This is a genomic window from Paenibacillus sp. FSL H7-0716 (assembly GCF_038002705.1).
Taxonomy (GTDB): domain Bacteria; phylum Bacillota; class Bacilli; order Paenibacillales; family Paenibacillaceae; genus Paenibacillus_AQ; species Paenibacillus_AQ odorifer.
The window spans coordinates 1-57671 of the sequence record NZ_JBBODA010000033.1 but is presented as its reverse complement, the minus strand read 5'-3'; the positions used below and the strand labels follow the sequence as shown (position 1 = coordinate 57671).

Sequence of the window (57671 nt, the reverse complement as noted above, 5' to 3'; positions counted from 1 at the left end):
GTTGCCATGCCCACATCAAAGGTTACTTTAAGCGAACGGTATACATAGGTATCAAGGATATCCGTCGTATTGTAGAGCAGCCCGTTATTGCCTATTAATTGATAAAAGAGATCGAACTGGCCCTTCATAATACTGCCGAGCGCAAAGAGCAGCAGCACCACAAAGGTTGATTTCAGCATCGGCACCGTTATATACCAAATCCGCTGGAAAATATTAGCGCCATCAATTTTGGCCGCTTCATAATATTCGTCACTAATCCCCGTAATCGCCGCCAGATAAATCACCATGCTGTAGCCAAGATTTTTCCATAGATAAAAGATAATGATCAGAAAGATCCATGCCCAAGGTTTACTGTAAACGTCGACCGGATCAAGGCCAAATTGGGTAAGCATTGTATTCAAGAAACCGCTGTCATAATTAAACAAGTTATAGACAATTACGCTGAGAATTACAAAGGATACAAAGTAAGGCAGAAACATTACCGATTGGCTAATCTTTTTAAACCATTTGCCATTGAGCTCACTCAGCAGGATCGCACAGACAATTGCCAGCACATTTCCCAGTACAATAAAAGCAATATTGTATCCTATCGTGTTCATCGTGAGCTTTACCAGCGTACCGGATCTCCAGAGGAACTCGAAATTCTGTAATCCCACAAACTTGGAGTTGAACATGCTGCTGTTGAAGTCGAATTGAGTGAACGCATAATAGATGCCTACCATTGGAAAATAGGAATTCACTAGAAAAAAGATCAAGGTCGGCAGCAGCATCAGAAACATTACCCGATTATGCACCAGCTCATACAACAATCCTTTCTTCTTTCTTGTCGTTCGTAAGCGTGCTCTACCATCAGCCTGGATGCCAAGTTCGACGTTTGAAATTCCTTTGGATGAGGTTTGGCTCAAGATCTTTCACTCCCCTTAATATAGAAACTGCATAATTCCACTATAGGGGGATTCCTCTGAACACAGAAGTGAAGCTTACAAGCCTTACTGCACAAACTGGCGAAACAGGAACTGAACAATCAGGATGTTTATGTAAAAGTCTCCGGAGACCCACAGAGCTTCTCAAGCTTCGCTAACTCCTTATAATCCTTGTAGAAAAGACTGTTTTGTACACGAATATTTAATTTGTTCACTCCCTTCAGATTGGAAAAATGCAGGATTCTAAGGTTGCTCCACTGTTCTGTTCACTCTTGGGGACTTATAATAAAGGAACTTCATAATATGAATTCATCCAGAGTCTTGTCCGAGTAAGTCATATGATGATCAGGGGGGACGGTATGAAGAATAATGATCTACGGAGAAAAAGACTACTGTATGGCAAGCTGCTCACCACCATAACCCTGTGCATATCGTTAACCCTTCTTATCTCTACGTTTGTTTACTATACGTACTACATCGGCGTCGAGAAGACGCAAACCTTCCGCTCCGATCTAAGGGACCTGACCCAGACTGGCAAAAAAGTGGTCAACATGGCTGAAGTCGCGCAAACGCTTTCATTTCAACTGTATCGAACCAGCACGATTTCTCATCTGTTGTTCTACAACAAGCCTTCTATTTATGAGGTAACCGCGGCGATGTCCGATCTCGGAAACTACTTAAATTCCATGCCTTATATTGAATCCATCTATGTATATAATCCGAATAATGACACGGTTTATATTTCGGCAGCACAGGGCCAGAATGGCGTATTCACCACCCGCGAACTGGTGGACACTGAAATTATTCAGATGCTGAATCATTATCAGGATTACAAAGCATTTACGCCGATTCCGCGAACCTATTCCATAGATGAACCTGAGAAGAAAACCATCTCAGTCTATACTTACCTCTGCTATGATGCGATCAATTGGGACCGCTCTATTAACTCTGCAGTTATTGTTAACATATCCGCGGCTTGGATCAATAAAGAACTGGCTAACGGCAATACACCCGGTAGTGGCAGTACCTACATTTTGGATGACCAAGGCCGTTTTCTGTCGGGGAATAAGCTGACACTGGAGAAGCTCTCCGGGGATGAAAACAGTTGGCTCGAGCATCAAGTAAAAGCACGTTCTGCCGGCTATTTTACTGCCCCTTTTAGAGGGAATAAATCACTGGTGTCCTATACTTCGCCCGATTCGCTTGGCTGGCAATATGTGCGCATTACTCCTTATGAGGTGATTACCGAACAGACCAATCATATCCGCAATACTACACTTCTGATTTCTCTAATTATCCTATTGTTCGGTCTTGTTATTTCCAGGGTACTGTCCAAACGGCTTTATCTGCCGATTGATTCGATCGTAAGCCGAATGAACACCCTTGAGGCAGATAAACGCAACAGCATGTTCACGATCAGGCAGAATTCATTACGCAATCTGGTGCTTGGCATTAAATCTCCTCATAACAGCCGGCAAAATGATGTTCAACAGCTGGGTATTTCTTTTAATTTAAACGAGGGCTACCGGCTAGTATTACTACGCATTGATGAGTACGAAGCTCTGCGAAAGGAACGAGGTTCTTATCTCCTTCCATACAAGTTTGCCATCATGAATATTGCCTCAGAGATCTGTGGACAGACTTATCAGGTGGAAACTGTAGATATGAATGACGATAGCGTGGTCATGTTGCTTAGCAGCATGACCTCCACTGAGCATCTGGATACCGAGCTGATTGAAGTGCTGCTGAGGCAGATCCGCGTGGCCTGCTGTGATTATCTAAAAATCGGACTGTCGTTAGTATACAGCCCTATCAGTGATAATCCAGATGTACTAAACCGGCTGTACAGTCAGGCCAGAGAAGCTTCCAAACATAGACTGTTTTATGGTCATGGCAGCTTGATCAATGCTGAGCGCATTAGCGAGCTTCATAACAATCTTTACTCCTACCCGGCTGACAGCGAGAAAAAGCTGGTCGATGCGCTCACAAGTGGCAGAACAGACGAAGCCCGCAGTCACTTCTCCGAAATGGTACGTGAAATGGAGCAATATCCCTATCATGTGCTGGAACTTACTGTTTCAAGGGTGACGCTAACGATTAAGAGAATTGTCGATAACATCAAGAAGCTTAGTCCTGCCTCCACCGAAGGGATAATGGTGATGCCTTCGCTTGAACATTATGAAACGATAGAAGAATTTGAGGCAGCTTTTTACCAGCTTTTCGATCATATTCAGGAATTCCAAGCGGATAAGCGCAGCTCCAAGCAAAGCGATCTAATCCGGCAAATCAACCAAACCATTCAGCAATCTTACATGGATCCTTGCTTGAGTCTGAACCAAATTGCCGATGAACTTAATATGTCTCCGATTTATGTCAGCAGACTTTATAAGCAGCAGACCCTAACCACTATTGTGGATGTCATCATGGAGGTACGGATGAAAGAAGTATGCCGCCTGCTTGTAGAGAGTGATTTGTCGGTATCGGATATTGCTGAAGTAACTGGCTTCACCAGCAGTTCTTATCTCCACCGGATGTTCAAACGCAACTTCAGCCTTACGCCAATAGAATTCAGACGGACCAAAAACAGTTCATAACATGAATCACCTATCCCCCAAAAAGAAGGGTGTTCCAGCAGCCATTACATTGGCTTTTGGAACACCCTTCGATACCCTATGAAATATTAAAATACCTTCGTAATATTTGCTTCATTCTCACCTGCAAGAATGGTGTATTCTTTGGTCAACAGATTAGCTTCAAGCTTCGCCACAGTGTTCTCATTTTTCCAAGTGATGTTCAGCTCATTCTCATTACCTTGTTCAATCTTGATCTCACCATTAAAAGCTGGACAGCTATTTCTGAATTTCAACAATGCGAACAGCTTTTGAACAACAGGACGTTGTACCTCAGCAGCAATTTCATCTTTAGAATAATAATGGCGGTTAATATTGCGTCCTTCTTTTGTGCTTTCGAGCAGCTCAATATCATTCTCGCCAGCGAATAGACCTACATAATAAATCTGTGGAATACCAGGGGCGAAGCACTGAATAGCTCTGGCCAAAAGATACGCCTGATCATCATTGCCAAGTGCAGAATAATAAGTGCAGTTAATTTGATAAATATCCAGATTATTATAAGCGGCGGAGCTGTATTTTTTCTTAACATTTGCTCCTTGGCTGTATAGGCTTTCTCTGGTCATTTCAGCCTCTTCGTCGGTCATCAGATCCTTAACATCCACCACGCCAATGCCGTCATGCGTATCCAGGGTAGTGAATTGTTTTCTCGGACAGATTTCCAGCCAATGCGCAAGCCGATTTACTTTTCCACTATATAGAGCATGTAATACCAACATTGGCAGGGCGAAATCATAGACATAATAATCCTTGTCTGCAATCTTCAATTGAATGCTGTAATGCTCATGGATTTCCGGAAGAACAGTTACGCCATAAGGCTCCACTACTTCTTTAGACAAATTCAACATTTCCCAAATATCCGGTTCTACGAAAAAGCAGTTGGTACCCATCCTTTTGTTGGCATAGGCAAAAGCGTCCAGCCGGATAATCGATGCTCCTTTATCAGCAAGAAAGGTCAGATTGTCTTTTACGAATTTCTTCGTAGTTTCCGTAGTCACGTCCAGATCGATCTGCTGCTCATCAAACGTACACCAAACCTTTTCCTTCGTCCCATCTTTAAAAGTAACCTCTACGTATGGCGCCCGCGGTTTACGTTTATAAATTAAATCTACATCAACCTCCGTTGGTTCACCGTTAGGCCAGAAATCCTTGTAACGAATAAATAAATCCTTGTATTGTGATGCATCCTTCTTCTCAAGGAAATCTTGAAAGTATGGAGACTGCTGTGAAACGTGATTGATCATGAAATCATACATCATGTAGAATTTCTCGCTCATCTGTTCGATTTCCGCCCAGTCGCCAAAAGCTGAGTCAACCTTGGTGTAATCCATCGGGGCAAATCCCCGGTCGCCCGAAGAGGGGTAAAACGGCAATAAATGAACCCCACCCACGACTCCTTGCAAGTGTGTATCCAGTACTTCGTTTAGTTCTTTTAAATTGTTTCCCATGCTATCTGCGTAAGTGATAAGCATAGCTTCATTTTTAATCTGCATATTGGCGTTCTCCTAACAAAATTGTTCTTCTCTAGAACATTTATTTAAAACCAATTTTATAGATGCGCAAATAATATGTCAAACGTTTTCATATAATTATATTCATATAATATAGACAAAATTATTGATATTTAATATTATACCTAAATATTTTGTGGTAACGTATAACATACCTATTATAACTATCAAAAACAATCTATGCTTTTACAATTGTTAGTCCCGATTAGTGTCAACAATCCAAGAAAGTTGTAGAATATAGATTAGAGCATTTTATGAAACGGGGATGAAGGGTATGGCAAGTATAAAAGATGTTGCCAAGGAAGCGGGCGTTGCTGTAGCTACCGTGTCCAGAGTAATGAACAACCGGGGATATATCAGCAAAGAGACGCGTAAAAAAGTTGAACAAGCGATGGACGCCTTAGATTATCATCCTAATCAAATCGCCAGAGCCTTACAGAAGAATCAATCCTTTTTTATTGGGATTATTGTTCCAGATTCAAATCACCCTTTCTTTTCCGATCTCATCAAGTATGTTGAAATGAGTGCTAATGAAAAAAACTATAAATTGCTAATATGCAATTCTCTTGACGATCCTGAGAAAGAAGCCAACTATATTAGCATGCTCCGCCAGAATCAAGTAGATGGCATTATCATGTGCAGCCATACCATGAATATTGAAAGCTATAAAAAGGTCCCTTTCCCTATTGTCTCTTTTGACCGTTTTATTTCCTCCAATATCCCTTGTGTGGGATCGGATAATTACCGCGGTGGTGAGCTAGCTACCGAACATTTGATACAGCTGGGCTGTAAACGGTTGCTACATATCTCCGGCCCGCTAGATCTGGATATTCTAGCGAATCGTCGTCGGGATGCTTTTGTCATCACAAGTATGAAACATGGTGTAACTTACGATATTATCGAAGGCGCGCACAACAAGCTTACCTTTGATTATTTTTGGTCCTTTGTCACCGAAAATATCTCTCCGGCCCAACTTCGAGAATATGATGGAGTATTTTGCAGTAATGATATTGTGGCTTATGCTTTATACATTTATGCTGAACAGCAAGGCATTCGAGTGCCTGAGCAACTGAAAATCATCGGTTATGATTACCACAGCTTTACCCGCATGCTTCAGAGCCCTAAATTGACTACCATTATGCAACCTAGTGATCGGATCGGGGTCATGCTGACCAATACTCTCCTGCAAATGATCGAAAGTGCTGACGGAGAGCTAATCAACAACACTACTGTAGACGTAACTCTCATTAAAGGAGAGACTACTTAACGTATCTATTAAAAAGGTAGACTACCGTAATCAGCGGTGGCCTGCCTTTTTTGTATTGCTTCATTAATAAAGACTTTCAGGAATAACGGCTTTTTGGGCAATTATTGTAACAACTTCCACTTCTCAGAATATGCTAATTGGGCAGGTTCCCATTTTTTAAAGGAATGAACAGGAGAAGTTCAAGGAGGAGATATAGAAATATGCCTGATTACAGACCATTTAAAGGCGATGCTATCCTAAACAAGCATGGAAGGATTAGCAGTCCTATTAGAAAGAGGGAGTGTAACGCACTATTAAAAATAGTCACTGATCTCTCTGCAGTGGTACCCCCCGTACTTACGACTCCCACAACACTTCATATTGCCAATCTCCAAAGAGTATTAAGAGAACTATTGGAATTCTTGCATACCTCTAAATTATGCAGCCCTTTTAGAACTGAGCTACTTTCTGTAGTAGAGATAACCATTGTATCGACCGAAGTTAATCCCTTTTCAGTCGTTAGCGTCGGCACCAATCTTCAACTGCTGTTAGCTGAGTTATTATCTTTTATTCTCGCCACGAAGATTGACTCTAACTGTAAAGATCAGTTGATTATTCAGATCAGACATATTCAAGCTTCTATTACACAAGCCATTGGATTGCCTATTAAAGGTGTGACTGGACCTCAAGGGCCACAGGGACCACAGGGACCTCAGGGACCTCAGGGGCCGCAAGGATCTCAGGGGGTTCCGGGAGCAACGGGAACTACAGGGGCAGGGCTGCAAGGAATTGTTGCTTTTAATCCTGCATTAAGCCCTACTTATCCTGCCGGTCAAGTAGTAACCTTCAATGGCAGTACCTATATAGCTACTGTTGCGGGACCAACGGGAACACCTGGAAGTTCACCAGATTATTTATTAATTGCTGGGGGCTCCACAGGCCCCCAAGGACCTCAAGGACCTCAAGGAACACCGGGACTTCAAGGACCTCAGGGGCCGCAAGGGGTAGGGCTGCAGGGGATTGTAATCTTTAATCCTGCACAAAGTCCTACTTATCCAGCAGGTCAAGTAGTAACCTTTAATGGCAGCACCTATATAGCTACCGTTTCTGGACCTACTGGAATACCTGGAAGTTCACCAGATTACTTGTTAATCGCTGGTGGTGCGATGGGACCTCAAGGACCACAGGGTCCGCAAGGGATTCAAGGGCCAACAGGTGCGCAAGGACCAGCGGGTCCAGGTGTAGGAGCAACTGGAGCGACTGGCTCGACGGGGGCTGCCGGCTTGGCGGGCCCTGCTGGTGCAACGGGCGCGACTGGGGACCCGGGCGCGGTCGGCGTTGCCGGAGCTACGGGTGCCACGGGTGATCCAGGCGCGGTCGGCGTTGCCGGAGCTACGGGTACTACGGGGGCGACTGGAGCGACCGGTGATCCGGGCGCGGTCGGCGTTGCCGGAGCTACCGGTGTAACGGGTGCCACGGGTGATCCGGGCGCGATCGGAGCTACTGGCATTACCGGAGTCACTGGTGCAACCGGTAACGGTGCAATTATTCCACTGGCATCCGGAGGACCTATTATTATGACCACGGTTTTAGGTGGTTTGGTTGGAACAACAAGCCTTGTAGGCTTCGGAAGTTCAGCTACAGGCATTTCGCTTGTTGGCGGTAATATTGATTTGACAGGTACTCTCCTTGGACCACTTATCAATTTTGCATTCTCAACTCCTCGAGCAGGAGTAATAACTTCCATTGCCGCTTACTTCAGTAATACCATAGCTTTATCGCTGCTTGGTACTACGATAAATGTAACAGCGCAATTGTACCAATCTGCCACACCAAATAACACATTTACTCCTATTCCAGGCGCAACCGTCCCACTTCCGCCTATCACCGGTACTATCAATTTAGGAACTTTTGTCAGCGGAATTACGAATGGTATCAATTTTGCTGTAACGCCACAGACACGTTTGCTTATGGTATTTTCAGCCACTGCTACAGGCCTCACCCTTGTAAATACAGTCACTGGTTATGCAAGTGCTGGCTTTACGATTGTATAATCACTAAACCAAATATTAAAAAAGCATCTGCGATTCCTTTTGAAGGAGTGACAGATGCTTTTTTAGTAATATGCGGGTTCAACTTCTTGATCCTTCGGACTCAAATGCCGCTATTCGTTAATTTATCACTGTTTAGAGAGAATATCGGACCTGAGAGGCGCTATTGGGCAAGAATGGTGCTCATTTCCGTCTATTTTATACCAATAACGCCTATGGGGTCCTATAGCAACTTAAAAAGAGGAAAATGCTGCAGATAAGAGCGCCTGTGTCCGATAGCTACTCCGTTCACTGGGATTCGCACTCCGTTTACTGAGATTCGTACTCCGTTTACTCAGATTCATATTCCGTTCACTGGGAACCATAGCTCGTTCACTGGGAGTCATAATCCGTTCACTAGGATTCACACTTTGTCACTGTTTGCAAAAACGAACCTCACAACAAATACACCTTCAACTTATCGATGACCTCATCGATTTCCGCTATAGTCGTATATCGTCCCACACTAAAACGAACCGCTCCCCGTCCAATATTCTCCGATACATGCATAGCCTTTAGAACAGGCGAAATCAACGTTTCACCGGAATGGCACGCCGAGCCAGTAGAAGCTGCTACATCTTCTAACGAAGCAATAATCTCATGACCCACTGCTCCAAGAAAACTAACGTTAAGGGTGTTAGGCAAGCGCTTGTGTTTATGACCATTCAAATGAATTTTTTCGCCAAAAGACTCCTGCAGTCTTCCATAAAAATAATCCGTAACTTGTTTAACTCTTTCTCTAGAATCAGATTCAGCAGCAAGCTCGCAGGCTTTTCCTAAGCCAATAATGTAGGGTGTATTTTCTGTCCCCGCTCTTCGCCCTTGTTCATGGCCCGCACCAAGTATCAAAGGCTCAATGTGAATGCCGTCCCGAATGTACAGTGCTCCAATACCTTTGGGCGCATATAATTTATGGCCTGCAAGCGTTAGAAAATCCACTCCTAAATCCGCTATATCGAGATCTACTTTTCCCGCAGATTGTGAAGCATCTGTATGCATAAGAATGCCCCGTTCGTGGCAGACCTCAGCTATTTCCTTGATCGGCTGGATCGTACCCGTTTCGTTATTAGAGTGCATGATGGAGACCAGAATGGTTTGGTCCGTGAGCTGCTTTTTCACATCGTCAACCTGCACCAATCCATACGAGTCAACAGGTACATAAGTCAGGTTGTAGCCCATCTGCTCCAGATACTGGCAGGGTTTAATTACCGCTGGATGCTCAATAGCAGACAGGATAATGTGATTACCTTTATGGCGATACGTTTGGGCTACTCCTTTAATGACAGTATTATTAGACTCACTGCCCCCACTGGTAAAAAACACCTCACCCGGCGCACAATTCAGGAAATCAGCCACCTGTATTCTTGCCTGCTCTATTCCGAGTTTAGCTTCACGCCCCAAAGAATGACTGCTTGAGGGATTCCCAAAATGACCGTAAAGATAAGGGATCATAACCTCTGCTACTTCCTTATCTACTGGTGTTGTAGCGTTGTAATCTAAATAGATCATATTAGTAAAGCCCCCCTTTAACCATAACGTGAAGCCTATACCTCATCCTGATGTTTTAAAAAAGAACGCACAGCTGTCTCAGCTTCATCCAGATTATTCACTTTAAAAGTAACTCTCTCAATGCCTTCATACTGAGTAGACGTATAATCGTATCTAGGATCGTAGTAATACTCTAACAGCAGCGCCACAGCTTCACCGAACAAATCCGCCTGCAAGCATCGTTCGATTTCTGCTGCAACAGGGATATGAATTCGGGATTTGATACTCCGAAATGCAGAAATACACTGCTCCTTGTACTCTTCTGGCCGGTAATCCTCAAGGATTTGCTGCACTCTGGCTTGCAAAGGCATCTCAATCCAGATCTGTGTTCCGATCTCTTTTTGCTCGGTCATAAACGGGGGCATCACTATCTTACCAATCTTTTTGCTCTCCGCTTCAAATAGTACATAAGGAGAATCCCCGATCTTAATTAACTCCTCCAAAAGAAGACTATCGAACGTTTTTTGATTGTTTGCACGAAGGCCGATCTCACCAAAAATAGAACCACGATGACCTGCCATCCCTTCCAAATCCAGTACGGGGTAGCCATGCACTTTCAGGCGGTGTAGCAGGTTGGTTTTGCCTGTACCCGTATTTCCGTGTATCACATAAGACTTCGCCTTGAATTCATAGGACTCCAATTCGTCGAGCACCCATTTACGATAAGCCTTATAGCCGCCTATCAGCCGGTAAGCATGAATATCCATTAAAGAGAGTACGGTCGCAGTTGTACGGCTGCGCATACCTCCCCTCCAGCAGAATACAGCTTTGTCTCCTTGAATCGCGGCAAATTCTTTTACAAAATAAGGAAGTTTTGCCGCAGCAATCTCCAAACCGCGTTCTTTCGCGGCCTGCACACTTGTCTGTTTATACAACGTCCCTACTTCAGCCCGTTCCTGATCATCAAAAAAGGGAATATTCAAACTATCCGGCAGCGTTGCATCTTTATATTCAGAAGGAGATCTAACATCAATAATGGTGATCTGCTTCTTGTTTTTTAACACTCTAAGTTCTTCCAGTGTAATGTCCTGAAACAATATGCTCTCTCCTCTGGTGGCTAACCTTCATAATTTGCTCTAAGCCGGTATACAATGATTATTTCGCAGCAGCTATAACCGTAATCTGACCCGGATGCTCTTCTGTTACCTCTCCGATCAATGCCGCTTCTACCCCTGCATCTACTAACGTTTTTAGCAAATCTTCGCTTTGTTCAGGGGTCACAGAGATCAGCAATCCGCCAGAAGTCACAGCGTCACATAGAATATAGCGGCTTAGTTGGTCCATCTCTTCCGGATAAAGAATACTGCCTTCCAAATGGGCAAAGTTATTCTTAGTGCCTCCTGGAACAAATCCCTGCTCCGCAAGCTCTCTTACTCTTGGCAGCATCGGTACATCGCCTTGACGAATAATCAGTCCGCGGTTACTTCCTTTTGCCATTTCCGAGGCATGTCCCAGTAGCCCAAATCCGGTAACATCTGTACAAGCATGTACATCATAAGGCTCCATGATTTCAGCCGCTTTTTTATTCAAAGTAGACATTACTGTCGTGAGGCGTGTGGTTTCTTCAGGAGATAGCTGATCCTTTTTAATGGAAGTTGTTAAGATCCCCACTCCGATAGGCTTCGTTAAAATCAGCTTGTCTCCCACCTTGGCGCCCGCATTCGTTCTTACTTTGTCAGGATGCACAAGGCCCGTAACGGCCAATCCGAATTTGGGCTCTTTATCGTCGATGGAATGTCCGCCCACAAGAGTAGCTCCTGCTTCCTGTACTTTATCCGCCGCGCCGCGCAAAATATCACCAAGAACGCTTTTATCTAAAACAGAAATAGGAAAAGCCACAATATTAAGCACCGTAAGCGGCTTTCCACCCATCGCATAAATATCACTTAATGCATTGGCTGCTGCAATTTGACCAAATGAATAGGGATCATCCACGATCGGCGTGAAAAAATCAACAGTTTGCACTAACGCTAATTCATCACTTAAACGATACACCCCTGCATCATCACTAGTATCAAGACCTACAAGTAGATCCGGGTTAGGAACAGTTGGTGGCAGACTACGAATAACCTGCATGAGATCGGCGGGACCGATTTTGCAGCCGCAGCCCCCTTTTGAAGATAATGAAGTCAGTTTTATGGTTTCAGCTTGAGACATCATGACTCAGCTCCTTTGGTATGAATTATCTTAATCTTACACGAGTAGATCGCATTGCACAAAATGCAAGAGTAGCAGATGCGTTGCTTATTACACCTCTCTCTATACACTTACCTTCACTACTTAGGGTCTACTGTTCTTCCCACGTCGGGTGAGCTATATTTGGTGCTGTGGTAGGGTAGGTACATTAAGTGGCGTTCTAGCTACAATATGCTTGTAAATGTTCAACATCCACCGGTTGGTAAAATACTAAAGGCTGGCTCATTCGTAGATTTCACTACTGATGAGCCAGCCTTTAGTTAGATATCCATTATATTAGGGAAATCCTCCCTAATATTCATCGATAATCGCTTTAAAATGAGGTTTTTAGGGAATTTCTCCCTAAAAATTCATGCAAATACCCATTTATGGCTAAAAGCATCCTATTATTAGGGAAGTTTTCCCTAATTCACGTTCTAGGAGCCATAATCTCCTTCATTTTAGGGAGGATTTCCCTAATCTACGTTCTAGGAGCCATGCTGTCGATCATTTTAGGGAGGATTTCCCTAAAGTTCTTCCCAGAAGGACGTCCCACAGCCAGCTCATCTCCTGGCTATGGGACGCCTATTTTCTCACTTAAACGCTTCGCTTGTAAAGGGATCAACTAATCTGCTGACTGCCCTGCTGCTTCTCCAAGAAACGCTGAAGAATCGCATTGAATTGCTCCGGCTGGCACAGATTACTTGGATCTAATGCGTTCGGAATAATCGCCAACTGCGCATGTGGCAGCTGAGACACCATTTCCTTCATACAATTCACTCCAAATTCATTAAAGTCCCCTACAATACATAAAGCGGGACGTTTAAAAGCCTTTAAACACCTGGTGTAATCAACATGGCTCGTGGCCAGCCTTTGCCGGTATAGCTCCCGGGGACGTTTGTCCAGCAGCCCTCTTCTAATCTCATTGTAGGCCAGACTCCAGCGCTCTCGGTACATCATCCGAATCGAAGGCAACACCAGCTCGCTTGGGAGATAATACATTAGTAAACTGCAATATGCTGCCATAGTTTGTATTTTCCCTACTATTGTTGATCCGTGAGTCCTACAAAAGCTATCCGCGACCACAATGGCTTTTACACGCTCAGGATATTGTTTGGCAATATGCTGAACGACTAAGCCACCATAAGCGATTCCTACAAAAACTGCTTCACGGATACCTAGGTCATTCAACAGCATAATCAGATCCAGACATTGCGTCTCAATAATCTCATGTGGGGCCTCCAGCAGTTTACCAGACTTGCCATTCCCCCGTAAATCGCACAAAATCACTTTATATTTATCGGAAAAATACTCCAGCTGTGGTTTGAACATACTGTGTGTTAATCCATGTCCATGGATAAACACAACCGGAGTGCCAGTTCCATTGATTTCATAATAGAGCGAAGTTCCGTTCAGTTTAGCGATAGGCAAAGGTAACACCTCTTTCATAATAAATTCTACGACTATATCTGCTTAAAAACGCAGCAAAAAACCACAGAGGGATTCTCTGTGGCTATTCATCACTAAACACGCCATTCATCCTCTCTCCATACGCTTACGAGGTTAGCTGTCGGATTCGGGCAGTGAGAGTTGCCCTACCTGTAGGGATGCATATTATGCACCCGGAACAGGATTCACCCCATAACCAGTGCCGACTCTCACATCGGCTGCCAGTTGTTGGTTCCCCCGCTTTCCAGAAACGGAAATTAAGCGGATTGCTTATGTAATTGTAAATTTAAGATAATTGTCAGTTCTGAGATGAATCATACTCTTGTAAGGTTTGCTTGTAAAGGAGGGCTCTGGTCAAAATAATGTTGAAAGCAATGCTTTTCATTTCATATTAAGCATACTCTTCATTTTCTCTTTCTTTTGCTCTTGTTTACTCGTTTTCTTTAGAAAAACAGCTCTGAAGCAAGCGAAAATAGGAGTAATTCACCAGTACTTTCCTATTTAATAAGAAACGACAATCTCCAATAAAAATGAATACTAAAATCGTCCTTTCAATGGAGGCATGAAAGGAGGGTCAAACGAATCATCACCAATATTGGGCCAGTTTCTAAACCTTGGGGTGTTCGTCGTTTCTATGTCCGCGATCCGTTTGGCAAGCTTGTTAATATTATTTCACATGAACAGCACGAATGATTTCATAAAAAAGAAAAAAGCTAAGCAGAATCAGAGATATTCCCTGTCCACTTAGCTCCCTTTTACAATACTATGGCTACAAAAGATCGGCGTTTTTCAATGCATGCTCCCAGCTTGGAAAAAAGAACAGCGCACTTCTCATAAGCTCTGGGTCGCTTTGCTTTACTTGTTTTTTACTGATCGAGCTTCCGTCGCTTTGCAGCTTTTTGATCCGACTTAATACTTCATCAGCCTCCAAAGGAATTTCCATTGAAACACTCCTTTCTCAGTGACCTGTTTCCCTTCATTTTCTCCATAATATGTTTATTTATTCCGTACTCTTAATTTCCCCAGATTAAACCATCTGATAGATGGGTTGTTCAGCAATGAACCGGGTAGGAAGCATGGGATATTTGTCTGCTAAGATTTCAGCTAAATATTTCATTCCCGGCGCTTCACTCTCCGCATGACCTAACATGATGAGTGCTTTAGATCTGCCTTGGTGCCCTGCATCCCGCACATATTCCGGAGTCTCCCACTCTGGTCCTTCTCCAGCGATAATTAAATCAAGATTGTGATCATTAAAAAGCGGAATAGCCATCGTCCCGCCTCCTCTGTAACCTACTAATATCCCTACGCGTTTGCAGGACAGAGACAGGTCACCAGCAGCGCGTACATAAGAGATGCCTAGCTTACTTTTAATATACTGAGCAGCTTCCATTACAGTCATAGCAGGAATAGTGAGAATCGTAGCAGCCGCTTGCTGCTCTTCCACATAGTCTGACCAATCCAGCTCTCGCAGCAAACCAATCATAATCCCATCCGGCTCTTGCCGATGCCAATAATCATGATAACGAAAAATAGCTATTGGGGAATGTCCGATCAGACTTTTTTTCGCATGATAAACCGGATCACCTTCCAACCACTCGCTCGCCGCATGATGGCTATAAAATACACCTTCATGCGTGATCAGCAAATTGGCTCCTAACGCTATTGCTTGCTCCACAATATTTTGCGTGGCAGAAAAGGCCGTAATAATCCCTGTGACTTCAGTTTCCGGTTCCCCTGGGTTCAGAATATCCACAGTGCCTTCTACCTGCTCCACAGTTCCCATTAAATCTTCCAAAATCGCTCTAATCGTGAGGTTCACTATCATCATCCCTCGAATCGAAATCTAATAAATCTTTCTGCCTTTAAAATCCTCAATTCCGCTCTTGCGGTAAAAATACGTATTGATCCGATCTCTCCATTCCTGCGCATGCTCTGCTTGCTCTTCAAGACGGTGCTTCACTTGTATATACAATCCACTATCCATGCTGCCTTCAAGTGATTCCCATGTCGCTAGAAGCTGTGCAGCCTGCTCAGCCCCCTCGAAATGAGTATCGTAGATATGCTGAATAATAGTTTGACCCGATTGCAGAACATGCGTGTATGGAACATGATGAAAGAACAGCAACAGCTCTTCTGGACAAGACGCTAGATTCTCATAATTTGATGCATTAAGACCCATATACTGTCCGCTATAACCCGTTCCCGATTTGACCGAACGATCTACACCAATGCCCTTATGATCCGCATAATGGTACGTTCCCCACTTGGCGTATTCATATCCATCCACATTTGGTCCATAATGATGATCCGGATTAACCATCCAGCCCACACCTAATGGAGCTGTGTAAGATTCGTAAATCCTCCATGAGTCCATTAACATCCCGCGAATAGCAGCCACCAGACCTTTATCAGTGCCAAAGGTAAGGCGAATCCATTCCTCAGCTATTTCTTTTGCCGTCAGCTCCGGATTCCAAATTAATCTCCCATATCCATACAGATTAGCTTGAGCTAACCCGTGCCCCGTCCAGTTCATGTCATCCCCGACATTAGTTACAGCAGCCACACCATTATACTTATTTCCCCACACCGATCCGTCCACAATATGTTTCACAAGCGTAGTTTGCCCTTTGGCATAAGTATTGAAATCAAGGACTTCTTTCCACTGTGGAACCAGATAACAGAGATGCCGCTGCTGCCCCGTATATTCTTGAGCAATCTGAAACTCCATCAGATGATTGGTATGTTCCAGTGCGCCAAACAGCGGAGATACCGGTTCTCTAACTTGAAAATCCATCGGTCCATTCTTGATTTGCAGCACTACATTATCATTAAACCGGCCATCCAATGGTTTGAAATGATCATACGCTGCTCTGGCCCGATCTGTCTTACGGTCACGCCAATCCTGCTTGCAGTTATATACGAAACAACGCCAAATCACGATTCCGCCAAACGGCTCCAGTGCTTCTCCCAGCATATTAGCGCCATCGGCATGGTCACGCCCGTAAGTGAATGGCCCTGGTCGATTTTCTGAATCCGCTTTGACTACAAACCCGCCAAAATCAGGTATCGCTCGATAAACCTCACCAGCCTTATCTTTCCACCATTGCCGCACCGCTGGGTCCAGTGGATCAGCTGTCTCCAATGCTCCGATCTGTATCGGGCTGGCGAAGTTAGCACTGAGGAATAGCTTAATTCCGTATACGCGGAATATACCTGCAATTAACGCGATATCAGGCAAATATTGCTCCGTTATAAATAGAGATTCAAGCTCATGAACATTCACATTGTTAATCGAAATCGCGTTGATTCCCACAGAGGACATCAATCTGGCATAATCACGCAGCCGCTTTGTATCGTTAAGAAATTGATTGGACTCGTAAAAAAAGGACCGTCCAGCATAGCCACGTTCAATACTGCCATCAAAATTATCCCAGTGATTAATCATTCGCAGGCCGTTCACAGGACTCATAGACAAATTCAGAGCGTCTATCTCGCTTTCTGTTCCTATCAGCCGTAACAGATGGAATACGCCATACAATATTCCAACAGGCGTTGAAGCACCGATAGCGACACATTGCTCAGTAGCGTTTGTACGTATAAGGAAACCTTCAGCACCCAGTGAATCGGTTCGCTCTCCTCCGAATACTCTACCAATTAACGGATTCCCCCCTTGGAAGGTTCCTATAACGATACACGGTCCTTCTGGTTGCGCTGTGAGCAGTGGTGCCTTGCCCAGCATAGAGGTCATCCCCTGTATGAATTCCGCGGCTGCGGCCTGAATCGTCTCATTGTCCTCCGTTACAACCAGCTCACCACACCAATTTATATATTGATTGTATAGAGATCCAGATTTCAGCTGGCCATAGTTGAGCCAAGCCTCATAAGCGGTATTGGTCATGTTTATTCCTCCCGTATAAATAACCCGCCCTGGATTGAAAAGGACGGGTTCATAATTCGCAAGCTTGAGCAGGTTACCCGCTCTATGATTTGGTGACAGCGTTAAGCAATTGGTGATAAGCTGGCTTAGGATTATGCTGCTCATCGAATAGAAACGGCCAATTTTTCCGGCCCCGAACAGGGAAGCCGTCCAGCCATGTATAGTCATCCGCTGCTCCCCAGAAAGTGACTGAGCTAATCACGTCGCGGTATTCTTTCAACAGAGCAAACATCGCTTCATACCGCTCTGCCTGCAGCTCGAGCAGTTCGGCAGGTGCAACCTTTAAATCGATTCGTTTGTCATCGAAACGGAACATGGACACATCCAGCTCTGTCAATTGGAGCTGAAGCCCTAAAGATGCATACTTATCAATAGCAGCACGTATATCGTCTAAGCTCGGATCGTATAGATTCCAGTGGGCTTGCAATCCGACGCCATGGATCGGCACTCCTTGTTCCAGCAGCGACTTCACCATTTTATAGATTTTGTCGCGCTTAAGCGGATTAGACTCGTTATAGTCGTTGTAGAATAATAAAGCCTTAGGATCGGCTTCATGAGCGAATTCAAAAGCTTTGCCGATAAACTCCGGTCCGACAATGTCTAGCCACTTTGACTGGCGAAGAAGTTCTTCTCCTTCATCTGCAATAACTTCATTTACGACATCCCAAGCATAGATATCTTCCTTGTAACGCCCAACCACGGTCTGAATATGTGATTTGAGCCGTGCAAGCAATGTCTCTTTGCTAACAGGCCCGCCCTTCTTATCCTCAAACAACCAGTCCGTAGTCTGGTTATGCCAGACTAAAGTATGCCCACGCATAGCCATATGATGTTTTCGGGCGAAGGCAACCAACTGATCTGCTAGTTTAAAGTTATAAATGTCTTCAAGCGGATGCAGACTTTCAAACTTCATCTCATTCTCAGCGGTAATGCTATTAAAATGATAGGCGAGCAAATGCTCCTGTGATTGTATCGTCAACGGGTTAACGGCTGCGCCAATTTTGAAATCCTCAGCAAATATTGTTTTTAGTGCAGGTTCTGTGTAATCACTAGCTTGTCTCAACAAGTTCCCTCCTGACAAACTCATTTATATCAGTATTCGAATAATTAGGACTGATAATCGAACCAATCGAAGTAGGCAGGCACCTCAGCCACCTTGCCATGACCTGTTGCATATAATCCGATAAGAACACCCGTAAATCCATTTCCTTTTACGGCTTGAGGGGATAATGGATACGCTGCTGCTGTTGATAGCATATTCCACTCCTGCCCATCCAAAGAGTAAAAGAGGCTGTATTCGGTAAGCTCTGCCTTAACTTTCAAATAAATTCGCTCGGCAGTAGTTGGAACCTCTGCCACTGTATGGGTTACTCCATCCATAGTCACATGAGCTGTAATCACTTTTTGCCCGTTTTTTTGAACAAGTCCAATTTCATAATGAGCGTTCTCATCTAATCTGGCGCAAAGTCCAGCTTCCACATCAGCAATAGATGAAGGCATTTCTAGCAGCGTGCTCCATTCTGCCGAAGTATGCTGCTGTCTTCTGCCTACAAAAGCCACTTGGCCTACTTCACTGAGACCTGAAGATTGTCCCCGAAGAGATAACCATCCCTGTCGTTCGTTTAAGGACCAGCTTCCCTCAGCCGGATTCCGCAGAAAGGCTAATCCCAGCGGCAATACTTGATCATCAAAATTATATCTTCCACTAGTCTCAGGTTTTGGCGATTGACCAGGTACACGTGAAACCTTCATTTCCAGTCCGACAGTGTCATCATTATTATCAATCATCGGCCATCCGTCTTCAGTCCAGCTTACGGGAGCAAGGAAAGTCTCTCTTCCAAGCACAGTGAATTTTGCATCTACTAGTCTGACCCCAAGGAATACGGCCCACCAATCCCCGTTACGATCCTCAATCAAATCGGCATGCCCTAAATACTGAATGGGATTGTCAGTACCGCTGTGCGTCAATATTGGATACGGCAATCGTTCAAAAGGTCCATACGGAGAGGAGCTGCGGCCAATGATCTCCCGATGCTCCTTTGCCGTTCCTCCTGAAGCCGTCATGATATAATACATTCCATTTATTTTGTACAAATGAGGGCCTTCCGTCCAAGGTCCGCCATCCCCAGTCCAGATGACCACTGGTTCTGTTAATGCTGCTCCCGTAGCGATATCTATCTCATATTGGATGGCATGGGAGTCATAATCTGCCCCCTGCTGGGTGGTTACATATACTTTTCCATCCTCATCAAACATCAGAGAAGGGTCAATTCCTCCATAAGGAATACTAATCGGATCTGACCACGGACCCGCAGGGTCCGTAGCCGTAACATAGAAATTCCCTTTCCCGTGTACTTCGGTCGTTATCATGTAAAACGTTCCTTCATGATAGCGGATCGTTGGCGCAAATATCCCTCCAGAGCTCTTGCTTTTACGAGTATCCAGCTGACTTACACGATTGAGTACATGACCTATTTGTGTCCAGTGAATCAAATCCTGACTATGAAAAATAGGTACGCCAGGGAAATACTCAAAGGAGCTGCAAACTAAATAGTAGTCATCCCCTGCCCGAGTGATACTTGGATCAGGATAGAAACCTGGAAGTATCGGATTCGTGTATGTGATTGAAGATGGGGTCATAATTTAACAGACAACCTTCCTATTACTTAATAGTGATTGCAAGCTCCTTATTCCTTCACGCTTCCTACGTTCATTCCAACTACAAAATATTTCTGCATGAATGGATAAACCAGCAAAATTGGAACCGAAGCAACAATAGTAACAGCTGCACGAATGGACTTTGGAGTAACCATTGACCCCGCTGACTCAGCAGTTACCCCTGCCCCGTTAGCTACACTTGCGTTACTATTCGCATTCATACTAGATGATATTAATTTCATTAATTCATACTGCAATGTACTCAAGTGTTGGCGGGAAGAAGTGTAGATAAAGGCATCAAACCATGAGTTCCATGCACCTACTGCGACAAAAAGGGCGATGGTAGCAAGAACAGGCTTACACAAAGGGAAAACTACTTTCATGAAAATCTTGAATTCCCCTGCACCGTCGATTCTCGCGGATTCCATAAGACTTTCATGCAAGCCGCCAATGTAAGTACGGATGACGATCATATTAAATGCACTTATCATAGTCGGTATTACATATACCCAAAACGTATTAATCAAATGAAGATCCTTAATTAGGAAATAGTTTGGAATCAGACCCGCATTAAAATACATGGTTAGGACGAAAATAAAGGTAATCTGTTTGCGGAAAACATATTCTTTCCGGCTTAAAGTATAAGCAAGCATTGTGGTCAAAAATAGATTCAGGATCGTAGATATCACTGTTCGTGCTACCGAAATCCAAAAAGCAGGAATAATTGTACCAGAGGCAAAAACTGCCTTGTAGTTTTGTATGGTCCACTCTCTAGGCCATAGATAAATGCCGCCACGGATGGTATCATTCCCCGCATTAAAGGAGACTGCTATAGTATTCAGGAATGGATACAAGGTAACAATAACTAGACAAACCATAAATATAGTATTGAAGGTGCCGAACACTACGGGTTCGAACCTCAAATTTCTCATCCGTTTTCCAGCATTGCTTTTTGGAGATTTTTGAGGAATCAATTGAGTTTTTTCCATGATTATAACAGCCTCTCTTCCCCTAGCCGCTTCGAAGTCCAGTTAGCTAATAGCAGCAACGTTACACTTACGACTGTTTTAAATATACCACCCGCAGTGGCTAAGGAATAATTCCCTTGCCCAATCCCGTATTTCAATACAAATATATCAATCGTATCCGACCAGTCTACAGTAAGCCCGTTCCCTAATAAGTACGGAACCTCAAATCCGACATCCAGTACATGTCCTATGGACATTATCATCAGGATTACAATGGTTGGTCTAATTCCCGGCAATGTTACATTGAACATTTTTTTGTACCGGTTAGCCCCATCAATCTCAGCAGCCTCATATAAAGCTGGATCTATAGAAGCAATAGCAGCCAAGTAGATGATAGTACTCCATCCAACCTCTTTCCAGACGGTTGAAGCGCCCACAATACCCCAGAAATACTTCCCTTCACTCAACCAAAGAATCGGTGAATCAATAAGATGTAATTTCATGAGTACGATGTTGATAATCCCGTCGTTAACCGAGAGGGAGACACCTACAATCCCTGTTACAATAATCCAAGAGAGGAAGTGAGGCAAGTAGGATATGGTCTGCACGGTTCTTTTCCAAAATACGTTTTTGATTTCATTAAGAAGTAAGGCCAATGTTATCGCGGTTATAAATCCTAGAAAGAAATTAATTAATCCCATAGCCAGTGTGTTTCGCAGTACCCTTAAAAAGGTATCGTCCGTAAATAGAAACTTGAAGTGTTTCAAGCCAACCCACGTTTGTTCGCCAAAAGCCTTAGCTGGTTTATAATCCTGAAAAGCCATGGTCCATCCCCAGACGGGAACATAAGCAAATAATATAATATAAAGCAGTAATGGAACCGACATCCAAATTAGCTGTTTCTGATTCTTAATCAAGGTCATAGTAATCGGTTGCTTCTTTTTTCTTTTAGGATGCCGGTTAACTTTTTTTCCCGTTAAAATCTCATCCATATATTTTCTCCCCACATCATCCATATATTTCAGAAAGTGGTTGGCTAATAAGCCACCACTTTCTGATTTTTAAGCAAGCTCTAACTATTTAACACTCCAAGTATCAAATCTCCATTTAAGCTGTTCATTGATTCTGTCTTCGTAGGCTTTGATATCCGCTTTATTAAGTTCTTTAACAAATTCAGCCCAAACTTTATCGAAATCGGAAGGACTAGCCAAGATTGCTTTTGGCAAGAACTTGGTTTTAACTTCTCCCATCTTCGTATCGGCAATTTTTGCTGGAGAATTTTCAACAAGATCTATGGACCAAGCAGGGTAAGCTACTGGGTTCGGTCCAGGCTTACTGAAGAAATCTACATAACTGTTGAATCCATATGCGTCGAGGACTTCCTTGTCAAACGCTTCCAATCCTGCCTTATATTCCTCTGGTTGGGCTGCCGCATCTGTTGAGTTACCGTCTGCAAAGTACCCTTGCATTTTCGGAGCGGTAGCATACCAAGCTTCTGCTTTGTTACTCAGCTTCCATGTAGCATCAACTGCGTTATCCCGTTGTTCTTGGGTTCTCATAAAGCGGCCGTTTTCCACAATATAATCTTCGCCTTCAATACCCCAAGTGAGAGTTCTTTGCCAATCTTCTTGAATCAATGTGTCCATCAGTTTAAGGATTCTCACTGGATCCTTAGCATTGACAGTGATCCCGAATCCATTATTCAAGTTAAGCGCAGGGCGATCCAGATAATAATCTTTGGTGTTGGTATCATACACAAGAGGCAGACCTACATAAGTTCTCATATCTTTCTCTTGTGTCTTGAGTGAATCTTCTGCTTTACCAAAGTTCCAGTGCTGATCAAACATTCCCAGAACGGCTCCGCTGGACAATTTCGCTAAATATTGGTCATAATCCATTGTAAATGCTTCTTTATCAATAATACCCAATGCATTCATATCATTAAGCTTCTTGTAGTACTGCTTAGCATAGTCTTTATCCGCAAAGACTTCTGCCACGTTATCATTAACCACTACTCCGCCATCATTAGGATGCCCGATCAGATGCTGAGGAGCGTTAAACAATCCCCAGTTTCTCCAGTCTTTGTTATGAATCTCAAACCCAACTGTTGGTTGTCCATCAATGGTTGGATTCTTCTCTTTATACTTAACGATAAGATCGAAATACTCATCCAAAGTTTTAACCACTGGATAGCCAGCATCTTTAAGTACAGCTTTCTGAATCCAGAAAGCTGGGCCAGAGTAATAGGTAGAATTCACATCACCGTTATACGCACCATAGTTTGGAAGTGTATAAATATGTCCATCATTTGGATCCTTCATCATGTTCCAGTAAGCTGCGTAATGCGCTTTCAAATTTGGAGCGTGTTCTTCAATCAAGTCCTCGAGAGGAATAAATGCACCTGCTGCCGTCAGTTGGGTATTAGAACTCATTAGATCTGGATAATCCGAACCGGCAATCATAACGCCAAGCTTCTGTTTAAGATCTCCTGCCAAGAATTCGAAATTGAATGAGGCGCCTGTTTTTTCTTTAATCATTTTATAAATTTTATTATCTGGTGTTGGTTGCTGGCCTGCTTCTCCAAGAAAGATACTAATTTCGAAAGGTTCAATCTTATCAGAATCTGTTCCTGCTGCAGTTGAAGTGGCTGTTTCTGCTGGTTTGTCTTCCCCCTTAGCCGTCGTATTGTTGCTGTTATTTCCTCCGCACCCTGCTAAGGTAAAGCTTAGGGATAACACAGCAATCAGACTAAGTTTCCATTTGGATATTAACTTGCCCCCCATAAAGCACCTCCATATATTTGTTGGTGTAACAATGTTGTAAGCCCTTACAAGTTAAATTATAGAGGTGATAATCTTCTGAAAATACGCCAGAATTAAAGATGTACCCCCAAAAAGTTTAGGTATTAGTGTTTTTAAATTCGTTAGGACTCATATGCAGCTTTTTTTCAAATTGCTTGAGGAACTGACTATAATTGCCATAGCCCACTTTCTCAGCGATTTCACTATTTTTCAACTTATTTTGTTGAAGTAAATGTACTGCCTCTTTTATTCGGAGGTTATGCAGCTGTTCATTGAAATTAATTCCGTTCTTCTTGATCAATAATTGGCCCAGATATACTGGGTGCAGGAAAAACACCTCTGATAGCCTCTTAATAGTAAGACATTCGCGAAAATGCTCTTCAATATAGTTGTTAATCTCCTGAACAATCCCCTGTGACCTTAGGTTTTGTTCCTTAAGAAGGATGTCAATACTAGCCTCGCCGCAGAATAGCAAATTACGCATTAAGTCCGTCAAGGTGATCATTGAGTCTAACATCGCGGGGATTCTAATTTGATTAGATAAGGAGGACTCATGGACTTCACTGGCTTCCGAGGTAAACTCAATAATCTTATACATCATATGAATAACAATTTTCTTCACAACCTCTGGAGCGATGCGCTGCTCACGGAAACTGCGGGCTGCCGAGTTCACAGCCTGGCTAAAATCTGCGGAGTCCAGTGTGTTAATAGGTCTTATCAAGTCATCCATCAGTTGAATTTGATCATAGTGATAACTGAAGGGACTATCCTTAATCTCTTGATAAGTCAGGACCGCTGCATTTTCAGGATAATAAAAATAATACATTAATGCTTCTTTCGCCGTTCGGTAACTGTCCCCGATCTGAAGCAAGGAGCTTACGCCAGCGCCAGCTGCAATACACAAAGCTTGTTTAGGGTGTTCATTCAGCAAGGAAGTTGCGATCTGATCGATCACAGCTCCCTCAGTGGACAATGAATTATATCCATATACGATTCCAAAACAATGACTCTCCAGATCCATCAGGAACATCGAATCTTTATCGGTTAGGAGGGCTGAGGCTTGCTCTCTGATCTCCGTATACAAAACCGGCTCTGTCTGTATCAAACAAATATTCCAATGGCTTTTCCCTTCCGATAGTCGGTTAAGGATCTCCTGATTCGACTGCTCAGCTTTCTCATGCAGCATTCCTTTCAGGAGAGAAACAGCCTCCTCTGCGGAGGCTATTTGATTTAAACTGCGCTTCTGAGCTTCCTGCTCCAGCTCCTGATATATCTCCAGCAATTCTTCTGCCGCCTCTTCCGGAAACACTGGCTTCATCAGATAATGATTAATTCCATAATGTATAGCCGTCTTGGCATATTCAAACTCACTATAACCACTTAGTATGGCAAATTTGATCTCCTTAATCTCAGCTTGTTGCCAAGCTGCGACCATCTCCAGCCCATTCATTAGCGGCATATTAACATCCGTAATTACAAGATCTGGCTCTAGCTGTTTCATTAACTCCAGTCCCTCTTTGCCATTGCTGGAGGTCCCACATACCTCAAAGCCAAGCTCCTGCCAATTAATCCACAGCTGCATCGCTTCAAGAGCGCTAGGCTCATCATCGATCAATAATACTTTGTATTTCATAGGAGGTCCCTCACTTTCTAGCTATTCTTCCGTTCCAGGAGTTTTAGTGGAATGTCAAAAGTGACAATGGTCCCTTCATCCGGAACGCTGCTGATATCAAAACGGACCTGATCTTCATAGTACAATTCTAATCGGCGGTACACATTGCGGATTCCGATGTTCGTTCCTGAAGACGCTTCATTTTGAACATTACCTAATAATTCTTGCAGCTTCTCTGGCTCTATCCCTTTACCGTTATCAGAGACGGTAACTTTTAATCGTCCCTCCTCCACTAACGTCTTCACTTTTATCACACCTAGTCCCTCTATGGCCTGTAGACCATGTTTGCAGGAATTCTCAACGAGCGGCTGCATGCTTAGCTTGGGAATCTTATATTGAAGCGACTGCTCATCGATCTCAAATTGATAGTCGAATTTATCCCTGAACCGGAATTTTTCAATTTTCAAATACATCTCAATGAAAGTCATTTCTTCTTCCAAGGTAACGAGATCCTCTTTCCAGCTCAGCAGCCGTCTAAGTAATTTCGATAAACTCTTAATGATATCCGTAACATCTGAGTAATTATTTTTAGTACAGACTACCAAAATGGCATTTAACGTATTAAACAGAAAATGCGGATTCATCTGGCTTTGCAGGAAATTCAGCTCAGCCCTTACTCTTTCCATCTCCAGATTATTTTTTTGAATCTCCAGTTTATATACATCATTGATCAAGGAATTAATTGTAGTGGTCATCCTGTTAAAATTACGGATCAGGCCCCCGATCTCATCCTGGCCTTCATCAATCCGAATCAGCTCAAATTTCTCATTGGATACTTTCTGCATATGTCTGGATAACCGTTTCACCCGATAATTATAGGATCTTAACATCACATATAAAAAAGCGGTTGTGATTAGCGTGACAATGGACGCCAGAATCCCTGCATAAATCCGAATCTCCATTATCGCCTGGGTAATACGCTCACCTTGTGTAATTCCTATTATCCGCCAGCCCTTTATATAACTAGCTCCGCCGACGGGTACAATATGAACGTCCTCCTTGCGCTCATCATCCTGCAGCTTGAACACGGGATAAGGTTCCGCGGTGCCTCTTTGATAGCCGCTTTGTGCAGACATAATAATCTCGTCCTGCTCGTTAACCAGATAAAGACTCAAGTAATCTTTTTCTCTGATAATCACGTCATATATTTTACTGAGATCCAAATCAATTCTAAGCAGCTTTTCAAATTTATTGTATGAGCTGTAAGCGTCCATTCGCTCAATAACACTCAAATAAGGCGCTGTAGAAATCACACTAGAGGTATCACTCATATGATAAGCGGCAAGAAACAGATGTTTATTCGCTGCCTTCGACTGCTTATACCATTCACTATTTATTACCTTTTCATTGATGACCTGATAGTTGCTGCCAGAAACAATGGAATCATTGTTTGTAAATACAGTAATCCGTTCAATCTGATTATTCACCGGCATATAGCTGTTCATGCGGTCTCTCAGCTGTTCATCAAAAGTGTCATAAAATTCAATAGAGTTCCCATATGTCCGCTCAAGCAATTCATAGAGGTTCTTATCGGCAGAAAGCGTATAGCTGACAGCTACCCCACCTTCAATGAAGTCATGAATATCCTTTCGGGCTCTTTCTAAGGATATCTCTAGATTCTGCTGCTCTCTCGATTTGATCAGATCGGAAATCCGATCCAAAAAAACAAGGTTAATAATAATGATAGGGAGAAGAACACCTATGATATAAATAAGGGAAAATTTATAATTCAAGGGAATATCATTCACTACTTTTCTAAATCTGAATTTTTTTCTCTCCATATGAAACACCTTGCTTCCCCTAGAGCTGTTGGTTCTTATTCTCATTTTTATAAACGGATGGTACTACCCCTACAAGCAGCTTAAATTTATCTATAAAATAATCAGTGTTAGAGAATCCCACCTGCACCGCTATATCCGATATCTTTAGCTGTGTTCGTTTCAGCAGACTTTTTGCCTCTTCAATCCGTTTGGCATTTAGGTATTCACTAAAACCCTGACCCGTTTGCTTTCTGAACAGTTGTCCCAAATAGGTAGAATTAATATGAAATTGTTGTGCCAAATCCTGAAGCTTTAATTTATTCCGAAATTCCCGATCCACATACTGAATAACCTTGTAGATCGTATTTTGTTCATTCTGCTGCTCTAGTTCAGACAGATAGACGGCAGCCCGTTCACACAGACTTTGTACATAACGGCTTAATATAAAATAATCACTAAGCTCACCTAGATTTCCGTATTCTTGCTGAAGCTTAATCATAATCGTATCCGGATCTCCATTCATTTGAGCTATAATTCTACAGATCGTAAGCTCTAAATGGGCCACTTTTGCTTTTACAACTTCAAGGGTCAACAGATTCTCGACGAAAGCAGTGAACGCTTCTTTTACACAGGGCTGGATCTGTTCCGTATCATTCGTTTGGACCTTATGCAGCAGCTGTCTGAAATGATCCTCATGAGGTTCTTCCTTTTTCAGGCTCCTAAGCTCACTATAATAAAAGACCCCTCTTTTCTGCTGATGCGTTTTTCGCTTCCATACCTCAAGTGCCTGCCTATAAATCTCTCGAATCGAGCTCACCCCGACCATTCTGCTGCTAAGTGCTAGAAAGACCAGCTCCTGTGATTGTTCAGTGAGATCTGAATGCATCTGGTTGACGATAGTCTCCAGGCTCTCATTGCCGATAGAAGCAGACTGAAGAATGATCCCCGCTCTTCCCGGTCCGTCTTGAAAGAAGCAGAAGTGTTCCTCGGAAAAATAATCACTTATCTGCGGTTGGAATGGATTCATAGAGGAGGCCGGTTCGATAAGAATACACATTAACTCTGCATCCACTTGAAGCTTCAAGGTGTTTCGGGTTAGAAGCTCTAAATTTTCGTTATACTCCCCTTGGATCAGGCGGTTGATGATATTATTTACGATAAAAAATTGTTTTTTATCAAAATCCTCATTGGAAGCGATTTCATTTTGGATTATTGGAGTGATCCTGCTTAATAAAGCCTCTATTTCTTCATCATCAATGGGTTTTAATAAATATTCATTTACCCGCTGGCGCAATGCCGTACGTGCATACTTGAAGTCATCATATCCAGACAAAATCACAAATTTAGGAGGTTTCTCCATGACCTCATTCAACTTTGTAATAAGCTCAAGTCCGTTAATTACAGGCATATTAATATCCGTAAGAACCAGTTCCGGTTTATTCTCCTGGATAAGCCTCATCGCATCCGTGCCGTTTTGAGCTTCACCACAAACTTCATAACCGAATTTTTCCCAGTCGATCATCGTCCTTAGCCCCTCAAGAACCCAGGGTTCATCGTCCACGATCAGAACCTTAAGCATGATGTTCGCTCCAATCTTATTAAGATAAGCCCGCGCTTTACACCAAAATATATAGATCATGCTATCATACTTGGATAATGATGTGAATTCATAAATTTTCCTTCTTTTGTTTAAAACAGTACTTTTTTTACTTGAAAAAACGTACAAAAAACGACGTATCCTAAATTTCAGATACACCTTTACAAGGGCCCATCATTCCATTATCATGGTTTACATCGAGTAAAAGATTACATAGTGTAAACCATATGGGAGGGCTAAGATATGAGCAGCTTATCTAAGTCTGCTAGATTTCCGCTTTTCATTCTGATGTTGAATCTATTTATCGCTTTATTAGGGCAAGGTATGGTCATTCCCATTCTACCTGAATATCTGAAACTGTTTAATGCGTCAGGGGCTGCTGCCGGATATCTTATTGCAGCTTTTGGAGCAGCACAGTTTATTTTTTCACCTATAGGGGGACAGCTTTCGGATAAATGGGGAAGAAAATCAATGATCATTTCCGGAATGTTTTTAACCGTCCTTTCAGATCTGATATTTGCTGTATCTACGACATTGCCCCTACTTTACATCGCTAGATTTATTGGGGGTATAGGTATCGGAATCATGGTCCCTTCCAATATGGCCTATGTCGCTGATATCACCACCCATGAAACCCGTGCAAAAGGTATGGGATACTTGGGGGCTTCCATGAATTTGGGTATGGTACTTGGTCCAGGGTTAGGCGGCATTATTGCTGGGTTTGGCATACGCATGCCTTACTTTTTTGCGGGTGGACTTGGGCTTATCGCTACGATACTTTGTTTTTATATGCCAGAGACACTACCAAAGGAAAAACGGAAATCCGTTAACAAACAGGCCCCTCGGGAATCCATTCGTAATCAAATCGTAAATTCATTCCGGACGTCCTATTTCCGCTATCTTCTGCTCATTCTGATCATGACATTTGGTCTGATGAATTATGAAACGGTGTACGCCCTTTTCGTGGAACAAAAATACGGTTTTGATGCAACGAAAATCTCAATCATTATTACGGTTGGTGCTATTATAGGCATTATTGTGCAGATCTGGCTGCTTGATCATCTGATTAAGAGACTTGGCGAGATAAAGCTTATACGTATATCATTGGTGATGACCGCTATAACCTTATTGTTGATGATATTCAAGATCAATTTAGGTTATTTATTAGTTGTATCCGGTTTATTTTTTGCTTTTAATGCTTTTTTGCGCCCCACAGTAAGTACATTGATTGCCAATTCAGCTGGCGATCGGCAAGGATATGCTGCCGGATTAAATACAACGTACACCAGTATAGGAAACATACTTGGACCCATTTTAGCGGGATTGATGTTTGACAAACATATTAATATTCCCTATATTTTTGGGGCAATTATCCTGGCATCTGCCTTTTTCATCACCTTACAAAAACCAAAAAAAGAGCAAGAAAGGAGTGTCGCCCATGACTGAGAACTGGCACCAGAATTTAAAAAACAAAAACCGGGAAGAATTAATTGCTGCGGCGAAGGATCTTTTTATGAAGCAAAGCTTTCTCAAAGTTAATATTAAGGATGTCTGCGACGTGGCTGGTGTAAGCCGGGTTACCTTTTATAAGCATTTCCAGTCCATGAACGAACTGATTTTTGAGGTCCAGATGGAAATTCTGGAGAGCATGACGCAATTTGTTAGAAGCGCACCTTCTTCAATTGAAATGAATGGTAAGCAAATGCTTGCTTCGATGCTTAATGCTTGGATTGATTATGCCCGGCAACACCCAGGTTACATCAAATTCATTCTTCTATTCGATTTGCATTTTGAAGCCTATGATTACAGTAAAGAACTCAAAGAAAAGTACAAAGATTTTGTGATGCGGGGAAAAGAACGACATTTCTTAATGGATGCTCTGGAGGCCGGAGTTAAAGATGGATCGTTAAAATTTGATACAGAACCCTTATCCACTGCTCATTTCATCTTCACGTCTATGATGGGTTTATTACAGAAAATGAGCCTGATTTCCAAAGACGATTTCAACAACGAACTTCAGGATATTCAAATTGCTAACCGATTTGTGGACATGTTAGTTCAGTATTTAAGTACAGAAAGTGATGAATCTCCTGCCTTGAAGTAAGGGGATCCATCACTTTCTACGTAATAGAGAGAAGTAGTTTAAATGAAATTATTCTTATTTAAGGAGCGGTTAGACTCATGTTTGATTAACCATTCTTTTCTGGCAAGCCCGCCTCCATAGCCACCCAATTCACCATTGCTGTTTATCACTCGATGACATGGAACCAAGATTGAGAGTTGATTGGTACCATTCGCCCTTGCTACAGCGCGGCAAGCAGAGGGATTGTTGATTTTCTCTGCAAGCTCCTTATAAGAAGCTGTCTGTCCCAGAGGTATTTTCCGGAGTTCATTCCACACCTTTTGCTGAAAGTCTGAGCCCAGATAACGAACCGGCGTTGTAAATTCCGTAAGTTCACCTGTGAAATACAGCTTCAATTCCTCCTCAATTTGGTGAAGGACGGCTACCTTTTCAGGTAATATAGTTGCATTTAAGCGAGTGCGTAATCTTTTGATTTCATTTTCAAAACCCTTGCGATCCACAAATTCCAGCAGTAAAAGACTCTCTTCATCGGAGATGGCCAGCATGGAACCCAATATCGTTTCTATCCACGTACAGTACAGCACTTTAATCTGCTTGGAATGATTCGGGACAGTCCCCATCGTTCGTGAAAAGGCATCCCTAAACCCATTGCTCGAATCGTACCCGCTTTCCAGTTGTGCGTTAATGATTGAATCCCCATTCCTAATATGTTTGAATGCCAGTCCTAAACGTCTAGAACGTGCATATTCGATAAAGGTCATCCCGAATTGTTTCTTAAATTGGCGGCGTGCCGTGTTTGCACTAATAGACAGCTCATCAAAATCTTTATCTGTCCATTTTCGTTCCGGATTGCTCTCAATAGCCTCTACTAGCAGCTTTACTTCAGGAGACATTTTTGTTGGATTGGATAGCGGCTGACACCTTTTACAAGGTCTATATGAAGCTAATAAGGCTTCCTTGGCTGTAGCAAAAAACTCACAATTTTCTTTTAATGGCTTTTTAGCGGGACAAGTTGGCCTACACATGATGCCCGTTGTTTTCACTCCTACAAAAAATACGCCCTCATAATTCGAGTTTTTCTCGACCAGCATCTTATAATATTTATCGATATCCTGCTCATTAGTTATCATAGTGTGGTTAGCTCATTTCTAAATAAAGTCCTGAGGCATCAAGCGTTTGCCGGGCATTTTCTTGGAGGCTATGTTGTGCCTGAAAGAAACTACGCGGTCCATAGCTAATCCGTTTCACGCCAATATTTTGCAATTCATGATTTAAAAGCATACCGTCCATAACCATGATATTCACAGGCAATGGCGATTTTTTAACAAATTGTTCAATCAAGCTTGGATCAGTGAGCCCCGGTATAAAAATCCCATCCGCTCCAGCATCTGCATAAGCATAGGTACGTTCTATAGCTTGATTCACTAGATCCATCGAATGTTCCTTGGCCTTGAAAAAGATATCCGTTCTAGCGTTAATAAACACGCGCTTTTGCAGTTTGGAGGCTACTTGTTGTATAGTTTTGATCCTCCGGCTTTGTTCGCTGGTCTCCCATAGTTCATTGTTAGGATGATTTACGATCTGATCTTCAAAATTGATACCACAGATATCTAATTGAAATAACTGCTCCATGTTATGCGCTAAAATATCCTCATCTATAGCATATCCACCTTCGATGTCTACGGTCAATGGAACCGTTACTCGTTCGGCAATCCTTGAAATCATCCAAAGCATAAGCTCAAATGTAAGCTGTTCACCGTCCGAATATCCCCACGCTTCCGCCATGGAATAGCTGCTGGTTGCTACCGCCTTAGATCCAGCTTGCTCTATTGCTTTAGCCGAGGCTACATCCCAGCAGTTGTACAGGATCAGTGGATTTTTTTGATCATGCAGCGTTTTAAAATAGTCATAGTTTTTAGTGTTCATAAGTGGTCATCTCCATTTAGTTAAGAATAGAACCACTATATATTAGACATCCATTATCGATACCAGAAAAATTAACACCAATCTTTTTTTCACAAAAAAAACACCGATAGATAATCTAATCCTCTCAGGATCAGATCATACCATCGATGCCAGTTTGCCGATTAAAGTTCTACCTTACGAAGTGATTGCTTCGGTGATGATTTGGGTGACTTTTTCCCTGTCCCCATCGGTAGGATTTGTGGAGCTGCGATCCCGATCAGAACTACGATAATCCCGATCCAGCGAAGTAATGATACCTCTTCTTGCAGAACTAACACGGAGGCTACTACAGCTGCCGGTAACTCCGCTGCCCCTAAAATCGCGCCTAGACCTGAACCCAGCTTCGGAACCCCGATCGAAAAGAACAGAACTGGAATTACGATGCCCAACAAACCTAGAGGTAGGCCGTATTTCCAAAGCCCATCGGTAATCGCACCGTCATATAAAAACGAAGGTGAAAAAACAGTCATAATAATAACCATTGCACTAGTGGTCATATACAAGCTTTTATTAACGGCAGGTACCTGCGTAGCTACTCTTCCACTCACAAAAATATAGAAGGCAAACGACACGGCTGACATTAAGCCAAAAACCACACCAGTGGTCGTGATTCCACCTACACTCGGCTCAAGGATGCCCCCCGCTAATACCGTACCAATTAGAAGGATAACCATCGAAATTACTTTTTCCCGACTAGGAAGTTTTCGATCTACAACCGCCTCCAGAATTACACCGATCCAAGTAAATTGGAATAACAGTACAATCGCAATCGAAGCAGGTAATTGTTCAACGGCGAAGCCATAAAATATCCCAGTTAAACTGATGGTGATCCCAGCGGCTAATAATTTCCCGCCTGTTTTTAGCCCTAATTTCTTTCGAGAAAATAATAAGACCAGTAAGAGCAGCATACACCATCCAAAAAAGTATTGTGATCCTACCAACTGTTTCATTCTAAAGCCATCGTTCATTCCAAGCTTGACGATCGTAGAGAGTGAGCCATAACTACAAGCGCCTAAAAAAACTAGTAAAGCATATTTGAATAACTTCATATTCATCGTAAACCTCTTCCCTTTCTCTTGAGCAAGCTCATTAACATAATAAAGCCCCTTGTCATCGAAATGACAAGGGGCGATTGAAACCAAAGAATACATCTTTGACAAAATTCCGCCACTCCATCCACTGGATAGAGTTTGGTTTATTTACTTGTAACAACTCCAATCATAATATGATAAATCACACAGGGTGTCAACTTGAAATTTAAGGATTTAGCTGGAACAATCGATAGACAATAACAGCTGCCTGAGCACGAGTTGTATTGGCTTTAGGAGCAAAGTTATCTTTGCCCACACCTTGAATAATCTTTGCTCCGCTCATGTATTGTACAGCCTCACGAGCGTAGGCTGAAACATCAGCGGCATCATTGAAACTCACTGGCTGGTCCACTCCCACGACCGTAAGCTTGGCGAGCTGTGCTGCACGATAAGCCATCAATGCCATTTCCTCACGGCTAATTGTTTCATTAGCACCGAAGGTTCCATCAGATCTGCCCTGAATAATTCCTAGCTGCTGAGCAGCAGCAACGGAGCTGTAATACCAAGCATCCAGCGAAACATCCTTAAATGAGCTTGCCGCATTACCTTCCTCTAGCTCTAATGCAAGCATCAGCATCTTTAGGAACTGTGCCCGAGTTACGTTCAGCTGTGGTCCGAAGTTATGATCTCCGGTGCCATTCAGAATGTTTCTGGCGGCAAGAGCTTGAATGCTATTTTGTGCCCAGCCTAGTCCAGCGATATCCTTAAAGGAATTTTCCGCATATCCTACTGCGAATCTGCTGGAATTGTCTGGTCTGAAGATGATCTTGCCAGTTGTCGGATTAAACTGGGAGTTTCTAACCACCTCTACAGTCCCGTCTTCAAGGATTTGGTAGGCTACTATTTGTTCTACACCTGAAGTTGTCTTTGGTTTGTAAACCCGTTCAACCTTCAGTCCACGCCCAAAGCTGTCAAACTGTTTGCCATCAACAAAGAACTTAAACTCATAAATATCCCCGACATCCGTCTGAAGCGACAGTGTCTTCGCGTCAACTTTGCCAACTACAAGCTTCACGCTTACGGCGTCAGATCCTGCCATTGCAAGAAGCAGATCGGCATTTATTCGGAACGTAGACAATCCCATGTCTATTTCTAAAAGTTGAATTGCTTTTGCTCCCGCTCCAGCCAACTCACGAGCTGGCAAGGTCAGTTCAACCACCGAGCTGGCAGAGGCTGGCTTCACTGTGATTCTCAATACTCCATTCTGCATTGAGCCAATTGCTTGTTGCAGAATCGCTGAGGATACCTCTGCAATAGCTTTACCATTCACATCCGCTGTCACGGAAAGAGTAACTCCATCTGCGTTCACAGTTGGTTCCGGTTGTTTCACTGGTTTGACTGTTGTTGAAGATGAACTACCGCCCGATTCTGAAACCTGCGATTCTGCCTTAATCTCAATGGACATCGTACCTACAACACCGGAGCCATCTTTAGCTGTCGCTCTCACGGTTACCTTGCCTGCTGCAATTGCAGTGAGCAAGCCGGTATCCGTAATAGTTGCTCGCTCAGTAGCTGATCCATCCTCATTAACTACTGACCAGGTCACCGCTAAATCGGATGCATGGTCCGGCAGGATTACAGCTGCCATTTGCAGGGTTTGCCCTGACTTGATTTCGCTCACATTATCTTTGGAGGAAACTTTTATCTCCATGACGGATATAGGGATGACATGAACAACCGACTGTGCCTCATGCAGGATGTCAAAATCAGCATCTGTGTTGGATCCTCGGAAAGAAATAAATCCAAGCTGCACAGCGATTTCACGGGTTGCCTTCTTCGCTTTGAAGATCATTTCTAAGAATTCTGCGTCATCGGTCAGAATATTTCCTGCCTCTGTTCCAGCTACACTAACTGTTATTAGACCTGGACTGTCCTCATTAATATGAGTGATGCTGAATCCGTCTGGCAAGATCTGAGCGGATACGAATTCCATACCAGATAGGTCATATGCCATAGTAAAGTCTACAGCATACACTTCCTTGTAGACGGAGGTAGTAACATTTGTCAGCCCTACACGGTAAGTGAAATCCTGTCCTGCCGCTACTGTGACCGGTCCGTTCAGCGTTGCAGCGGGCAGATTACGGGCAATCTCATCTTGTCCGCTGATGTTAATCTCTAGGCTTCCCGATACTCCACTACCATCTAGAGCTCGCGCCGTTACTTGAACGCTACCGTTCTTTCTAGCTGTAAGCAAGCCCTTCTCATTAATAACCGCTTTATCCGTTGAGGTTACCCCATCTGCTTCAGTTACCGTCCAGATAACTTTAGGATTCGTCGCATTTTCTGGAAGCACAGAGGCTTGCAGCTGCAAGGCACCGCCCTTCGACTCAATGCTGCTAATTTCATCTTTACCCGTTACAGTAATTGAAGAGACATGTACCGCAGGTATCTGCTCTTGACCCACTAAGATCTTGGATTGCTGTGGATTCCAGCCATCACTTCCACCAAGCACAGCTTCAATCGTATAGGCAGCTGCCTCTTCTGCTGTTAATTGTTTGGACCAGCTGTAACGTGAAGCTGCATTAGCACCCTCTCCGTAACTTAAAAACTCAGAGAACCGCGCAGTTTTGGAACGACCTTCATACCATTCATGCCAGCCAGTAGCACGAATATGAGCTCCCATCTCCGTGTTAATGAAGGTAGAGCTGCCATATTCTCTCCATGGCCGGCCCAAATCAACGGTTCCAGCAGCAACGCCCTCACTGGCAGTTAGTCGATTATTGATGAATACATAACCAGGCTTACCCGTTGCGGTGGAAGGCGCAGTAACATAGCCAGCACCCGCACTTTGAATCACATTATTCTCGAATACGGCAGCGGAATTACCAAAGATAAAGTCCACTGTCCCTTCAATATGGCTGTCGACAAAATAAGCTCTTCCCTTATCTGCGAATAGGGTATCCTGATATCCAAGAAGTTTAACATTTCTGTACACTCCCCGGTCTCCTTCAGCATATAAAGCGACTGCCTGACCGGCATCCCGCCCAGCACTGTTCTCAACCGTCATGTTCTCCAGTGTGAAATCAGTTGCCGCAACCTTTAATGTATAGCTGCCACTGGTGCCCATTTCTTTACCATCTGAGCCAATGGTTTTCGCGGAGTCACCGTTAAGAAGTACGGTACCTTCCCGGCTCTCACCGATGATACTAATATTCATCTTACTAGAAGGTACAAGCACCTTCTCCTTATACGTGCCGTTCTTCACTTTGATAATCGTAGTTAGGGCACTATTATCAGGTACTGCTTGAATAGCGTCATTAATTGTCTTATAATCTCCTGTCCCATTCTCAGCAACAATTATGACAGGAGCTGGAATTCCCTTGACTACCTCGGATGGAAGACTAGCCCCCTTATCACTGATGGCGATTACCGCATATTGATAGGCAGTCCCGTTGCTTAAGCCTTTGTCGGTATAATCGGTTGCTTCGATGCCTTCGGCCACGACCGCATAGCTGCCACCGCTCTCCGAGCGCAGAATTTGATAGCTGCTAGCTCCATCAGCTACATTCCAAGTCAGATGGATATCAGTGTTGCCAGACTCAGCACTAACTCCTTGTGGAGCCTGCGGCTGGCCGAAATTCTGGTATGGAACCGCTGAGGCAACAGCTGAATCTAGACTACTACGGATACCATTTATTGCTTGGACTTTGTAATAATACGGTGTTCCGTTTACGAGCCCACTATCAGTAAAGCTTCTGTCTGATAAATCAGACCCGAGCACTGCATAAGGACCATTCACCGATGAGGCGCGTTTGACAATATACTGGCTCGCCTCCTCAATCGCTGGCCAGCTTAGTTTCATTACACTGTCACCAGCTTCAATGGAAACGACAGGCGTTCCCAAAGAGGATTGCGGAGTAGCTTCAACAGGCGCTGATTCTTTTCCCTCTCCCGCCACATTTGTTGCAGATACGACGTAACGGTAGGTTTGTCCGTTGGCCAGACCTCCGACGCGGTAAGTTGTGCCGGCGATTTCTTTGGCCACGAGTTCATAGCTGCCTGAAGTCTCATTCCACTTCTTGATGCTGTAGCTGGCTGCATTCTCCACAGCATTCCAGCTGAGATCCAGCTGAGCATTCCGGCTTACAGCCGCAAACGACTCTGGTGCAGGCAATTTCACCGCCAAAGCGGATGGGGTAATACTAATTTCATTGGAATTTCCCGATTCACCAGTGGGCGCCGTCGCCGAGATAACATAATAATAGGTAGTTTCGTTGGTAACTTCATTATCAATATATGATGTCTCTGTAATAGCGTGGGCAATAGTCTCATAAGGCCCCCCGCTCTTAAGACTTCTCTTAATATTGTAGGAAGTTGCACCTTCAAGAGCAGGCCAGGATAGCTGGGCTGCTTGATTTCCTGGAAGTCCAGTCAGTCCAAGCGGTGTTTCAATCGGCTCAACATAGATCTTTAAATTATCTAAGTAATAATTTCCTGAGCCGCCGCCTGGAGTCTTGGACAAAATACGCCCAATGCCATAGCTGGCGAAATTCGTAGTTGTGAACGGAAAAGAGCCCGCAGGCTGATCATCGATATATACATCCACTTTATCGTTGTTCACATCCACCTTTAGCTTCAGGTTATACCATTGTTTTAGGGAATAAGAGTTCATCAGTTGATGATACTGACTGCTTCCCCTACTCATGGTTAGCGTATATTTACCTGTAGCTTCAGGAAGCGTTGGCTTTCTGCTCTCAATGGAGAATGCCGTTTTGCTTCCATCTGTACTCTGGGCCTGCAGGAACACCGAGGTTCCCGATTCTGTCGCAAACATAAAGTCAGTGTCAATAACGAGTGCACCCGTAATTGGCGCGAATTTGCGGATAAACTGCACGCTACCGTTCGCACCATCGAACACATTCAACACTTGATCTGAGGTATTCCCCTTACTGTCAGACGGTGTGGGAGATACAATAACCTTTTGAATTTCAGTCTGTGGATTTGGAGTCACATCATAATACTCTGGTGTCACACCCACAGCAACCTGTTCAAAGTCTTCATCCACATAATACACATTACCTGCTTCACCTTCAGCCGTAGCGCTGGCCTCATCGGAATCAAAGCTTTCACCAAGTTCATTCACTGCACTGACCACGTAGTAATAAGTTTTTCCGGAGCTGAGTCCAGAATCAGTATACAAGCTGTCCTTAATTTCAGTATTGATCGTCTTGTATGGACCGCCTGAAACCTCACTACGTTTAACACTATACGACTTGGCAGAACCAACATCCTCCCAATTCAGCTTCACTTTTTCCTCACCTGCTGTCGCTGTAAGACCACGGGGCGCAGTAGGAAACTGATCACTAAGCGGTTTCAGCTCCACCTCACTGAAGACAGATGCATTATAACGATTAACCTCGTTATCTACCTTAGCGGCATCGGCTGCAAGACCAAAATAAACCGTATCATTCAGGTCAAGCTTCACCGTGCCTACCTTGCTCCATGTTACTTTATCCGGCGATACCAGACCTGTCACTTCGTTACCAAGACGAACCAGTTTCACCCAATAAGGTGTATTGATGAAGCTGTCCGGTTCTGTCTTAACCACCTTGGCTCCTGTGGTGGAGCGGGTAATCATAACTCCCTTCTTGCCATATTTGACATAAGGGATTGCCAGCATTGTCATTTTAGAGTTCTCATTAAGATTATCACGAATCATGACACCTGCTTTGGCATAATCGTCAGTTCCCGTTACGGAGTCGATTCTAGCAATAATTTCACCATTGCCTGTCAGGGTTTGATAAGCAAACTGAAAGTTATCAACAGCAGTTTCGCTCTCTGATGTTGCTCCGATAAGTCCAGCCGATTTGAGCGTAATCTTCCCGCTATCCGGATGAAGTGTAGTCACTCCCGCTATCCCTGGATGGCCAATATCCACCGAAGTCCAAGGAAGAACGGATCCAGACGTGTTGACATGAATAGCCACGTTATCAGATTGTGTCTTTAGCCCCTTATTGTCTACAGCCTGAACAACGAGATAATAGGTACCATCCTGCACATTGTTCCAATCGAAACTATAAGGTGCTGTGGTAGCTTCGGCTTGCTTCACACCATTAACGATAAATTCCACCTTAGCAATACCATCGCTATCACTGGCAGAGGCTGTAACATTCACATTGTTGCCTGACTCTATGATTTGGTTATTCACAGGATAATTGATAGCGGTTACAGGATTGTCTGTATGCTCATTCCCTGCTTTTCCCAAAACAATCAGATCATTCAGATACACTTCTAGATTCGTATAGCCCTCCGCAGATAACGTCGTCTTCTTACCATCCTCAGAATCGGTAGGGTCTAGTCCATTAGCAATCTCCCAGCTGTCATCCATACCGTCATGATCCATGTCGATTACATTGGAAGCTGTCTCTGTATAGTCTGGGTAACCGCCTATTTCAATAGGTGAATTAATATGCTGTCCAGTGCGATTCTTCACATCATTAATGACCCGTGCATCGTAAGCATCACGCCTTGGCAAAGTGGCACCAGCATCCGCCATTACATTTGCGTAGGCTTCCTCCGCCGACAGTGCCGTATAGGGGTTAGGCATCTTTGCCGGCTCTGTAAGCTTAGAGATATTCGAATACTTTTGCACACCCTTCCAGTTGTCTTCAGTCACCTTCGGATTACCATCCATGATGTTCCCATCTATAAACAACCGGGTTTCTGGAGATACTTCCCCAAACAATTGATTTTTTACACTGGTGTAGGTGTTTGGACCATTTTTATAATAATTGTTAGTGATATTATATCGATAATCTTCTGCTCCACCCCCATAGGTAGAAGCGAATCCCCAGTTATAGATAACGTTATTAGACATTTCCGTCAGGTCCACCAATTTGGTCACCGTCGGCAAACGGGGGTTGCGGCTGGTGCTATGAGCAATCAGATTGTGAAGGAAACTGGCATTTTTGCCACCCCAGATTCCTCCGTAGCCGTGACGTCCCTTCTGGTGCGTCGTCATCAGCATACTTTCAGCGGATATCGACCATTGCACAGTAGTATTCTCGTTATCATACAGACTGACCACTTCATCCACCGACCAGCTGAATGAGCTATGATCGATAATGAGATCCTTATGGTACCTTGATCCAAAAGCATCATCTTCACTAGCTACCCGGTCACCTAACCGGAAACGCATATAGCGCATAATAATATTGTCAGCTTCAACAGAGGTTGTGTAATCGGCTATTGTAATTCCGTCACCTGGAGCCGTTTGTCCAGCAATCGTCAGATTTGAGCCGGTAATCTTGAGGGATTCCTTTAGATGGATGGTTCCCCCCACTCGAAAAACAATGGTCCGATTACTTTGGCTTACCGCATCGCGGAAGGAGCCGGGGATCGGAGTTTCCTTGATACCATAATCAGCCAAAGTCGTCACTTCATACACAGGTTGAGCTCTTCCGCCGGTTACATATTTGCCGCCGCCTTCCGCGCCCGGAAAGGCAGGAAGCGCTTCCAAAGAAGCGGCCTCGACATCACCAAATGGCATACATGTTGCAAGAAGACTCGCTACCAGCGCCCCGGATAACCATTTTCTCTTCATACAAGACCTCCTAATATCTATTGGAATAAGAAGGGGGCCCTGTCCTCAGAGCAACCCCTTCCCTAGTAAAGCCGTGTGTATTATTCCTTGCCCTGATAACGAAAATATGCGAAATCAGCACTGCTGCCACCGAACTGCTGCATATCATGCGCCCCAATGCCAACAAAGTTCCCAGTAAAGCCTCCCGACAAAAAGCTGATATTCTGCGGATCGCCAAGTGGCTTCCACTCCGTATCGTCACCCTTAAGATAAACAAATTGCCCAGTCACTTCCTGTACCTCAACCGCGATCCGCACTGTCTCCCCTGCATTTAATTCAATCATTACAGGCTCCGCAGTGAATTCATCCCGCTGACAGCGCATTAACCGCAGCACCTTGCCACGTCCTTCTTCATGGCTGATATATGCATAAAGATAGTTATCTTCATTCAGGTATAACAGCAGTCCTGCCATCTGCAGATAAGTATTCGGTTCATATTCAAGCGCTGTTTCGGCGCGGAAGCTTATATCCGTCTGGCGAATAGCCAGAATATGATGCTCAAACAGACTCTGCACGGACTCTCCGGCCCTGATTCTTAACCAGCCCGGTCTTTCAGCAAGGGAACACCAGCTTTCATTCCTAGGAATCCGCAGTGTATTCCAGTTCTTTTTCAATTCCGGACCATTAAAATCATCCTCGAATTCAAGCGTCCGCACTTGGTTCAGGAACTGTGTTCCTTTAGGTGCTGGTACCTTGAGCTGTGGCGTATTTCCGCCTGAGGTTAGTCTTAACCAGCCCTCCTCATTCCAGTGCACCTGCTGAACGGCAGTCTCTCTCCCCAATATGGCGTATTCGCCTTCCAGGGGCCGCGTACACAAATGGGCCATATACCATTCACCTTCTGGCGTCTCTACTAGACTTCCATGGCCGGCACATTGAAGCGGTAGCTCGGGATTATCCCGTGAGGTCAACATCGGATTGAGCGGATCCACCTCATACGGACCAAGCAGCGCCTTGGAGCGCGCTACGGTTACGGCATGCCCCGATCCAGTGCCGCCTTCTGCTGTAATTAAGTAGTAATAACCTTCCCGCTTGTAAATATGCGGCGCTTCCGTCTTCTTTAGTGGCGTGCAATCAAAGATTTTCACAGGTTCACCTATTAATTGGCATTGCTCTGAATCGTACTCCTGAATTACAATCCCGCAGGACTTGTTGCCTTCCGTAATCCGGTAATCCCACAGCTCATTCAGTAGCCATTTGCGCCCATCCTCATCATGGTACAGAGATGGATCAAACCCGCTGCTATTCAGGTATACCGGGTCAGACCAAGGCCCCTCAATATCCTCCGCAGTGATCAGATAGTTATGACAATCTTTAAAAGGCCTTTTAGTGCTCTTAACATCGGTATAAATCAGATAAAACAAACCGTCATAATAACTAAGCTGTGGAGCCCAGATACTGCAATTTTTCGGATTTCCCCGCAGATCCACCTGATGAGTCAAAATATCTGTGCAATGCTCCCAGTCTGCTAAGTCCGCTGATTGATACACCCTCACACCGGGCAGCCATTCAAAAGAAGAAACAGCAATATAGTACATCTCCCCCGCTCTTACAATACAAGGGTCAGGATTGAAGCCTTTTAATATGGGATTGTGAATAATTCCAGTCTGAATATTATCTGTAATCATCTTCATACTCCTTCCTATTTCCATACATCCGCACCCTTCAACCTAAGCAAACAGCAGTCTGTCCTGTTCAATTATCAGTCTGCCTGCTCACTTAGATCTTCCTGTGACGGAACAACGGTCACCTGCTGCACTAACTCTTCAACTTTACGGGTGTTTCTCGACTGGCAGCCGGTGATATCTACCGTTTCTCCATTTTCAATATAAAAAGCCGGTCCCTCATGATTCTCGATCGTCACTTGGCGGAAGCGGATATCTCTTACGTTGCCAAGATAGAACCCACGGTTGTTCATATCCTGGATTCCTGACATCATGGCTGGACGACCAGGGATTGCATTCTCTGCCATGGAAATATCAATATTGGAAAAAGTAATTTCTGAAATGTATTGCTCCGCAAGGCCGTAAAGAAAACCTGCAGCAGCATGAACTTTCCGAGCAGTAATATTAGCAAAATGAATCCGTCGGAAGCAGGGGGTCTCCTCCGTCACCGGATAAAGATTCTTATCCCATACGTATTTGTCCTTACCACGTGGTCCGCAGAAATAATAAAGATTAAGAATAAACGGACAGATCACGTCCTCCATCACGATATTACTGACACGAATATCTTCGACAACACCTCCGCGCCCGCGTCTGGACTTCAATCGAATGCCGCGGTCCGTCTGCTTGAACACGCAATTGCTGATCACGATATTACGGATATCTCCGCTCATTTCGCTTCCCAGCACCACACCGCCATGACCATGAATCATCGTGCAGTTAGTTATCGTGATATTCTCGCAGGCAACCCGCTCCTTCGTATCCTCCGTCCCCGCTTTAATGGCGATGCAGTCATCACCCACATCGATATTGCAGTTGCTGATGCGGACATTCACACAGGACTCTGGGTCAATGCCGTCTGTATTAGGCGAATCCGCCGGATTATAGATCGACAGATTATCAATCGTAACATCCTGGCAACAAATAGGATTCACAGTCCAGCTTGGGGAGTTCACGAGTGTCAGATCTCTGAGCGTAACTCTACGGCAGTTGTCGAAGCTGATAAGCTTCGGGCGGGGATACAGCAGTGAATCAGGAGAATTCCGATGTTTATCCCACCAAGGTGCGCCCCTTCCATCCAGCTTGCCTGCACCTGTAACCGATACATTCTCTAGATTTATTCCAAAAATACATGAAGCATGGACGTTCTGTTTCACGCCCTCCCAGCGGGAACTCACCACCGGATAATCGTTAGGATCAGAGCTGAAGCTAAGCTCAGCTCCAGGACTAAGCTGTAGCTCAATATTGCTTTTCATGAAGATAGCGCCTGTCTGATAGTGCCCGGAAGGAACATAAACTGTTCCTCCCCCTGCCTCGCTTGCCGCATGAATGGCACGGGCTATCGCTTCCGTTGAAGGCTCTGCACTATTAGGATGTGCTCCGTAGTCATTTATATTGTAGATAGACATGCGCTTCACTCGCTCCCTTTCGTCACGGTAGGATGCTGCAAATATTCATATTCTCCGCAAGCCAGGAGGAATGCGCCAAGCCCCTTCTGATCATTGGTAACAATCGGTTCACTGATATAATAGGCGTAAGTACCATCTCTCCGGTCTTCACCACCGAGTCCAGCGACCTGGCAGTTTTTATTCAGGTTAACCCAGCCATTTTTGGTTTCCAGCACAAATTCAGTAATAAGGCCTTGATAAGCACGGTCAAGTGTCTCGAACCAACTATCATCCAGTACACCAATCCGAATGCCCTTAGCCATTGCATAGGTGATCATACTTGAGGCAGAAGCCTCCAAATAATTGCCTTTACGGCCGCCCATGTTTACAACCTGATACCAGACTCCGGCATCAGCATCCTGAACCTGACGAAGCGCTGTCAGCGTATCTGTCAGAATACGTGCCAAGATCTCGTAATCCGCGTGTTCCTTAGGGAGCATTCCGAGTACATCCACTAGCGCCATCACATACCAGCCCAGCGAACGCCCCCAAAAGTTCGGAGACAACCCCGTTTCAGGATCGCACCACGGCTGTACCCGCTTTTCATCCCATGCGTGAAACAGGAGACCCGTCTCAGTATCCTTGGTATGACGCTCGCACAGAATAAATTGCCGGGTCACATCGTCCAGACCCTTGCCGCCTTCATACTCAAGTAAATACTCCAGATAGAAAGGAGAGCCCATATACAAGCCATCCAGCCAAATCTGATAAGGATATACATTCTTATGCCAAAACGCACCTTCTGAGGTTCGAGGATGCGTTGTTATCTGCTTTCTTAATAAATCTGCAGCCATTTTATATTTCGCTAACCCAGTTTCTTTATGGAGAACAAATAGGATCTTTCCATTATTTAAGTGATCAATATTATGTTCGCTCAGGCGATATCCCTTCACAGAGCCGTCTTCCTCAATAAAATAATCCATATTATCTTTGATGAATTGATAATATTTAACCTGCCCGGTCTGTCTCCACAGCAGCTCAAAACCCTTCAAGATGACTCCATAATCATAAGACCATTTTCCATGATATCCGTTATCCTCATATAATCTTGGCGTTCGCTCCATAATCGAATCTGCCATTCGAACACCCCAGCCCATACTCCTAAGTGCATTGTTGTCTTTCATTTTTTCCTCCTGTTTGAATAGATATGGTCCTAAACGCAGCCTCCCCATTTAGGACCCATCTACTATTTTTCTTAGAATATAGTCTGTAGTACGTCTTAAGGATTTACAGCTTTATAAGCAGCTTCATATTCAGTAATGATTTTGCTGCCGCCGGATTTCTTCCACTTTTCAACCTCAGCTTTAAATCCGTCCAAATCAATTTTGCCTAGGATATATTTATAAGTGGCATCTGTCATAATCTTCTGCAACTCAGATCCTTGAGTAGAATAGGTCTCAGATTCCAGAGAGTAAGCAGGATTCAGTACAGCATATTTAGCATTCTCAACGATCAGCTTATCAGCTTCAACTTTGAGTGGATCAGCATCATGGATAATGAATCCATTCTCTAATGGACGAGATGCCGAAAATGGCTGAACTTCTTGCTTCCAGAGATCTGTATCCTTAATCGTAACCGCTTGTTCTCCATCGATTGTATAGTGAACATCCTTAATACCATAAGTCATCAAGCCATAGACATCTTCATTCATAAGATCATTAACAAATTTCAAGATCCGTCTTAATTCATTTTCATCCTTGACTTCGGATTTCGGGAAAGACAACAGTCCCCCAATTCCGTTATTACCAGCCCAGATGGCGCGATCCGCTTCATTACCAGTAGAAGTGATATCGTTAACCATAACCAAATCCATACCATCCTGTATGCCTTTAGACAGATTCAGCAGGTTCTTGCTGTCAAACAAGGCACCCACATAAATTCCAGCCTTTCCTTGCGCAAAATTCTGCTGCTGATCTGTTTTAGCCGTCACAGCGAAATCCTGATTAATATACCCGCCATCATAAAGAGTCTTCATATAATCCATGGTTTTAACATAAGCCTCTGTATCGAACTCAGGTGTCATTTTACCCGCATCGTCAACGCTCCAATAGTTCGGTGTTCCAAAGTATGAGCCCAATGTCTTAAATGCTCCATATACAAGATCGCTGCGGTCCATGAAGCCTGTGGTATCCTTTTTGCCATTACCATCAGGGTCTTTTTCGGTAAACGCTTTCGCAACTTCCATCAACTCATCTGTTGTTTTTGGAACCTGCAGTCCAAGCTTATCCAGCCAATCTTTACGGAGAACAACGCCGTTTCTAGCCAAGGACTTCTGGAAAGGAACCCCGTACAGCTTACCTGCAATCGATGCCGATGTACGTGTATCCTGTGAAATTTTAGCCAAATTCGGGAACTCATCAAGATAAGGACTTACTTCCCAGAACATACCAGCCTTCAGGGCATTACGTACAGAAGAGTTATCAAGAATAGTCAGGGTAACGATGTCTGCTAGGGAATTCGATGCTAACGAAGTATTAATACGTTCTTCTTTGGAAGGATCCGGAATCCATGAGAATTCAATCTCTGTATTCGTCAATTCTTCAATTTTGTCCAAAATAGGACCCGTTGGTGTTGTAGACGTTTGTAAAATGTTCAGCCAGCTAATCTTTGCTTTAGCATCTAGCACATCTGCAGGCGCAGCAGTTGTTTTAGCCGTTGAATCCGTTCCCCCATTTGAAGAATTTGACTCCTTCGCGTTATTGCCTCCCCCGCATGCAGTAAGTACTAACCCGCTACACAACATTAAGGCTGCAATTTTTTTGTAATTGCGATTCATCAACATTACCCCTTTTACTAATGTATTTGTGTTGTATCTTCCACCTCTGCCCTTAAGGCAGAGGTAAGAATTCAGCATACTGTGAAGCCTAGTAAACACCATCTTCACCGATTTTTTTGGCTAACTTGTTCGACAGCATAACGAGAATCAAGCCAACCACACCCTTGAACAGACCTACTGTGGTACTGAAACTCAATTGTCCGTTCTTTAAACCAGCTGTATAGATATAGGTATCGAAAATTTCTCCAACTTCGCGGTTCAAGGAATTGATCAGCAAGTACATATGCTCAAAGCCCAGATCCAGCGTGTGGCCAATCTTCAGAATAAGCAAGGTAATAATGATAGGACGAATCGCCGGCAGGGTGATATGCCACGTTTTGCGCAATCTTGCCGCTCCATCCATCTCAGCTGCTTCATATAACTGCGTATCCACTACGGTAATGGCTGCCAAATAAATAATGGTTGACCAACCAATTTCTTTCCAAATGATCTGTCCGATATACACGGTACGCAACCACTCAGGAGAAGTCAAAAAGCTGATCTTCTGCATCCCAAGGGCCGCCAACATCTCATTCAGCACCCCTCCATCCACATTCATAAATACATAGGAAATGGAGACGATGATAACCCATGACATGAAATGGGGGATATAAATAATCGTTTGAATGGTGCTCTTAAATAACTTGTGCTGAACTTCATTAAGCATCAGCGCCACTATAATAGGTAGCGGGAAGAAAATAACAATGTTTAACGCAAACAAGATAAGTGTATTACTCAATAGCATAAAGAAGGTAGGTTCTGTAAACAATCGGACGAAATGCTTAAACCCTACCCACGGGCTATCCGCTATACCCAGAAACGGCTGATAGTCCTGAAATGCAATGATAAGACCGCCCATAGGCAGGTACTTAAAAATAACAAAATACAAAAATCCCGGGAGTATCATTAGATACAATAACTTGTTTCTTTTTAAACTCAGCCAGCTAGGCCCCGTTCGCTTTTTTCTTACTGGATTAACTTTCGTGTTCAGCATGGTGACGTTTGCCTCTTTCACCTGATCGGCCTCCTTGATCGCGTTTCTTTACGATTCCCAGATTACGATCATTCGTCCATTACGTATATAATCATCAGATACTGATACTCCAAGAACCCTACAGCTATAAGGTTTTCCAGGCCCGTGCATCTTATAGTGATTACTACAATACATAAAGATCATCTATGCCTTATCACGCTTTTTCCTCTCAAAACAAAGCCCAAGCTAATGATTATATACGGAATAACAGACCCCTGTTAAAGTTTCAATGAAACGATTACAAGGAGGATATCTGCATGTCGCAATCATCTTTTAAAAAAGAAACTATGGGTAGCCGGCTGTTTACTATTGTAAATACCACACTGCTTACACTCATTGCCCTAGCCTGTCTTTTACCCTTTGTCAATGTGTTTGCCAGTTCCTTTGCTTCAACACAAGAGGTAGTAGAAAAAAGCTTCATCCTGTTCCCGACGACATTCTCTTTGGATGCTTACCGTTATATACTGTCAACGCCTACTATCTTTAAAGGGCTTGGCGTATCTATCGGTGTAACTTTAGTGGGTACAGTTGTCAGTATGGTTCTTACCTCTTTAATGGCTTATGGATTATCTAGAAAATATCTATACGGAAGAGATTTCATCAATTTCGTAATCGTGTTCTCCATGCTCTTCAGCGGGGGAATGATCCCTACTTTCCTGGTAGTTAAATATTTCGGATTAATCGATTCCTACTGGTCCATGATCATGCCTGTTGCGATCAATGCTTTTAACCTGATCATTATGCGTAACTTCTTCCAGGCGCTGCCGGAAGGGCTAGAGGAATCAGCGAAGATTGACGGCTCTAATGATTTTGGTGTATTTTTCAAAATCATGCTTCCGCTGGCGATGCCATCTATCGCGACCCTCTCCTTGTTCTACGGGGTAGCTTACTGGAACACTTATATGAGTGCAGTTTTATATATGACAGACTCCACTAAGTGGCCTATTCAAGTCCTGCTGCGCCAAATTGTTATCGTCGCCAGCGGGATGCAGGGAGATAATGCTTCTGTTGATATTATCCCACCTGCTCAAACCATCAAAATGGCGGTTATCGTAGTCGCAACCGTTCCAATGCTGCTCGCCTATCCTTTCGTACAAAAACACTTCACCAAAGGAGCCCTGTTGGGTTCTGTAAAAGGCTAAAACATTGCAGCTACACAAACAGCCAGCCCCGGTCTCCCGGGGCTGGCTGTTTGTGTTCAGCGCCTTACTTCTCCTGTTTTTGGGTTCGGTATGCACCTGGTGTTACATGTTCTTTTTTACGGAAGGATCGAATAAAGTTCTGCGGATTATGGTACTGCAGCCTTTCAGCAATCTCTTTAATGGTCATATCCGTTTCCACCAGCCACTTCTTAGCCATTTCCAGACGATAGTTCATTAGATACTCGCTAAACGTCATCCCGTACTCTTTTTTGAAAATACTGCTTAAATAGTTCGGACTATAATGGAGGCGATCACCGATTAATTCTAACGTTAAGTCCTGATCAAATTCCGAGCGGACAATCACCGCAATTTTATCAGATAAGAGGCGGAACTGACGGTCTGTCTTCTCCTTAACACTGGTCACCATCGGATGGATAACTTCTTTTACCAAAATGCGTTCGATCTCTTCCGGATTACGGATGTCTAACAATCGGTGATACAACGTAGAATTGTCCTCTGTCAGCAGAACCTCTACACCCAGCAGCTGCTCCAGCTGAATCAGATTGTTGACGAAACGTATTAATGTGACTTCGAAATTCAATGGGTTCTTACTGTGCTTCATCATTTCCCCGAGTAATGGATACAGAGAACAGGAGACTTGTTCTTCATCTCCAATCCGAATCGCGTCAAATAACTGGGACTCAAACTCAGACGGATAATGCAATAGAACTGGACCCGAGATCACCTTCGATATATCCTCATAGAAAATGATAGACTCTTTTCCCAGATTTAAACGATGATGCAGCGCCTGCTTACTCATCTCGCAAGCTTCCCTACTAAACAATAAATTATCATAAAAATTGCTGATTCCAACGCTAATAGATAGTTTCAGGATTTCTCTAGCTGTTCGAATAATTGTCTTGGCATAGTCCAGTGCTATTCGCCGGTTCTCCTGTTCATTTGCTCCCTCAAAGATCAGGATGGTCGCTTGTGTACGGTCATTTAGTAGGATAGGAATCATCCGCTTCTCCTGCGGAATCAGCTCTTCCACCAGTTTGTTAACCGCCACAAGCAGAAGATCCTTATCGCTAGCCTGCCGTTCCCCATAGTTATCCAGCTGTATTAGCAGTGTTGCGTACACCGAATTCTGTGACAGCTCATAACCGAAACGAGGTAAACCCAGATTAAGCTCTTCTTGGGATATCCGGCTACGAAATAGATTTAGAATAAACTGAGTTTCCAACTTAGGCATCTCAGACTCAATCAGACCCTCTAGGCTTTCTTTTTCCGATAAGATGGTATCAATCGAATTAATAATCCAGTCTACCTCATTCTTAGGCTCTAGCTCCGCATTGGCAGGCAATAATCGGCGCTGGATCTGCCGGAATGGCTTGGTGAAATACAAAGAGATCACATAAGCGACTACCGCAATCAACAACGTAATTAGCAGTACCATCATCACAATCCCGAATCGGGTTGTCTTTAGTGCATCAGAAATTTCTGATTTATCCAAAATAGTTACGTAAATCCAATTATTATAAGCTGATTTAGCGTAAATTGCTTTTATCGATTGGTGATCAGCCCGCTCCATGGCAATCGTCCCCAATTGCCCTCCGCCTCCGGCAACATTAGTGATATGGCTAAGTTGATTATTAGTCAGCAGGGACTTTCCAGTTTCCGACTCATATAAAAGCTCACCCTCCCGGTTAAGAATAAACACCGGTGTGTTTCCTTCGGTCTGAAGGGTGCTCTGCAAGGTCTGAAGGGATATATCAGATAAGGCAATCGCCTGTTTTGTCTGTGAGAATACCGGCAGGGTATTTACAAAGCGGATGCCTTTATCCGTCTTCACCCAAAATAACCCCCGGCTACGGTTATTGATATAGCTCTCATAAAGAGTCCTGCTCTCTTCTTCCGTTAAATGTGAAAGCTTACCATTGGAAATCTGCCATTTCTGCTCCAAACTGATTAGAGAATAATTAACAAAATCCATCCCCATGCTGGCAATGTAGTTAAGCTGAGAGTTAATCTCGCGATACTTCTCAAAATCCTGCTCAGTGATCGGATTTTGCACGACCTCCCTGAAGGAACTGGTGGTACTGTAAGTATTAAAAGCGTATTCGATGGTCTGAATTTTCTGTTCCAGGGTGTTTTTAATTTGGGTAATTAAACTCTGTTTATCATCCGCTACTCTTTCATTTACAGAATTAATCGTCGTCAGATAAATATAGCCACCGAAGCTAATAACCAGGCCAATTCCCAGCACCAGAATAGGAACAAAAATCTTGTAGAATATCCTGCCTCTTTTCATGATAGACTCCTTAAGCATGTAATTATTTTCAATTATAGCGCTTCCAATAGGTTAAACCAAATGTTTTAAATGTGTATAATCGCAACCCTATTTTTATTAAAATAGAAAACAAAAAAACAAGGCAAAAAAACGCTTCATCAAGCCCAGTGCTCAATGAAGGTTTTTTGCCTTATATTATAATGCCTTTATTCCTTATCCTTATATTTCAATCTCTTCCGTTGAATCCGAAAGACCACCACTCTGCACGCCATTATTATTGGCTACCGCAAGAACATATACTTTATATTTAACCCCCTTAACAATTAATGCACCATTAACATCTCTTCTCGAGGCTACAATTGTAGGATTCGTTCCGTTAGGCGTTATCGACGTATAATACGAGGATTTCACCTCAATTGCTTCCGCTGAACCAAAACCTTGTTTGGATGGAACCACCAGAATTCGATATTCCGAAATGTTAGACTCGTTAGAGGAACGGTTGAAACTTACTAGTATTTTACCCTCATCCACACTGTACGTTACATTGGTGACAGAGGTTACCGGCAGCTTAGTGGATAAAGTTATGGCATTCGACTCTGAGGACAACACATTAGTGCCTGAGTACTTGCCGCTGCCAATCGTTAACACATACACTCTGTAACTGATTCCACTCTTTATTAAATTTCCGTTTACGTCTCTGGCTGAAGAATCCAAGACTTGACTGGTATTATTTCCTGAAGTGCCTACCGCAGTATAATTGGAGCTAGAAACCGCATTTGCCTGGGTTAAGCTAAAGCTACTGTAATAGGAAGTAGGTACAATCAGGATTCGATACTGGCTAATGTACGTTTCATCCGTGGCATGGTTAAAGGATATTTTCAAATCCCGGCCGTCTTCGTAATCATTAACGTCCCTTACATCCAAGCTCGAAATAGGAGCCAATTTGTAATCTACATTCAACGTAATTAAAGGTGAACCAGAAGAAAGAACATTGCTGCCCGAGTAATTCCCGCTTCCGACGGTTAATACATATACTCTGTAATTGATTCCACTCTTTATCAGATTACCGCGCACGTCCCTTGATGACGAGGTTAACACTTGATTGGTGCTGGATCCTGTTGTGCTCACTGCTGTGTAGTTGGAACTGTACACATTATTGGCGTCAGATAAACTGAAGCTGTTGTAGTAGGAAGTAGGTACAACCAGGATTCGATACTGGCTAATATACGTTTCATTCGTAGCGTGGTCAAAGGATACTCTTAAATCACGGCCATCATCATAGTCATTTACGTCGCTTACATCCAAATTGTAGACAGCACTCACATTGTAGTCAACAGCCAACGTAATTAATGTTGACTCCGTTGAGAGAATGTTGGTGCCCAAATTCTTCCCGCTTCCAATCGTTAACACATACACTCTGTAAGGTGTTCCATTCTTAATCAAATTACCACGCACGTCTCTTGCTGACGAGGCTAACACTTGACTGGTGCTAGATCCTGTTGTGCTCACCGTTGTGTAGTAAGAGCTGGAGACATTATTCGCTTCAGATAAACTAAAGTTGTTGGAATAAGCTGTAGGCACAACTAGAATCCGGTACTGGCTAATATACGTTTCATCTGTAGCGTGGGTAAAGGATACTTTTAAATCCCGGCCATCTCCAAAGTCACTAACGTCGCTTACACTTAAATTAGAGACATTGACCGAGGACAGCGTAATCGCAGTTGAAGCAGCAGACAATAGATTATTGGCTGTATTACTGCCACTATCTACACCCATAACAAACACACGGTAACCAACTCCCGTCTTAATGAGGGCACCATCCACATCCCTTGCTCCAGACGATAAGATCTGGGTGATATTGGAACCTGTTTTGTTGACCTGTGTGTAATTTGAACTGCTAACAGCATTTGCTGCCGCCAAATTAAAAGAAGAATAATTAGTAGCTTTGACTACAAATATCCGGTAAGAACTCACCTTGGATTCATCCGATACCTTATTAAAACTTACGGCTAAATCGCGGCCATCACTATAATCGCTCACATCATTTACTTGTACATTACTTGGAGCAACGACTACGGTATTAGTATTAAGCGATATAGTCGCAGAACTATACGAAAGAGCGCTGGTATTATTACCTTTGCCCACTGCGAAAACATAAGCTACATAAGTTTGATTACCTTTAATGAGATCACCATCAACATCCCTTGAATTTGCAGTCATTCTAATCGTAGGATTAGTGCCTGTAGCTAAAACAGTAGAATAATTGGCGGATGTAACCTTTTGTGCAGATGAGATATTAAAAGCGCTCCAAGCCTTTACAATCATTACCCGGTAATGATCCACAAGAGCTTCATTAGAAGATTGGGTGAAGCTGACCTGGAGATCACGGCCGTCACCGTTATCACTTACATCCTTTAACTGTACATTCGATGCCGGATTTACAGTTCCAGTTTTACCGCCGGAAGTCGTTATGGTCACCACTTTGGTACTTGGATTCCAACCCACATCATGACCCAATGACTCACTTACAAACCGTGTAGGAACCATCGTTCTTCCTTTTAAATTCTGACCCGGCACATCTAGAGTTACAGCTTTATTGTTAATCGTGGCTGTCTTTGAGCCAATCTTTAACATAATCGTTGTATCATCTTTAGTTGCAGTTACAGTTTGTGTTTTCTGATTCCACTTGATGGTGGCATTAAAGGCTTCAAAGATTGCCCGTAGGGGTACCATCGTCCGTCCATTTACCATCACCGGTGCTTGATCTGTGGACAATCGAACCCCATCAATAAAAATACTGATGGGCGCAGTAGCAGCTTTCACTGAAGATTGAAACATCATCGGCAAAACTAATAAGCCCACTAAAATAGAAATCCATAACTTCTTCACAGATTCACCCTCCTGGAATGACGAATACATTTTTTTCCTAACCTTTTGACGCTCCTACTAGGATAAAAGTTTCACGATTTATGGTTACAATATTTTAATCTGGAACCCGTTCCTTCGATCCGCCACAAACCGCTCTGTAAAAAGAAAAAGAAAGCGCAGTGTGCGCTCTCTCCTTTGTGTTATTCACTGATACTTTTATCCACATTTTTCTTCGGAATTCCATCCAATCCGTACTCCCAATCATAAGCATCAAAAATTTTTCTCGCTACAGGTGCTGCACTGCTAGATCCAAATCCGCCTTCAGGAATAACTACAGCTACAGCAAGTTTTGGATTTTCACGTGGTGCAAAAGCTATAAACACCCCGTTATCACGGTTTATGTTTTTACTATCCGTCTGTTGTGAAGTCCCTGTTTTACGTGCAAAATCATAGGGGAAATCACCGAAGGCACTTTTAACGTCACTGTTCATCCCTTTCTTTATCTCCCGCCAATAGGATTTATCGAAAGTAGTCACTTCATCAAGCACTTCCCGTTTGAATTCTTTGATAACTTTACCTTTGGAGTCCGTGATCTTGCTTACTAGCTGTGGTTTGATTCGTTGCCCTTCATTGGCTAGTGTAGCCGCATATTGCGCCAACTGAAGAACGGTATAACGTCCCTGCTGCCCAAAAGAAGCATAAACAAGTGCAGACTGAACTGAACCCGCTTTAGCTTCAGCTTTATAATTCAAATCACCCAAGTATTCCCTTGGTAAACCTATCCCAGTTGGAACACCTAGACCGAATTCTTTCATATATGTGTCCCATACCCCGATGCCCTTAGACTTGTATTTTTCGTACAATTTTTTCCCGATCATATCAACCATATATACGTTTGAAGATTTTTCAATGGCTGTATAAGGATACAAAGAGCCGTATACATGATTGGATGAGTTCCTTACATTAGTCTCATGTCCTTCTCTACCAAATGAGGTGATCCCCTTATCTTGATAAGTAGAAGAAGTACTTATAAAGCCCTCTTTTAAGCCAATTAACACACTCAATGGTTTTATAGTCGAACCGAGCAGCACGGTAGATTCAAAATTATGCCCTGATCTTCCTGATGAGTATGGAGTTATTGTTCCATTTTGGTAATGCTTTTCAATTTTTTTATACACCTCTGGAGAGATCGAACCCGTAGCCCAGCTGTTGGTATCATAGTCAGGCATACTTGCCATAGCAATAACATTACCTGTATCCACTTCCATGGCCACAGCGTAACCTGTTAAAGCATCAGGATGTGTTTCTCCCTGAACGGTGTGTGAATGCAACCACTGAATCTGATCTTTAATGGCTTCTTCGGTCTTTAGCTGAATTTTTTTATTAAGGGTAGTCCAGATAGTGCTTCCTTTGACCGGGGGTTCAATACTTACAATTTTTTCCGCCATGTTCTGCGGATCTACGGAAACTTCCTTATAACCATTCTGTCCCCGAAGCTCCTCCTGGTATTGCAGCTCCAAGCCATCAAAGCCTACTAGCTCATCCTCTTTATAGTTAAGTCCAGGGTTCTGATTATTTTTCATCGCCTGAAGTACATCCTTATAAAGATCTAAACTGGTAGAGGATTTGAAAAATTTCACGTAGCCAACAGCTTGTACAGCCACCGTATCGGTATCATAATGCCTGCTGCTTTCCTCTATCACTTCAAGGTTTGGATATTCGTTTTTGTGTTCTAAAAAATAAGCGATTTCTTTCTTAGTTAAACCTGATTTAATTCTTCGCGCTATATAACCAGAGAGTTTTTTTGAATATAAATCCATAGACTCCAGGATCTCTTCTGTGGTTAGTTTTTTCTCATTAGGATCACCATAAGTTCCGAAGGCTTCTGCTAACTTGCTGGCGAGTGCCTTTGATTTATTATTTGCCTCAGCAGTTAAGGTAACTTTTTTCGTAGTTTTATCTGTTTTTGTTGCGGTATATTCCTTATCCAAAGTAAGGTACAAAGATTGAACGGGCGTTGAGTATGCTAATTTCTCTCCATCAGCAGCGAGGATATTCCCTCTCAATGCCGATAATGCCACTATTTTCGTATCCCGATTAGCCTCAGCTTCAGATAACGTAGGTCCTTCGACAAATTGCAAGACCGCAAGGCGTAGGATGATCACACAAAAAATAATAAAAGTGCTAAAGAAAAAAATATTGATTCTTAATTTGCCAGAGTTGTTAATAGTTTTGCTGCCGTCTTGTACACCTTTTCTGTCGAAGAGCCTCACATAATCCCACTCCTTATTTCCAAAATTCTACAGCATAAGATTAAAGTATAAACTAGCAAACGGAAATATACAAAATTAAGAATAATAGTTAAATAATTGTTCACAAATCGATAATATCCAATTAAAAAAGCAGCTTTCCCCGGTATGGGAGAATCGCTGCTTTTTGTTTATGGGCATTGGTGGCCTGCACCAATAAATTGTCATCATTCGTTGAGGCTTAAGGACTCAGATGACTTTATATGCGGATTTTTAGCCTTTGGAGCTTGGTTTCGGACTCCAGTGACGTTATTTCATAGGAAGAAGGGCAAATCGGGTGCTTTTCATGCCAATAGCGACTATGCGGTCCGTTGTCACTTCAAATGCGAAATAAAGCTGCGTTTAAGGTCATCTGTGTCCGATAGCTGTAGCGTAAGGGGGGGAAATCTTAAACGAATGAAACGATGTTTGAG

35 protein-coding genes, 1 pseudogene and 1 riboswitch (1 of these 37 running past the window's edge) are annotated in these 57671 nt (G+C 43.5%); of the genes and pseudogenes, 7 read left to right on the top strand and 29 right to left on the bottom strand.

Annotated features, from left to right (window positions below; all coding sequences use genetic code 11):
- Positions 1-779, bottom strand: partial view of an ABC transporter permease gene (locus MHH60_RS27450; RefSeq protein ID WP_094903677.1) — the 5' portion only. The gene continues 97 nt to the left of window position 1, outside the view; only the first 779 of its 876 coding nucleotides appear in the window; its start codon is at positions 777-779; its stop codon lies beyond the left edge, outside the window.
- A gap of 503 nt (positions 780-1282) precedes the next feature.
- Here MHH60_RS27450 and MHH60_RS27445 point away from each other — a divergent pair.
- Positions 1283-3517 (top strand): AraC family transcriptional regulator, encoded by a 2235-nt coding sequence (locus MHH60_RS27445; protein ID WP_076134147.1) that lies wholly within the window; start codon positions 1283-1285, stop codon positions 3515-3517.
- Between the two features lie 86 nt (positions 3518-3603).
- On the opposite strand, the gene gtfA is transcribed toward MHH60_RS27445, so the two are convergent.
- The gene (gene gtfA, locus MHH60_RS27440; RefSeq protein ID WP_076134146.1) at positions 3604-5046 is read right to left on the bottom strand and encodes a sucrose phosphorylase; all 1443 of its coding nucleotides are present in this window, start codon (positions 5044-5046) and stop codon (positions 3604-3606) included.
- Positions 5047-5338: 292 nt separating this feature from the next.
- Between gtfA and MHH60_RS27435 the strand changes: the two genes are divergently transcribed.
- Both MHH60_RS27435 and MHH60_RS27430 read left to right on the top strand, forming a co-directional pair.
- Positions 5339-6331 carry a LacI family DNA-binding transcriptional regulator gene (locus MHH60_RS27435; protein WP_036685385.1) on the top strand — a complete coding sequence of 331 codons (993 nt, stop codon included), beginning with the start codon at positions 5339-5341 and terminating at the stop codon, positions 6329-6331.
- 200 nt (positions 6332-6531) lie between these two features.
- Positions 6532-8364, top strand: a complete 1833-nt coding sequence (locus tag MHH60_RS27430; protein WP_081388906.1) for an exosporium glycoprotein BclB-related protein — start codon at positions 6532-6534, stop codon at positions 8362-8364.
- A gap of 432 nt (positions 8365-8796) precedes the next feature.
- On the opposite strand, the gene MHH60_RS27425 is transcribed toward MHH60_RS27430, so the two are convergent.
- The 4 genes from MHH60_RS27425 to MHH60_RS27410 form a co-directional block, all read right to left on the bottom strand.
- Positions 8797-9909, bottom strand: a complete 1113-nt coding sequence (locus tag MHH60_RS27425; RefSeq protein WP_076134145.1) for a cysteine desulfurase family protein — start codon at positions 9907-9909, stop codon at positions 8797-8799.
- A 35-nt stretch (positions 9910-9944) separates the two neighbouring features.
- A complete protein-coding gene (mnmH, locus tag MHH60_RS27420; RefSeq protein WP_076134144.1) occupies positions 9945-10985 on the bottom strand; it encodes a tRNA 2-selenouridine(34) synthase MnmH in 1041 nt (346 codons plus the stop codon).
- Between the two features lie 58 nt (positions 10986-11043).
- On the bottom strand, positions 11044-12105 hold the full coding sequence (gene selD, locus MHH60_RS27415) for a selenide, water dikinase SelD (RefSeq protein WP_076134143.1): 1062 nt from the start codon (positions 12103-12105) through the stop codon (positions 11044-11046).
- 639 nt (positions 12106-12744) lie between these two features.
- Positions 12745-13572 carry an alpha/beta fold hydrolase gene (locus MHH60_RS27410; RefSeq protein WP_080742622.1) on the bottom strand — a complete coding sequence of 276 codons (828 nt, stop codon included), beginning with the start codon at positions 13570-13572 and terminating at the stop codon, positions 12745-12747.
- A gap of 87 nt (positions 13573-13659) precedes the next feature.
- A riboswitch (cyclic di-AMP (ydaO/yuaA leader) is annotated at positions 13660-13846 on the bottom strand.
- A 323-nt stretch (positions 13847-14169) separates the two neighbouring features.
- Between MHH60_RS27410 and MHH60_RS27405 the strand changes: the two are divergent.
- Positions 14170-14265, top strand: a pseudogene (locus MHH60_RS27405) (glyoxalase); the annotation flags it as partial.
- A gap of 76 nt (positions 14266-14341) precedes the next feature.
- On the opposite strand, the gene MHH60_RS27400 reads toward MHH60_RS27405, so the two are convergent.
- The 11 genes from MHH60_RS27400 to MHH60_RS27350 form a co-directional block, all read right to left on the bottom strand.
- Positions 14342-14515 (bottom strand): hypothetical protein, encoded by a 174-nt coding sequence (locus MHH60_RS27400; RefSeq protein ID WP_169744809.1) that lies wholly within the window; start codon positions 14513-14515, stop codon positions 14342-14344.
- A gap of 84 nt (positions 14516-14599) precedes the next feature.
- Positions 14600-15394 carry a Nif3-like dinuclear metal center hexameric protein gene (locus tag MHH60_RS27395; RefSeq protein ID WP_370511477.1) on the bottom strand — a complete coding sequence of 265 codons (795 nt, stop codon included), beginning with the start codon at positions 15392-15394 and terminating at the stop codon, positions 14600-14602.
- Positions 15395-15418: 24 nt separating this feature from the next.
- Positions 15419-17473 carry an alpha-glucuronidase family glycosyl hydrolase gene (locus MHH60_RS27390; protein WP_076134141.1) on the bottom strand — a complete coding sequence of 685 codons (2055 nt, stop codon included), beginning with the start codon at positions 17471-17473 and terminating at the stop codon, positions 15419-15421.
- An 82-nt stretch (positions 17474-17555) separates the two neighbouring features.
- Positions 17556-18575: an endo-1,4-beta-xylanase gene (locus MHH60_RS27385; RefSeq protein WP_232061457.1), complete on the bottom strand. Its 1020-nt coding sequence runs from the start codon at positions 18573-18575 to the stop codon at positions 17556-17558.
- Between the two features lie 44 nt (positions 18576-18619).
- The gene (locus MHH60_RS27380; protein WP_076134139.1) at positions 18620-20152 is read right to left on the bottom strand and encodes a glycoside hydrolase family 43 protein; all 1533 of its coding nucleotides are present in this window, start codon (positions 20150-20152) and stop codon (positions 18620-18622) included.
- Between the two features lie 47 nt (positions 20153-20199).
- Positions 20200-21102, bottom strand: a complete 903-nt coding sequence (locus tag MHH60_RS27375; RefSeq protein ID WP_143766660.1) for a carbohydrate ABC transporter permease — start codon at positions 21100-21102, stop codon at positions 20200-20202.
- A 59-nt stretch (positions 21103-21161) separates the two neighbouring features.
- The gene (locus MHH60_RS27370) at positions 21162-22130 is read right to left on the bottom strand and encodes an ABC transporter permease (RefSeq protein ID WP_076098803.1); all 969 of its coding nucleotides are present in this window, start codon (positions 22128-22130) and stop codon (positions 21162-21164) included.
- A gap of 84 nt (positions 22131-22214) precedes the next feature.
- Positions 22215-23921: a sugar ABC transporter substrate-binding protein gene (locus tag MHH60_RS27365; protein ID WP_076098804.1), complete on the bottom strand. Its 1707-nt coding sequence runs from the start codon at positions 23919-23921 to the stop codon at positions 22215-22217.
- Positions 23922-24036: 115 nt separating this feature from the next.
- Positions 24037-25572: a response regulator gene (locus tag MHH60_RS27360; RefSeq protein WP_076134137.1), complete on the bottom strand. Its 1536-nt coding sequence runs from the start codon at positions 25570-25572 to the stop codon at positions 24037-24039.
- Between the two features lie 17 nt (positions 25573-25589).
- Entirely contained in the window at positions 25590-27392 is a 1803-nt protein-coding gene (locus MHH60_RS27355) for a sensor histidine kinase (RefSeq protein WP_076134254.1), read from the bottom strand.
- A gap of 19 nt (positions 27393-27411) precedes the next feature.
- Positions 27412-28950, bottom strand: a complete 1539-nt coding sequence (locus MHH60_RS27350) for a response regulator (RefSeq protein ID WP_076134136.1) — start codon at positions 28948-28950, stop codon at positions 27412-27414.
- Positions 28951-29211: 261 nt separating this feature from the next.
- Between MHH60_RS27350 and MHH60_RS27345 the strand changes: the two genes are divergently transcribed.
- The gene (locus tag MHH60_RS27345; RefSeq protein WP_076134135.1) at positions 29212-30414 is read left to right on the top strand and encodes an MFS transporter; all 1203 of its coding nucleotides are present in this window, start codon (positions 29212-29214) and stop codon (positions 30412-30414) included.
- The gene (locus tag MHH60_RS27340) at positions 30407-31072 is read left to right on the top strand and encodes a TetR/AcrR family transcriptional regulator (RefSeq protein WP_076104885.1); all 666 of its coding nucleotides are present in this window, start codon (positions 30407-30409) and stop codon (positions 31070-31072) included. The genes MHH60_RS27345 and MHH60_RS27340 overlap by 8 nt, the downstream gene beginning before the upstream one ends.
- 38 nt (positions 31073-31110) lie before the next feature.
- On the opposite strand, the gene MHH60_RS27335 is transcribed toward MHH60_RS27340, so the two are convergent.
- The 9 genes from MHH60_RS27335 to MHH60_RS27295 all read right to left on the bottom strand — a co-directional run bounded on the left by MHH60_RS27335 (position 31111) and on the right by MHH60_RS27295 (position 48523).
- Positions 31111-32181, bottom strand: a complete 1071-nt coding sequence (locus MHH60_RS27335) for a bifunctional transcriptional activator/DNA repair enzyme AdaA (protein WP_076134134.1) — start codon at positions 32179-32181, stop codon at positions 31111-31113.
- Positions 32182-32188: 7 nt separating this feature from the next.
- Positions 32189-32977, bottom strand: coding sequence for an isocitrate lyase/PEP mutase family protein (locus MHH60_RS27330; RefSeq protein ID WP_076134133.1), 789 nt, complete (start codon positions 32975-32977; stop codon positions 32189-32191).
- Between the two features lie 161 nt (positions 32978-33138).
- The gene (locus MHH60_RS27325; RefSeq protein WP_076134252.1) at positions 33139-34065 is read right to left on the bottom strand and encodes an EamA family transporter; all 927 of its coding nucleotides are present in this window, start codon (positions 34063-34065) and stop codon (positions 33139-33141) included.
- Positions 34066-34273: 208 nt separating this feature from the next.
- On the bottom strand, positions 34274-41650 hold the full coding sequence (locus tag MHH60_RS27320; RefSeq protein WP_076134132.1) for a pectinesterase family protein: 7377 nt from the start codon (positions 41648-41650) through the stop codon (positions 34274-34276).
- An 80-nt stretch (positions 41651-41730) separates the two neighbouring features.
- A complete protein-coding gene (locus MHH60_RS27315; protein ID WP_076134131.1) occupies positions 41731-43317 on the bottom strand; it encodes a glycoside hydrolase family 43 protein in 1587 nt (528 codons plus the stop codon).
- 74 nt (positions 43318-43391) lie between these two features.
- Positions 43392-44762, bottom strand: a complete 1371-nt coding sequence (locus MHH60_RS27310) for a glycoside hydrolase family 28 protein (protein WP_076134130.1) — start codon at positions 44760-44762, stop codon at positions 43392-43394.
- Between the two features lie 5 nt (positions 44763-44767).
- Positions 44768-45925, bottom strand: coding sequence for a glycoside hydrolase family 88/105 protein (locus MHH60_RS27305; protein ID WP_076134129.1), 1158 nt, complete (start codon positions 45923-45925; stop codon positions 44768-44770).
- A gap of 95 nt (positions 45926-46020) precedes the next feature.
- Positions 46021-47577, bottom strand: coding sequence for an extracellular solute-binding protein (locus tag MHH60_RS27300; protein ID WP_076134128.1), 1557 nt, complete (start codon positions 47575-47577; stop codon positions 46021-46023).
- 88 nt (positions 47578-47665) lie between these two features.
- Positions 47666-48523 carry an ABC transporter permease gene (locus MHH60_RS27295; protein ID WP_370511181.1) on the bottom strand — a complete coding sequence of 286 codons (858 nt, stop codon included), beginning with the start codon at positions 48521-48523 and terminating at the stop codon, positions 47666-47668.
- A 383-nt stretch (positions 48524-48906) separates the two neighbouring features.
- Here MHH60_RS27295 and MHH60_RS27290 point away from each other — a divergent pair, with 383 nt between their 5' ends.
- The gene (locus tag MHH60_RS27290) at positions 48907-49791 is read left to right on the top strand and encodes a carbohydrate ABC transporter permease (RefSeq protein ID WP_036685426.1); all 885 of its coding nucleotides are present in this window, start codon (positions 48907-48909) and stop codon (positions 49789-49791) included.
- 64 nt (positions 49792-49855) lie between these two features.
- Here the strand turns inward: MHH60_RS27290 and MHH60_RS27285 are convergent, their stop codons facing one another.
- The 3 genes from MHH60_RS27285 to MHH60_RS27275 all read right to left on the bottom strand — a co-directional run bounded on the left by MHH60_RS27285 (position 49856) and on the right by MHH60_RS27275 (position 57222).
- On the bottom strand, positions 49856-52102 hold the full coding sequence (locus tag MHH60_RS27285; RefSeq protein WP_076134127.1) for an AraC family transcriptional regulator: 2247 nt from the start codon (positions 52100-52102) through the stop codon (positions 49856-49858).
- A gap of 198 nt (positions 52103-52300) precedes the next feature.
- A complete protein-coding gene (locus MHH60_RS27280) occupies positions 52301-54970 on the bottom strand; it encodes a copper amine oxidase N-terminal domain-containing protein (protein ID WP_076134126.1) in 2670 nt (889 codons plus the stop codon).
- 179 nt (positions 54971-55149) lie between these two features.
- The gene (locus MHH60_RS27275; protein ID WP_076134125.1) at positions 55150-57222 is read right to left on the bottom strand and encodes a peptidoglycan D,D-transpeptidase FtsI family protein; all 2073 of its coding nucleotides are present in this window, start codon (positions 57220-57222) and stop codon (positions 55150-55152) included.
- Positions 57223-57671: the final 449 nt, after the last annotated feature.

Excerpts from the sequence above, each read along its gene's own strand:
- MHH60_RS27445 (WP_076134147.1), top strand. The coding sequence starts at position 1,283 with ATGAAGAATAATGATCTACGGAGAAAAAGACTACTGTATGGCAAGCTG.
- gtfA (WP_076134146.1), bottom strand. The coding sequence starts at position 5,046 with ATGCAGATTAAAAATGAAGCTATGCTTATCACTTACGCAGATAGCATG.
- MHH60_RS27435 (WP_036685385.1), top strand. The coding sequence starts at position 5,339 with ATGGCAAGTATAAAAGATGTTGCCAAGGAAGCGGGCGTTGCTGTAGCT.
- MHH60_RS27430 (WP_081388906.1), top strand. The coding sequence starts at position 6,532 with ATGCCTGATTACAGACCATTTAAAGGCGATGCTATCCTAAACAAGCAT.
- MHH60_RS27425 (WP_076134145.1), bottom strand. The coding sequence starts at position 9,909 with ATGATCTATTTAGATTACAACGCTACAACACCAGTAGATAAGGAAGTA.
- selD (WP_076134143.1), bottom strand. The coding sequence starts at position 12,105 with ATGTCTCAAGCTGAAACCATAAAACTGACTTCATTATCTTCAAAAGGG.
- MHH60_RS27410 (WP_080742622.1), bottom strand. The coding sequence starts at position 13,572 with ATGAAAGAGGTGTTACCTTTGCCTATCGCTAAACTGAACGGAACTTCG.
- MHH60_RS27400 (WP_169744809.1), bottom strand. The coding sequence starts at position 14,515 with ATGGAAATTCCTTTGGAGGCTGATGAAGTATTAAGTCGGATCAAAAAG.
- MHH60_RS27390 (WP_076134141.1), bottom strand. The coding sequence starts at position 17,473 with ATGACCAATACCGCTTATGAGGCTTGGCTCAACTATGGCCAGCTGAAA.
- MHH60_RS27380 (WP_076134139.1), bottom strand. The coding sequence starts at position 20,152 with ATGACCCCATCTTCAATCACATACACGAATCCGATACTTCCAGGTTTC.
- MHH60_RS27375 (WP_143766660.1), bottom strand. The coding sequence starts at position 21,102 with ATGAGAAATTTGAGGTTCGAACCCGTAGTGTTCGGCACCTTCAATACT.
- MHH60_RS27370 (WP_076098803.1), bottom strand. The coding sequence starts at position 22,130 with ATGGATGAGATTTTAACGGGAAAAAAAGTTAACCGGCATCCTAAAAGA.
- MHH60_RS27365 (WP_076098804.1), bottom strand. The coding sequence starts at position 23,921 with ATGGGGGGCAAGTTAATATCCAAATGGAAACTTAGTCTGATTGCTGTG.
- MHH60_RS27360 (WP_076134137.1), bottom strand. The coding sequence starts at position 25,572 with ATGAAATACAAAGTATTATTGATCGATGATGAGCCTAGCGCTCTTGAA.
- MHH60_RS27355 (WP_076134254.1), bottom strand. The coding sequence starts at position 27,392 with ATGGAGAGAAAAAAATTCAGATTTAGAAAAGTAGTGAATGATATTCCC.
- MHH60_RS27350 (WP_076134136.1), bottom strand. The coding sequence starts at position 28,950 with ATGCTTAAGGTTCTGATCGTGGACGATGAACCCTGGGTTCTTGAGGGG.
- MHH60_RS27345 (WP_076134135.1), top strand. The coding sequence starts at position 29,212 with ATGAGCAGCTTATCTAAGTCTGCTAGATTTCCGCTTTTCATTCTGATG.
- MHH60_RS27340 (WP_076104885.1), top strand. The coding sequence starts at position 30,407 with ATGACTGAGAACTGGCACCAGAATTTAAAAAACAAAAACCGGGAAGAA.
- MHH60_RS27335 (WP_076134134.1), bottom strand. The coding sequence starts at position 32,181 with ATGATAACTAATGAGCAGGATATCGATAAATATTATAAGATGCTGGTC.
- MHH60_RS27330 (WP_076134133.1), bottom strand. The coding sequence starts at position 32,977 with ATGAACACTAAAAACTATGACTATTTTAAAACGCTGCATGATCAAAAA.
- MHH60_RS27325 (WP_076134252.1), bottom strand. The coding sequence starts at position 34,065 with ATGAAGTTATTCAAATATGCTTTACTAGTTTTTTTAGGCGCTTGTAGT.
- MHH60_RS27320 (WP_076134132.1), bottom strand. The coding sequence starts at position 41,650 with ATGAAGAGAAAATGGTTATCCGGGGCGCTGGTAGCGAGTCTTCTTGCA.
- MHH60_RS27315 (WP_076134131.1), bottom strand. The coding sequence starts at position 43,317 with ATGATTACAGATAATATTCAGACTGGAATTATTCACAATCCCATATTA.
- MHH60_RS27310 (WP_076134130.1), bottom strand. The coding sequence starts at position 44,762 with ATGTCTATCTACAATATAAATGACTACGGAGCACATCCTAATAGTGCA.
- MHH60_RS27305 (WP_076134129.1), bottom strand. The coding sequence starts at position 45,925 with ATGAAAGACAACAATGCACTTAGGAGTATGGGCTGGGGTGTTCGAATG.
- MHH60_RS27300 (WP_076134128.1), bottom strand. The coding sequence starts at position 47,577 with ATGAATCGCAATTACAAAAAAATTGCAGCCTTAATGTTGTGTAGCGGG.
- MHH60_RS27295 (WP_370511181.1), bottom strand. The coding sequence starts at position 48,523 with ATGATACTCCCGGGATTTTTGTATTTTGTTATTTTTAAGTACCTGCCT.
- MHH60_RS27290 (WP_036685426.1), top strand. The coding sequence starts at position 48,907 with ATGTCGCAATCATCTTTTAAAAAAGAAACTATGGGTAGCCGGCTGTTT.
- MHH60_RS27285 (WP_076134127.1), bottom strand. The coding sequence starts at position 52,102 with ATGAAAAGAGGCAGGATATTCTACAAGATTTTTGTTCCTATTCTGGTG.